29 protein-coding genes, 1 pseudogene and 1 riboswitch (2 of these 31 running past the window's edge) are annotated in these 57,671 nt (G+C 75.6%); of the genes and pseudogenes, 13 read left to right on the forward strand and 17 right to left on the reverse strand.

What is annotated here, in order from left to right; all coding sequences use genetic code 11:
* The 5 genes from GA0070614_RS28205 to GA0070614_RS30390 all read right to left on the reverse strand — a co-directional run.
* A protein-coding gene (locus GA0070614_RS28205; RefSeq protein WP_088978790.1) for a DUF2278 family protein crosses the window boundary here: on the reverse strand, positions 1-435 show its 5' portion. Its footprint begins 210 nt before the window's first position; only the first 435 of its 645 coding nucleotides appear in the window; the start codon lies at positions 433-435; its stop codon lies beyond the left edge, outside the window.
* Positions 436-474: 39 nt separating this feature from the next.
* Positions 475-1,218, reverse strand: a complete 744-nt coding sequence (locus GA0070614_RS28210; protein ID WP_088978791.1) for an amino acid ABC transporter ATP-binding protein — start codon at positions 1,216-1,218, stop codon at positions 475-477.
* The gene (locus GA0070614_RS28215) at positions 1,215-2,006 is read right to left on the reverse strand and encodes an amino acid ABC transporter permease (protein WP_088978792.1); all 792 of its coding nucleotides are present in this window, start codon (positions 2,004-2,006) and stop codon (positions 1,215-1,217) included. The genes GA0070614_RS28210 and GA0070614_RS28215 overlap by 4 nt, the downstream gene beginning before the upstream one ends.
* 42 nt (positions 2,007-2,048) lie before the next feature.
* Entirely contained in the window at positions 2,049-2,879 is an 831-nt protein-coding gene (locus GA0070614_RS28220; RefSeq protein ID WP_231933418.1) for an ABC transporter substrate-binding protein, read from the reverse strand.
* A gap of 129 nt (positions 2,880-3,008) precedes the next feature.
* Positions 3,009-3,158, reverse strand: a complete 150-nt coding sequence (locus GA0070614_RS30390) for a hypothetical protein (protein WP_157745109.1) — start codon at positions 3,156-3,158, stop codon at positions 3,009-3,011.
* 32 nt (positions 3,159-3,190) lie between these two features.
* A riboswitch (SAM riboswitch) is annotated at positions 3,191-3,302 on the reverse strand.
* A 292-nt stretch (positions 3,303-3,594) separates the two neighbouring features.
* Here GA0070614_RS30390 and GA0070614_RS28230 point away from each other — a divergent pair.
* Both GA0070614_RS28230 and GA0070614_RS28235 read left to right on the forward strand, forming a co-directional pair.
* A complete protein-coding gene (locus GA0070614_RS28230; protein WP_088978795.1) occupies positions 3,595-5,061 on the forward strand; it encodes a pyridoxal phosphate-dependent decarboxylase family protein in 1,467 nt (488 codons plus the stop codon).
* A gap of 88 nt (positions 5,062-5,149) precedes the next feature.
* On the forward strand, positions 5,150-5,800 hold the full coding sequence (locus GA0070614_RS28235; protein ID WP_231933419.1) for a fasciclin domain-containing protein: 651 nt from the start codon (positions 5,150-5,152) through the stop codon (positions 5,798-5,800).
* 45 nt (positions 5,801-5,845) lie between these two features.
* On the opposite strand, the gene GA0070614_RS28240 is transcribed toward GA0070614_RS28235, so the two are convergent.
* Positions 5,846-6,835, reverse strand: a complete 990-nt coding sequence (locus GA0070614_RS28240) for a sigma-70 family RNA polymerase sigma factor (protein WP_088978797.1) — start codon at positions 6,833-6,835, stop codon at positions 5,846-5,848.
* A gap of 102 nt (positions 6,836-6,937) precedes the next feature.
* Between GA0070614_RS28240 and GA0070614_RS28245 the strand changes: the two genes are divergently transcribed.
* Entirely contained in the window at positions 6,938-7,564 is a 627-nt protein-coding gene (locus tag GA0070614_RS28245; RefSeq protein ID WP_088978798.1) for a maleylpyruvate isomerase family mycothiol-dependent enzyme, read from the forward strand.
* 197 nt (positions 7,565-7,761) lie between these two features.
* Positions 7,762-8,298 carry an RNA 2'-phosphotransferase gene (locus GA0070614_RS28250; RefSeq protein ID WP_088978799.1) on the forward strand — a complete coding sequence of 179 codons (537 nt, stop codon included), beginning with the start codon at positions 7,762-7,764 and terminating at the stop codon, positions 8,296-8,298.
* 166 nt (positions 8,299-8,464) lie between these two features.
* Here the strand turns inward: GA0070614_RS28250 and GA0070614_RS28255 are convergent, their stop codons facing one another.
* The 6 genes from GA0070614_RS28255 to GA0070614_RS28280 all read right to left on the reverse strand — a co-directional run bounded on the left by GA0070614_RS28255 (position 8,465) and on the right by GA0070614_RS28280 (position 14,016).
* On the reverse strand, positions 8,465-10,555 hold the full coding sequence (locus tag GA0070614_RS28255) for a cellulose binding domain-containing protein (protein ID WP_088978800.1): 2,091 nt from the start codon (positions 10,553-10,555) through the stop codon (positions 8,465-8,467).
* 271 nt (positions 10,556-10,826) lie between these two features.
* Positions 10,827-11,639 carry a shikimate dehydrogenase family protein gene (locus GA0070614_RS28260; RefSeq protein WP_088978801.1) on the reverse strand — a complete coding sequence of 271 codons (813 nt, stop codon included), beginning with the start codon at positions 11,637-11,639 and terminating at the stop codon, positions 10,827-10,829.
* On the reverse strand, positions 11,636-12,196 hold the full coding sequence (locus GA0070614_RS28265) for an NADPH-dependent FMN reductase (RefSeq protein WP_088978802.1): 561 nt from the start codon (positions 12,194-12,196) through the stop codon (positions 11,636-11,638). Before GA0070614_RS28265 ends, GA0070614_RS28260 begins: the two co-directional genes overlap by 4 nt.
* Positions 12,196-13,131, reverse strand: coding sequence for an ROK family protein (locus GA0070614_RS28270; RefSeq protein WP_088978803.1), 936 nt, complete (start codon positions 13,129-13,131; stop codon positions 12,196-12,198). The genes GA0070614_RS28265 and GA0070614_RS28270 overlap by 1 nt, the downstream gene beginning before the upstream one ends.
* Before the next feature lie 8 nt (positions 13,132-13,139).
* Positions 13,140-13,493 (reverse strand): DoxX family protein, encoded by a 354-nt coding sequence (locus tag GA0070614_RS28275; RefSeq protein WP_088978804.1) that lies wholly within the window; start codon positions 13,491-13,493, stop codon positions 13,140-13,142.
* Positions 13,494-13,584: 91 nt separating this feature from the next.
* The gene (locus tag GA0070614_RS28280; RefSeq protein WP_088978805.1) at positions 13,585-14,016 is read right to left on the reverse strand and encodes a type II 3-dehydroquinate dehydratase; all 432 of its coding nucleotides are present in this window, start codon (positions 14,014-14,016) and stop codon (positions 13,585-13,587) included.
* A 557-nt stretch (positions 14,017-14,573) separates the two neighbouring features.
* Here GA0070614_RS28280 and GA0070614_RS28285 point away from each other — a divergent pair.
* Genes GA0070614_RS28285 through GA0070614_RS28295 form a run of 3 tightly spaced genes read left to right on the forward strand, consistent with a single transcriptional unit; the run spans position 14,574 to position 17,600 of the window.
* A complete protein-coding gene (locus tag GA0070614_RS28285; RefSeq protein ID WP_088978806.1) occupies positions 14,574-15,737 on the forward strand; it encodes a DegT/DnrJ/EryC1/StrS family aminotransferase in 1,164 nt (387 codons plus the stop codon).
* Positions 15,734-16,867 carry a Gfo/Idh/MocA family protein gene (locus tag GA0070614_RS28290; RefSeq protein WP_088978807.1) on the forward strand — a complete coding sequence of 378 codons (1,134 nt, stop codon included), beginning with the start codon at positions 15,734-15,736 and terminating at the stop codon, positions 16,865-16,867. The genes GA0070614_RS28285 and GA0070614_RS28290 overlap by 4 nt, the downstream gene beginning before the upstream one ends.
* A 37-nt stretch (positions 16,868-16,904) precedes the next feature.
* Positions 16,905-17,600 (forward strand): HAD-IA family hydrolase, encoded by a 696-nt coding sequence (locus tag GA0070614_RS28295; RefSeq protein WP_088978808.1) that lies wholly within the window; start codon positions 16,905-16,907, stop codon positions 17,598-17,600.
* 186 nt (positions 17,601-17,786) lie between these two features.
* Here GA0070614_RS28295 and GA0070614_RS28300 read toward each other — a convergent pair whose 3' ends face one another.
* A complete protein-coding gene (locus GA0070614_RS28300; RefSeq protein WP_088978809.1) occupies positions 17,787-20,948 on the reverse strand; it encodes a non-ribosomal peptide synthetase in 3,162 nt (1,053 codons plus the stop codon).
* 100 nt (positions 20,949-21,048) lie between these two features.
* Positions 21,049-24,186, reverse strand: a complete 3,138-nt coding sequence (locus GA0070614_RS28305; RefSeq protein ID WP_231933420.1) for a non-ribosomal peptide synthetase — start codon at positions 24,184-24,186, stop codon at positions 21,049-21,051.
* A 558-nt stretch (positions 24,187-24,744) separates the two neighbouring features.
* On the opposite strand from GA0070614_RS28305, the gene GA0070614_RS28310 reads away from it, so the two are divergent.
* Complete coding sequence (locus GA0070614_RS28310) at positions 24,745-25,935, forward strand: ATP-grasp domain-containing protein (protein ID WP_088978810.1); 1,191 nt, start codon at positions 24,745-24,747, stop codon at positions 25,933-25,935.
* A 38-nt stretch (positions 25,936-25,973) separates the two neighbouring features.
* Here GA0070614_RS28310 and GA0070614_RS28315 read toward each other — a convergent pair whose 3' ends face one another.
* Positions 25,974-26,966 carry a 3-dehydroquinate synthase family protein gene (locus GA0070614_RS28315; RefSeq protein ID WP_408630786.1) on the reverse strand — a complete coding sequence of 331 codons (993 nt, stop codon included), beginning with the start codon at positions 26,964-26,966 and terminating at the stop codon, positions 25,974-25,976.
* A 136-nt stretch (positions 26,967-27,102) separates the two neighbouring features.
* On the reverse strand, positions 27,103-27,942 hold the full coding sequence (locus GA0070614_RS28320) for a hypothetical protein (RefSeq protein WP_231933787.1): 840 nt from the start codon (positions 27,940-27,942) through the stop codon (positions 27,103-27,105).
* A 223-nt stretch (positions 27,943-28,165) separates the two neighbouring features.
* On the opposite strand from GA0070614_RS28320, the gene GA0070614_RS28325 reads away from it, so the two are divergent.
* Genes GA0070614_RS28325 through GA0070614_RS28335 form a run of 3 tightly spaced genes read left to right on the forward strand, consistent with a single transcriptional unit; the run spans position 28,166 to position 46,069 of the window.
* On the forward strand, positions 28,166-43,540 hold the full coding sequence (locus GA0070614_RS28325; RefSeq protein ID WP_088978811.1) for a type I polyketide synthase: 15,375 nt from the start codon (positions 28,166-28,168) through the stop codon (positions 43,538-43,540).
* A gap of 35 nt (positions 43,541-43,575) precedes the next feature.
* Complete coding sequence (gene mhpA, locus GA0070614_RS28330; protein ID WP_088978812.1) at positions 43,576-45,159, forward strand: bifunctional 3-(3-hydroxy-phenyl)propionate/3-hydroxycinnamic acid hydroxylase MhpA; 1,584 nt, start codon at positions 43,576-43,578, stop codon at positions 45,157-45,159.
* A 22-nt stretch (positions 45,160-45,181) separates the two neighbouring features.
* The gene (locus GA0070614_RS28335; protein ID WP_088978813.1) at positions 45,182-46,069 is read left to right on the forward strand and encodes an SAM-dependent methyltransferase; all 888 of its coding nucleotides are present in this window, start codon (positions 45,182-45,184) and stop codon (positions 46,067-46,069) included.
* Between the two features lie 67 nt (positions 46,070-46,136).
* Here the strand turns inward: GA0070614_RS28335 and GA0070614_RS28340 are convergent, their stop codons facing one another.
* Positions 46,137-46,895 carry a thioesterase II family protein gene (locus tag GA0070614_RS28340; RefSeq protein WP_269459463.1) on the reverse strand — a complete coding sequence of 253 codons (759 nt, stop codon included), beginning with the start codon at positions 46,893-46,895 and terminating at the stop codon, positions 46,137-46,139.
* A 280-nt stretch (positions 46,896-47,175) separates the two neighbouring features.
* Here GA0070614_RS28340 and GA0070614_RS28345 point away from each other — a divergent pair, with 280 nt between their 5' ends.
* Together GA0070614_RS28345 and GA0070614_RS28350 are read left to right on the forward strand one after the other, a co-directional pair.
* Positions 47,176-52,785: a type I polyketide synthase gene (locus GA0070614_RS28345; RefSeq protein ID WP_197701357.1), complete on the forward strand. Its 5,610-nt coding sequence runs from the start codon at positions 47,176-47,178 to the stop codon at positions 52,783-52,785.
* Positions 52,786-52,834: 49 nt separating this feature from the next.
* A pseudogene (locus GA0070614_RS28350) lies at positions 52,835-57,671 on the forward strand (type I polyketide synthase); its annotated part runs 9,860 nt beyond the window's last position; the annotation flags it as partial.

The following is a 57,671-nucleotide window of genomic DNA, read 5'->3' on the forward strand; positions in this document are numbered from 1 at the left end:
CGCGGTACGGGCGCCGGGCGCCAGGATCGACTCCAGCGCCGTGGCGGCCTCCAGGTGGGATCCCGACGACCACGCCCGGGCGGCCAGCCACCGGCGCACCGCCGGGGGGAGCAGGGCGGTCAGGCAGCCGTCGGTGAGCCGGAACGCGGGATGCCGGGGGTAGTCGAGCGCCCCCGAGGACGACGTCGTCGCCAGCGGGTGGCACCCGGTCGTCAGCGCGCCGAGCGTCGGCAGGCGGTCCGCGGGCAGGGTCACCAGCCGCCACTGCACGCCGGTGGCGGACTGCTTGCTGTCCACGTCCACGGCGCAGTGGTAGTGCCCGGCGGGCGCGGCGACCGTCAGGTTGACGTGGAACCAGCGGCCCTGCTCGTCCGGAGGGTCGCGGTGGTGCGCGGTGAGCGTCCCGACGAGCACGCCGTAGTGGTCCAGTGGCATACCGGCATTATCGGTGCGGACCGGCGCCGTCCGGGCCCGTCACAGCACCTGGGACAGGAACCGGCGCAGCCGGGGGTGCTCCGGGGCCTCGAAGATCGCGGCCGGCTCGCCGGCCTCCAGCACCACGCCGTGGTCCATGAAGGCGACGGTGTCGGCGACGGAGCGGGCGAAGCCCATCTCGTGGGTGACCACCACCATGGTCATGCCGCCGGCGGACAGGTCGGCCATCACGCCGAGCACGCCCTTGACCAGCTCCGGGTCGAGCGCCGAGGTGGCCTCGTCGAAGAGCATGATCTCCGGTCGCAGGGCCAGCGCGCGGGCGATGGCCACCCGCTGCTGCTGGCCGCCGGACAGCTGCGCCGGCCGGGAGTCGGCCTTGGCGGCCAGCCCCACGAGGTCCAGTTGGGCCCGGGCGAGTTCGACGGCCTCGTCCTCGGAGAGCTTCTTCAGCTTGCGCAGCGCCAGGGTGATGTTGCGCAGCACGGTCATGTGCGGGAAGAGGTTGAACTGCTGGAACACCATCCCGATCCGCTGGCGCAGCGCGTCCGGGTCGTCGCGCAGCACGCTGCGTCCGTCGAGCAGCACGTCGCCGGAGTCCGGCTCGATGAGCCGGTTGACGGTACGCAGCAGGGTGGACTTGCCGGAGCCGGAGGGGCCGATCACGCAGGCGGTGCCGCCGGAGGCGACGTCCAGGTCGGCGCCGCGCAGCACCCGGTTGGCCCCGAAGGCGAGGTGCACGTCGCGGACGGCGAGGCTGACCGAGGTGGCGGTGGTGGTGGTCATCGGGGGTCCTCTCGGTGCGGCTGCGGCAGGGCGGTCTCGCCGGCCAGGGCCAGCCCGCCGTCGTCGTCCGGCTGCCCGGTCGCCGCGCGGCCCTGGCGCAGCCGCCGGTCGATCCAGTTGACCGCGTGGGTCAGCGGCACGGTCAGCGCCAGGTAGAACAGGCCGGCCAGCAGCAGCGCGGACTGGTTGCCGGTGTTCGCCGCGTAGTCCTGCCCGATCCGGAACAGCTCGCGCTGGCTGGCCAGCAGGCCGAGGAAGTAGACCAGGCTGGAGTCCTTGATCAGGGCGATCAGCTGGTTCACCCAGGCCGGCAGCACCCGGCGTACGCCCTGCGGGACGATCACCAGGCGCATGGCCTCACCCCAGGAGAAGCCGAGCGCCCGGGCCCCCTCCAACTGCGCCGCCTCCACGCTCTGGATGCCGGAGCGGAAGATCTCCCCGATGTAGGCGGCGGCGATCAGCGACAGCGCCAGGATGCCCAGCGGGTACGGGTTGGGGCCCCAGACCTGCATGCCCAGCGGCGCCAGGCCGACGCCGATGAGCAGGATGGTCGCCGCGGCGGGCAGGCCGCGGAACACGTCGGTGTAGACCCGCGCCGGCCAGCGCAACCACCGGGTACGGGAGATGCCGGCGATGGCCAGCAGCATGCCCAGCACGGAGCCGAGCAGGGCGGCGGAGACCGCCAGGATCAGCGTGTTGGGCAGCCCGACGGTCACCATCTCGGGCAGCGCCTCGCGCATCGAGTCGATGTCGAAGAAGGTCTCCCACAGGGTGCCCCACGGATCCATCAGTGCTCTCCTACCGCCCCGCTCGCTCGTGTGCTCGTACCGTCAGGAGGTGGCCGACGCCGACGGGACGGCGACCGTTCCGCTGCCCGGCGTGAACTCGGCCGGGATCGGCCGGCCCGGGTAGTACTGCTGCTGGAGCCGGGTCCAGGTGCCGTCGGCGATGACCTCGTCCAGGCCCTTGTCCAGCGCCTCGCGCAGCGCGTCGTTGCCCTTGGCGAAGGCGTACGCGGTGGGGGCGGGGCTGAGCTCCTTCGCCGCCACGGTGATCTTGCCGTTGCTGTCCGCGGCCGACTTCTCGCCGATCTCGGCCGGGGCGATCCAGGCGTCGGCGGTGCCGGCCTTGAGCTGGTTGATCGCCCCGTTGTAGTCGGGCACCCGGACCGGGTTGAGGCCCTTGGTGGTGGCGTAGTCGTCCTGGACGGTGCCCTGCACGACGACGACCCGCTTGCCGGCGAGCTGGTCGAAGCCGGTGATCGGGGAGCCGGCGGGCACGTCGAGGCCGAAGTAGCCGAAGTCGTAGCCGTTGCCGAAGTCGACGGTCTTCTTCCGCGCCTCGGTGATGGTGATGGAGGAGCTGCCGATGTCGAACTTGCGGTTGTTGACCTGCGACAGCAGCGCCGAGAAGTCGGTGCCGACGAACTCGACCTTCAGGCCGACCTTGGCGGCGGCGGCGACGAGCAGGTCGTTGTCGAAGCCGGTGAATTTGCCGTCCTTCAGGTACACGTTCGGCGGCGCGTCGGTGAGCGTGCCGGCGCGCAGCACGCCCGGCTGGAGCAGGCCGTACGGGTTCTCGGCCGACTGGGCGGCGTCGTCGCCGCCGCAGGCGGTCAGCGTGGCGGCGGCGAGCACGGTGGCGGCGCCGAGCGCGGCCACCCTGGACAGGGAACGAAGGAATCGCACAGGTGTCTCCGGGAATCGATCGGTCGGCGTGGGACGCACGCCGGGGGACGGCGCGCCCCACGGGGCGCACCGTCCGTTGCTACGAGGACGAGGGCTGGTCGACTACGCGGACGGGCGGCGACAGCCGTCGCTGCAGACCCGCATCAGGTCGACGTGCCGCCGCTTGACCAGCGCGACGCCGGTCGCCGGCGCGTCCGGCGGGGCCGCGGGCGCGGCGCCGCCGACGGGCGGGGCGGGAAGGTGTGCAGACATGGTTCTCCTGGGTCGGTGCTGACCTGGGAACCAGGCCACGCTTGCACCGGCGCTGCGCCGGTGCCTGGTCCTCACCCGGAGCACCCCACCGTGGAGGAGGGTTGCCGGCCAGCGAGCCGGGGCTTCGCGCTGGCGCTCATGACCTGCCGTGAAGGCTAGCAACCTGATCGGGGTGGGCGTCCAGCCGTTATGACGGCCCTCACGTCCGCCCCTTACCGGCCCGGCCGTCGGGGCAGGTCGGGCCGCGCACCGTGCCGGCGTCGCCGGTCGTCGGGGCGGGCCACCGGGGCGGAATTGGCTCGCGCGGCGGCCGGCCGGGCGGTGCCAGGGTGGAGACGGCCGGTGCCACCGCCCGGTGCGGCCGGCGGTCGGCCGTCGATCGCGCCGGCGCCCCACCCGGCGGACCGTGCCACCACCGTTCCACGAGGAGCCCGCGATGACCGATCCGCTGCGTGACGACGGTGGCGACGAGGCGCTGCGCCGGGTGTACGAGGCCGCCGGGCCGTACCTGTCGTCGCTGCCCGGCCGTCCGGTGCACGACCCGGACAGCGTCGCCCTGCTCGGCGAGCTGTGGCAGCCGGCCGGCGGCGCGCCGCTGCCCGGCCGGGGCGAGGGCGCGGCGGCCGCGCTGGAGCGGCTGCTGCGGGTCGGCACGGCGGCGGCCACCCACTCGGCCGGCCCGCGCTTCTTCCACTTCATCATCGGCGGGGCGACGCCGCCGGCCCTGGCGGGTGACTGGACCGCCGCGCTGCTCGACCAGAACGCCGCCTTCCGCGCCTCGTCCCGGTTGGCCACCGAGACCGAGACGGTGGCGCTGACCTGGCTGCGGGAGCTGTTCGGGCTGCCGGCGACCTTCGGCGGGGCGCTGGTGGCCAGCGCCACCTTCGCCAACGTCACCGGCCTCGCCGCCGCCACCCACTGGTGGGGCGAGCGGCACGGCGTCGACGTCGCCGCCGACGGGCTGACCGGGCTGCCCCGGATGCCGGTCCTCTCCGGCGGGTACGTACACGCCAGCGACCGCAAGGCGCTGCAACTGCTCGGGCACGGCCGCAACGCCGTCGAGGTGCACGCCCGCGACGCGGCGGGCCGGGTCGACCTGGCCGCGCTGGACCGCCGGTTGGCCGAGCTGGCGTCCCCGGCGGTCCTCATCGGCAGCGCGGGAGAGGTGGACACCGGCGACTTCGACCCCCTGGCCGACCTCGCCGACCTCGCCGAGCGGCACGGCGCGTGGCTGCACGTGGACGGGGCGTTCGGGCTCTTCGCGGCGCTGTCGCCGCGTACCGCCGGGCTGGTCGCCGGGATCGAGCGGGCCGACTCGATCGCCGGTGACGGGCACAAGTGGCTCAACGTGCCGTACGAGAGCGGCTTCGCCTTCCTCCGGGACCCGTCCCGGCTGCCGGTGGCGTTCGGCATGCCGGGTGCGGCGTACCTGCCGGGGCGGGGCAGCGCGCTGCCGACTCCAGGCGAGGGCGCCGACTACGCCCTGCTCGGGCCGGAGTCCTCCCGCCGGGCCCGGTCGCTGCCGATCTGGGCGACCCTGGCCGCGTACGGGCGCGACGGCTACCGGGCCATGGTGGAGCGCCACCTGGACCTGGCCCAGCGGCTGGCCCGGCGGGTCGACGCCAGCCCCGAGCTGCAACGGCTGGCCGAGGTGCCGCTCTGCATCGTCTGCTTCCGGGCCCGCCCGGACGGGGTGCCCGAGGAGTCGCTGGACGAGCTGAACCGGCGGCTCGGCGCGGCGCTGCTCGCCGACGGCCGGGTGTACGCCGGCACCACCGTCCACCGGGGACGGGTCGCGCTGCGCCCGGCGATCGTCAACTGGCGCACCACCGAGGCCGACGTGGACCTGCTGGTCGAGGTGGTGCGCGAACTCACCGCGAAGGTCGTCGCCGAGCTGGGCTGAGATCGGTGCATCCACCGGGGACGGTCGGGGCGAAGCAATGGTCGTGACGACAGTCACGGATCTGGTCGCACCGACGAAGGGTTCGCCGATGAAGATCGCACGACTCGCCACCCGCCTGGCCGCCGGGACCCTGGCCACCGCGCTGGCCACCGCCGCCATGGCCGTGCCGGCCCAGGCCGGCACGAAGCAGCCGGGCACCCGCAGCCTCGCCGCGGTGCTCACCCGGGACACCGGCGGCTTCGACCACAACGCGCGCGACTTCGACGTGCTCACCGCCGCCGTGCTCGCCGTGCTGGAGGCCAAGCCGGACTCGCCGGTCAAGGTGCTCACCGACGGCACGGTCGCGCTGACCGCGTTCGTCCCCACCGACGCCGCGTTCCGGGAGCTGGTCCGGGACATCACCGGCGCCCACCGGCTGCCCGGCGAGTCGGCCGCGTTCACCGCCGTCGCCGGGCTCGGCATCGACACCGTCGAGAACGTGCTGCTCTACCACGTGGTGCCGGGCGCCACGATCGACCGCCGCGCGGCGGTCAAGGCCGACGGGGCGGCGCTCACCACCGCCCTCGGCGCCACCGTCGAGGTCGACGTGCGCCGCTGGTGGCACTTCACCCAGGTGCGGCTGGTCGACGCCGACACCAGCGACCGCGACGCGCGGGTGGTGGCGTACGACATCAACAAGGGCAACCGGCAGATCGCGCACGCGGTCGACCGGGTGCTGCGCCCGATCGACCTGCCCTGACGCACGACGGACGACGAACGGCGCCCGGCCCGGTCCGGGCGCCGTTCACGTGCGCGCGACCTCCGGCGGGACCGGGACGGCGCCCGCCCGCAGGAACAGCGGCCACAGCCGGTCCGCGTCGAGGTAGGTGACGACGCCCCGTATCCGGTCGCCGGCCAGGTCGAGCAGGACCAGGGCGAACGGGGTGTGCCGCCCGTCGGGACCGGGACGGGTCTGCCAGAACGCCGGTGTCCCGTTCGCGGCGGTGGGCGTCAGGCGTGCGCCGGCGCAGCCGCCGCGCGGGTCGCGCCACGCCTCGGCGATCCGGTCGCGCCCCCGCAGCCGCCAGGCGAACGGCGGCATCGACATGGTGGCGTCCTCGTGCAGCAGGGCGACCAGCGCGGTCACGTCGTGCCGGGCGAAGGCGTCGCAGTAGCGGGCGAGCAGGTCGCGTTGGGCCGCGTCGGTGGGGCGCAGCACGTCCCCGGCCGTCAGGTCGGCGGCGCGCAGGGTGGCCCGGGCCCGTTGCAGGGCGCTGTTGACGGCGGCGACGCTGGCGTCGAGCAGGTCGGCGACCTCCTCGGCCCGCCAGCACAGCACGTCGCGCAGGATCAGCACGGCCCGCTGCCGGGCGGGCAGCCGTTGCAGGGCGGCGACGAGCGCCAGCCGTACGGTCTCCCGGCGCAGCGCCGTCTCCTCCGGGCCGGCGTGCGTGGGCAGCACCAGGGCGTCCGGGACGGGCTGGACCCAGTGTCGCTCGGGCAGCGGCGGGCCGAGGTCCGCGCCGCTCGCCGCGGGGTCGCCGAGGTCGATCGCGCGGGCCCGGCGCTGCGGGCTGCGCAGCATGTCCAGGCAGATGTTGGTGGCGATCCGGTAGACCCAGGTGCGCAGCGAACCGCGCTGGTCGTCGTAGCGCTCCCGGGAGCGCCAGGCCCGGGTCAGCGTCTCCTGCACGGCGTCCTCGGCCTCGAAGCCGCTGCCGAGCATCCGGTAGCAGTACCCGGTCAGCTCGGTCCGCAGCGACTCCAGCCCGACGTCCAGCGATGCCTCGCGCACCCGGCCACCCTACGGGCCGCGACCGATGAGTTCCCGGCGTCCGCCCCGTATCCCCGTGGAGGAGCCCACGACGGGGCTCGTGTATCGGACGGGAGGTCCCGGATGGGCGAGGACGAGCTGCGCGCGGCGGTGGCGGCGGAACGCAGGGAGCAGGCGGCGCTGCTGGCGGCGCTGCGACCGGAGCAGTGGGACGCGCCGACCCTCTGCGACGGCTGGCGGGTCCGGGAGGTGGTCGCCCACATCACGATGCCGTTCCGGGCCTCGCTCGGGCGGACGCTCGTGGAGTTGGTGCGCGCGGGCGGCAGCGTCAACCGGATGGCCGACCGGTGCGCCCGCCGGGACGCCGCCCGGCTGTCGCCCGCGCAGTTGGTCGCGGCGCTGGCCGACAACGCCGAACACCCGTGGACGCCGCCGGGTGGTGGCGTGGCCGGCGCGCTGTCGCACGACGTGATCCACGGCCTCGACGTCACCGTCGGGCTGGGACTGGACCGGCGGGTCCCGCCCGAGCGGGTGGCCGCGGTGCTGGCCGGCATGTCGCCGCGCAGCATCCGGTTCTTCGGCGTCGACCTGACCGGCGTCCGGCTCGAGGCGACCGACCTGGACTGGCGGCTCGGCGCCGGGACGCCGTTGCGCGGCCTCGCCCAGGACCTGCTGCTGGTGGTCTGCGGGCGCCGCCTACCGGCGGGGCGGCTGGCGGGCGCGGACGCGCAGCGGTTCACCCGGTCGTGACGCCACCCGCCGGGCCGTGAGCCGCCCGGCCGGCCGTCGACGCCTCGGTCCGGTCGGCGAGCGCCGTCGTCACGGGCGCGCCCGGCCTCCACCTCGGCCAGGTGTGTGGTCGCCCACGCCTCCCGCCCCGGTGCCGTCCGCCGGGGCGGGACGACAATCCGCTCGCACCGGGCCACGGGGTGCCCGACAATGCGGGAATGGATCAACGGGCGCTGGTGCGGGTGAGCAAGCGGATGTCACTGGCGCTGCGGCACCAGCCCGACAGGTTCGGGCTCGTCCCCGACCGGGCCGGCTGGGTCGCCGTCGACGACCTGCTCACGGCGCTGCGCCTCGAGCGGGCCGACCTCGACGCGGTGGTCGCCGGCAACGACAAGCAGCGCTTCGCGGTGCGGCGGGACGCCGACGGGGTCGAGCGGATCCGGGCCAGTCAGGGCCACTCCATCCCCGTCGACCTGGGCCTGGAACCGTCGCCCCCGCCCGCGCGGCTCTACCACGGCACCGGCGCGGCGGCGCTCGACTCGATCCGGGCCACCGGCCTGCACCGGGGCGGGCGGCACCACGTACACCTGTCGCCGGACGTGGCGACGGCCCGGCGGGTCGGCGCCCGCCGGGGTGGCGCGGTGGTGGTGCTGACCGTGGACGCGGCGGCGATGACCCGCGACGGGCACGTCTTCTACCGCAGCGCCAACGGGGTGTGGCTCACCGACGCGGTGCCGCCGGCCTACCTGGCCTGACCGGCGGACCGGGTCGCGGGTACGGCACGGAGCCGCCACCGGGCCCGGTGGCGTGCCCCCGGCCGTCGCGAGGATCGGTGACCCTGCCGGCGGAGCCCCACGGGCCCCGCCGGCAGGCGTCGGTCACCGCCGTCGGTGCCGGCCCGACGGAGGAGCCGACGCACCCTCACCGGGTGGTGCAGACGGTGCCGTTGAGCCGGAACACGGTGGGCAGGACGTTCGGACCGCTGTACCCGCCGACGAAACCGACGCCGGTGCTGCCGCCGACGGCGATCCTGCGGTTGTCGGCGGTGGCGGTGGCCTTGACGTCGGCGCCGACCTGCTCCCAGGTGGCGCTCCAGCCGCTGCCGACCTGCTGCCAGGTGGTCGGCCAGGTCCAGGTCAGCGTCCACCCGTCGACGGGGTGCGGGCCGGTGTTGACGATGTCGACGCCACCGATGTAGCCGTTGCCCCAGTCGGAGTTCTTCGTGAAGCGTACGGCGCACGTGCTGGTGGCCGGGCTGCCGGTGGTGAAGGTGAGGGGCGGCGAGGACCGGGAGACCCGGCCGGCGCCGTCGCGGGCCAGCACGTTGACCGTGTACCGGGTGCCCGGGGTCAGGTTGCCGACCGTCAGCGAGCTGCCGGTCGTCTCGCCGAGCTGCTCGCTGACCGCCCCGTTCTGCCGGTACACCTCGTACTTGACGGGCGGGCCGGCCATCGGCGGCAGCGCGGGCCAGGAGATGGTGGCGCTGCGGTCGGTCACCGCCCCGGCGGTGGGTTGCCGGGGCGCGGCGGGCCCGCCCCCGACCACCTCGGCCGGGCGCAGCACCAGCGTGGTCAACGAGTACGGCGGCAGGGTCCGGCTGGTGGCGCTGCCGCTGCGGGCGGTGTCGATGGCGGTGGCACCGTTGGCGAGGGTGTGCACCGTCGGTGCGGCGTCGGACGGGGTGAACCCGGCGTAGTCGATGCTGACCGGGTACGCGTTCTCCGGGTCCTTGTTCACCAGCAGCACCGCGACCTCGCCGTCGCGCCGGCGTACCGCGTGCGCGGTGACCAGCGGCTCGTCGGTGCCGGCCCGGATGAACTGGTCGCCCGCCTTGGCGAAGAGGTTCATCATGGACATCCCGTGGTACGGCGCGAACGGGGTGTTCAACGGCGGTTGGCAGACCGACCCGTCGGCGGTGCAGCCGCCGCTGGACAGCAGGCCGTAGTCGCCGTAGTCGGTGTGTCCGGCCACCTCGGACACCGTGCCGATGCCGTTGTGAACGTTCCACCAGTGCGCCGTGAACACCCCGTTCTCCAGCAGGTCGCTGTAGGCGTCGGCGAGGAACAGCGCGCCGGGCTGGGTGTTCCGGCCGACCTCGACGTTCATTTCGGTGAAGCTGATGCCGATCCGGGAGGCGTTCGGGCCGGCGTACCGGGTGAGCTGCTCACGCAGCAGGTGGATGGCGTCGTCGATGTGGGCGGTGCGCTCCAGCGACTGCGCGGCGCTGCCGCCCGGGTACCAGTGCACGTCGACGAAGTCGATCTTCGGCCCGGCGACGGAGAGCACCGCCTGGTTCCACGGGCCCGGGTCGGTGCCGGCGGTGATCCCGTCCGGCCAGTTGCCCGGCATGGTGAGCACCGCGCCGACCTTGATGGTGGGGTCGACCGCCTTCATCGCGTCGGCGTAGTCGACCACCAGGTTCGCGTAGTACGTCGCGCTCTTGTCGGGGTGCTCGTCGGCCTCCCAGCCCGACCCGTAGTGGCCGTTGCCGTAGTTCTCGTTGCCGATCGTCCAGTACTTCGCCCCGTAGCCCTTGGTGACGTTGGCGTACCGGACCCAGTCGGCGGCCTCGGCCGGGGTGCCGGTGCCGTAGTTCGCGATGATCATCGGTTGCGCGCCGACCCGCCGCGCGGCGGCCATGAAGGTGTCGAAGTCGGTGTTCGGCGCGACGTACCCGCCGGGCGCGGTGTGGTCCTTCCAGTGGTAGATGTCGGCGTACGAGCCGCCCGGGTACCGCACCATCCGCACCCCGGCGGCGCGCAGCAGGTCGGACGTCTCGTCGGTGCCGAGGTTCTGGTCCCAGATGGCGTGGTTGACGCCGAGCGCGGTGTCCGGCATGGTCGCCAGCCCCGCCCGCGCGTTCACGGTCACGGCCACCGGGCCGTCCGCCGCCTGGACGCGCGGAGGGCTGACGGCGGTCAGCGTGGCGGTGGCGAGCAGCAGGCTCGCCGCGAGGGCCGTCGCGCGGGCGGCGCGGCGCGGCCGGGGATGAGCTGTGGTGGGGATCGTCATGCGGGCTGTCCTTCTTCGGGACGGCCGCCCGGTCGACGTCCGGCTCGTGGGGCGCACGAGCCGTCGCGGCGGGCGTGCCGGGAGACGGGTGATCGATCGCCCGTGTCGCCGTCCCCCGGAGGCGGTGCCCGCTCCGGTTGCCCAGTGGACGACTGTCGGCCCGCGCGGCTGGCCATCGACGCCCAAGAATCCCACACCGGATCCGGCGCCTCAAGGCGCCGCCCCGGCACACCGGCCGTCCGGGTCCCGGACACCCTGCCGGCTGCCGCCGCTACAGGTCGAAGAAGTCCAGGTAGGAGTCGATCTGGTGGGCGAGCATCGGCTCGCCCGGGTGGGCGGCCAGACCTCGCTCGCCGGCGGCCCGCAGCAGCGCGGTCTCCGCCGGCTTCATGATGATGTCGGCGACCACGGCGTGCGCCGGCAATCCGCTCACCGGGAACGGCAGCGGGTCGTCGGGTCGCAGCCCCAGCGGTGTCGCGTTCACCGCCAGGTCGACGTCGGCCAGTCGCGGCCCGGTCGCGGCGCTCACCCGGCCGGGGTACGCCTCGGACAGCCGCCGCCACAGCTCGTCGCGCCGGCCGGGGTCGGTGTCGACCAGGCGCAACTCGGCGACCTCCGCGTCGAGCAGGGCGACCGCGATGGCGCTGCCCGCCCCACCCGCGCCCACCACGCAGACCCGCAGCCCCTTCGGGTCGTGCCCGGCCTCGACCAGGCCACGGACGAAACCGTCACCGTCGAAGGTGTCGGCCGACCAGGCGCCGTCCGGCTCGCGGCGCAACGCGTTGACGCTGCCGGCCAGGCGCGCGCGGGCGGTGACCCGGTCGGCGAGGGCCAGGACGGCCGCCTTGTGCGGCACCGTCACGAGGATGCCGTGCAGGTTGGCCACCTGCCGCAGCGCGCGCACCACCGGTGCGACGTCACCCGGCGCCACCCGCATCGGGACGAGCACCGCGTCGGCACCGCGCCGGGCCAGCACGGGGTTGAGCAGGCCGGGGGCCCGCACCTGCGCGATCGGGTCGCCGAGCAGCGCGTACAGCCGGGTGGTGCCGCTGATCGGCGGCCCGGCGTGCGTCGGGGCGGTCACGGCCGGCGCAGCCCGCGCAGCGCCCCGCCCCAGGCGACCACCTGGTCGAGCATGGCCGACACCGTCTGCTCCTGGTGGGCGGCCGGACGGAAGTCGCGGAAGTTGACGAAGTCGGTGTGCAGGGAGAGCGCCACCTGGGACCGGACGTCGGCCACCTCCACCTGGGCGAGCACCAGCCGCAGGTGCTCGGCGGCCCGGGTGCCGCCGTGCAGCCCGTAGCTGACCAGGCCGGCGGACTTGTCGTGCCACTCCCGGTAGAGGTAGTCGACGGCGTCCTTGAGCACCCCGGGGATCGAGTGGTTGTACTCGGGGGTGACGAAGACGAACGCGTCCAGGGCGGCGATGGTGCTCGCCCACCGGCGGACCTTGGGGTGGGTGGACGGGGCCATCGACGGCGGCAGCGGCGAGTCGAGGTGCGGCAGGTCGTGATCGCGCAGGTCGACCAGTTCCGCCGTGGCGTCGCCGCGCTTGGCGGCGATGTCGCGTACCCAGCGGGCGACCACGTCGGACTTGCGGCCGGGACGGGTGCTGCCGGCGATGACGCCGATCCGGATCATCAGGTTCCCTCCACTGCGTTGCGCTCGGACGTGCTGACCAGGTCACGGGCCAGTTGGACGGCGCCGTGCAGCGACGACAGGCCGCCGAGGGCGGCGGCGCGCACCACCGGCGCCGGCCGTCCGGGGCGGGCCGACAGCCGGGCGGTGTGCCCGACGAGCGGCACGAAGCCGGGCAGCCCGTCGGCGAAGCCACCGCCCACGATCGCCACCGCCGGGGCCAGCAGCTCGCCGAGGCTCACCACCGCCGCCGCCAGGGCGGCGCAGCTCGCGTGGACCGCCTCGACCGCCCAGGACCGGCCGTCGCGCAGCCCGGCCCGCAGGTCGTCGAAGCTCACCTCGCCGCCCCGGGCGAGGGCGGCCCGGCGCAGCGTGGCCGGGCCGGAGGCCACCGACTGCAGGCAGCCGGTGCGCCCGCAGTCGCAGCGTCCGCCGTCGAGGTCGACCACCATGTGTCCGACCTCGGCGGAGGCGCGACCCGGGACGAGCCGTCCGTCGAGGACCACCCCGCCGCCGACGCCGGTGCCCACGCCCAGGTAGACCACGTCGTCGCGGCCGGCGTGGCGGGCCTCGGCCAGCGCGGCCAGGTCACCGTCGTCGGCGTACCCGCTGCGGCTGCCGGGGAAGATGCGCTGGCACGCCCCGGCGAGGTCCAGACCCGTCCAGCTCGGCCGGCCGGGCCAGGTCAGCACGGTGCCGGTGGCGTCGGTGGTGGCCGGCACGGCGAGCCCGACGGCGTGCACCGGCCCCCAGGTGGTGCGCAGCGCGGCCACCTCGGCGTCGAGCGCCGCCAGGTCGGCGGCCGGATCGGCCCCCGGCGGCCAGCGGAACGTCCGCTCGTACGCCGGCCGGCCGGCCGCCTCCGCGCGCAGCGCGACCTTGGTGCCGCCGACGTCGACCCCCAACAGCCCGACCGGGGCTCCCCGCGCGGCCGGCACCTCCGACCTCAGCCGTTCACGACGTGCAGGACGGCCAGCGCGCCGGCGGCGAGCGCGAACACCACCGGGACCACGGTCATCGGGACCGGGTCCTTCGCGCGGGCGTGGTAGACCGCCGCCCCGATCAGCAACAGGGTCAGGCCGACCGCAGCGGCGACGCCGATCGGCGGCCAGAGCAGGCCCAGCAGCAGGCCGGCGACGGCGGCGATCTCCAGGCCGCCGATCAGCCGGGTGAGGCCGGGGGAGACGCCGAGGTGGGCCATCCGCTCGCGCATCTGCGCCTGGCCGGTGAGCTTCGGGACGGCCACGGCCAGGATGACCGAGGCGAGGATGAGGGTCAGGACGACGACGGGGATACGCACACACTGTCCTTCGGGTAGTGCCGGACGATCCGACGACCGTACCGGGGTCGGTCCGATGTCGACCGGACGTCGCCGGTGCGGCCCCGGCCGGTCATGCGACGGTGGTGACCAGGGCGCGGGCGGCCAGCCGGTAGCCCAGCGCGCCGAGCCCGACGATCACGCCACTGGCCAGCGGGGCGAGCACCGAGTCGTGCCGGAAGCTCTCCCGCGCCCAGACGTTCGACAGGTGGACCTCCAGCCACGGGCGGGGGTAGTTCGCCAGCGCGTCCCGCAGGCTCCAGCCGGCGATCATCAGGGCGCCGGGGTTCACGATCGCGCCCACGGTGTCGTAGTTGCTCTGGATCGCGCCGATCAGCGCGCCCTCGCAGTCGTGCTGTCGGGCGATCACCCGCCAGCCGCGCGGCGCGACCTCCTCGGCGACGGCCCGCTCGATGTCCGCCAGCGTGTCGGTGCCGTAGATCTCCGGCTCCCGGCGTCCGAGGATGCCCAGGTTGGGGCCGTTGAGCAGCAGCACGTCGGACACGGTTCACCTCGCGCGGGGCGGTCCCTTCCGGACAGGACCGACGACAGTTCCTGCAGTATCGCCGCGCCCCGCCCCTCGGCGGCCCGGCCGCCGGGGATGTCAGGGGGTGGCTAGGGGCCGCTAGGGGCGCGGGCCGGTGCCGGCTCGCCGGCCTGTCGCGGCCCGCTCTTCCGCGCGGGCTGTCGCGGCCTGCCGTCCGGCGCGGGCTGTCGCGCCGTCCGGAGCGGGCTGTCGCGGCCCGCCGGTCGGAGCGGAATGTCGCGGTGGCCGCCGCGGGCTTCGGCGATACGGCGTCGGGTCCCCGCAGTCTTACTACGCCACCGCCCCGCACGGCCCGGCCGGCCGCCGGACTAAGGGGTCGGTAGGGGCTGTTAGGGGAGGTGAGCGGCCTGCCGGGTCGGTTAGCGTCCATCGCGAGCAGAGCACTCGCCGCGCCCCGCGGCGACGTCCGCCTCGAACCCGACCGAGCGGCACGGGTCCGCCCCGGTGCGCCCTCTGTCGCGGCGACGGCGCAGCCGAGGAACCGCTGGTCCTCCTGGATTGGGAAGTGGGAAGTCATGAGTGGTGAACCGTCGACGGTGCCGGAGTTCCCCGAGTGGCCGCAGTTCGGTGACGAGGAGCGGACCGGCCTGATCCGCGCCCTCGAGCAGGGCCAGTGGTGGCGGGTGGGCGGCAGCGAGGTCGACACCTTCGAGGCGGAGTTCGGGGCGTACCACGGCACCCCGCACGCGCTCGCCGTCACCAACGGCACCCACGCCCTGGAGGTCGCCCTCGAGGTGCTCGGCGTCGGGCCCGGCACCGAGGTCATCGTCCCGGCCTTCACCTTCATCTCGTCGTCGCTGGCCGCGCAGCGCCTCGGCGCGGTCGCCGTGCCGGTCGACGTCGACCTGGACACGTACTGCATCGACCCGGCGGCGGTCGCGGCGGCCGTCACCCCGCGGACGAAGGTGATCATGCCGGTGCACATGGCCGGCCAGTTCGCCGACATGGACGCGCTCGACAAGATCGCCGCCGACGCCGGGGTGGCGCTGCTCCAGGACGCCGCGCACGCGCACGGCGCGCAGTGGCAGGGCCGGCGGGTCGGCGAACTCGGCTCGGTCGCCGCGTTCAGCTTCCAGAACGGCAAGCTGATGACCGCCGGTGAGGGCGGCGCGGTGCTCTTCCCCGACGAGGAGCTGCGCGAGCGGGCCTTCCTCGTGCACAGCTGCGGCCGGCCCCGCACCGACCGGGACTACCTGCACCGCACCACCGGCTCCAACTTCCGGATGAACGAGTTCACCGCCGCCGTGCTGCGCGCCCAGCTCACCCGGCTGGACGACCAGATCACGGTGCGCGAGCAGCGCTGGCCGCTGCTGGCGAGCCTGCTCGCCGAGATCCCGGGCGTGGTGCCGCAGGGCAGCGACCCGCGCGGCGACCGCAATCCGCACTACATGGCGATGTTCCGGGTCCCCGGCATCACGATCGAGCGTCGACGCGCCGTGGTCGACGCGCTCATCGCCCGGGGCGTACCGGCGTTCGTGGCGTTCCGGGCGATCTACCGGTGCGAGGGCTTCTGGGCGGCCGGCGCGCCGGACGAGACGGTCGAGCAGATCGCCGCCCGCTGCCCGAACGTCGAGCAGATCCACGCCGACTGCGTGTGGCTGCACCACCGCACCCTGCTCGGCACCGAGCAGCAGATGCACGAGATCGCCGCCGTGCTGGCCGACGTCCTCGCCGGATGACCGCCGTACCCCCGGCCGCCGCGCCCGGCCGTCCGGTCCGGGTCGCGGTGGCCGGCCTCGGGTGGGCCGGGCGCGAGATCTGGCTGCCCCGGCTCGCCGCGCACCCGGCCTTCGAGGTGACCGCCCTGGTCGATCCGCAGCCGGCCGTGCGGGAGCGGGCCCGCGACACCCACGCGGTGCCGTTCGCGTACGCCGACGTCGACGACCTGCCCGCCGGCGCGGCGGACCTCGTGGTGGTGGCCGTGCCGAACCACCTGCACGCCGCCGTCGCCGCCCGACTGCTGCGCCGGGGTGTGCCGGTCTTCCTGGAGAAGCCGGTCTGCCTGACCTCCGCCGAGGCGGACCTGCTCGCCGACGCGGAACGCGTCGGCGGCGCGGTGCTGCTGGCCGGCAGCGCCGCCCGGTGGCGGGCCGACGTCGCGGCGCTGGTCGAGGTGGCCGCCGAGCTGGGCCCGATCCGCCACGTCGACGTGGCCTGGGTCCGCGCCCGGGGGGTGCCCGACGCGGGCGGCTGGTTCACCCGGCGTGACCTCTCCGGCGGTGGCGCCCTGGTCGACCTCGGCTGGCACCTGCTCGACACGGTGCTGCCGCTGCTCGGGACCGCCCCGGTCACGCACGCCGTCGGCAGCGTCTCCGACGACTTCGTCAACGACGACGCCGCCCAGGCCGCCTGGCGCGGCGAGGCCGCTGCCGGTGGCCGGACGCGCGGCGACGTCGAGGACACCGCCCGGGGCTTCCTGCTCACCGCCGACGGCGCGTCCGTCGCGGTGCACGCCTGCTGGGCCTCGCACGAGGCCCGCGACCGCACCACCATCACCGTGCAGGGGGCCGCCGGGTCGGCGACCCTGCGCTGCACGTTCGGGTTCAGCCCGAACCGCGAGCCGACGCCGGTGCTCACCCGCACCCGCGACGGCGAGACCGTCCGGCTGCCGCTGCCCACCGAGCCGATCGGCGCCGAGTACGACCGCCAGCTCGACGCCCTGCCGGGACTGCTCGCCGACCCGGCCAGCCGGGGGGCGGCCGCCGCCGAGGCGCGCCGGACCATCGACGTCATCGAACGGATCTACCACGCCGCCCGGCACACCGAGCCGGAGCGGGAGCACGCGCTGGCGGGCCATCGCGACCGGTGAGAACCACCGGCGACCTCACTCGCTCCGGGGAGCAGCCATGAGCCATCCACCGTCCACCGTCGACGTACCCCGACCGGCGCCGAGCCGGGGCCCGATCCGCGCGGTCGTGTTCGACCTCGACGGCGTCGTGGTCGACAGCTCGGCCGTCATGCGCGAGGCGTTCAGCATCGCGTACGCCGAGGTGGTGGGGGACGGGCCCGCGCCGTTCGAGGAGTACAACCGGCACATGGGCCGGTACTTCCCGGACATCATGCGGCTGATGGGCCTGCCGCTGGAGATGGAGGAGCCGTTCGTCCGGGAGAGCTACCGGATGGCCCACCTGGTGCCGCTCTTCCCCGGCGTACGGGAGACGCTGCAGACGCTGCGGTCGCGGGGCATCCGGATGGCGATCGCCACCGGCAAGAGCGGCCCCCGGGCCCGCTCGCTGCTGGACGTCCTCGGTGTGCTGGACCTGTTCGACCAGGTGATCGGCTCCGACGAGGTGGCTCGTCCCAAGCCCGCCCCGGACATCGTGCTCCAGGCGCTGGGCCACCTCGACGTGCCGCCGCCGCAGGCGATGATGGTCGGCGACGCGGTGATCGACCTGCTCAGCGGCCGCGACGCCGGCGCGACCACGGTCGCCACCACGTGGCACGGCGGGGACGTGGCCGCGCTGCTCGCCGCCGGCCCGGACCTGGTCGCCCACACCCCGACCGATCTGCTCGCCCACTGCCCGGCGGCCCTCGTCTCCTGACGCATGCGGAAGGCCACCTCCCCGGCCCGGGAGGTGGCCTTCCTGTCTCGGGGCTCTGCTTACCGCCGATCACCAGTTCCGCCGTTCGGATCCCGCGCCGGTCGGGCGGGCGCCGGGGCAGTGGCCCGACCTATCAGGCGGGAAACGACCCGTGGTGACCGGCCGAGCCGGTCACCACGGGGGTGCTCAGCTCGGGCCGGACCCGGCGGCCTCAGGGCCGGCGTCGAGGAAGGCCAGCATGTGCTCGCCCAGCTCCTCGGCGAGGCGGAACGGGAGCAGGTCGGTCCGGATGGTGATGCGCAGGAGCGCGTCGGTGTGCCGGGGGATCGCCTCGACGGTGAGCCCGCTCATCACCTCCCGGGCGTACGGCTCGACGACCTCCTCGGTCCGGCAGCCGGGCAGCTCCAGCGGCAGCACCACGTTGTCCTGGTACGCGAAGCCCGGCAGGCCGGCCACCACCTCGCTGGGCAGCCCCACGGCCGGGTCGGCGGCGCTCTCCGAGAAGGGGATGTCCTGGGCGGCCATCAGCTCGTCGACGGTCTGCTGGACGTGCCGGAGCAGGTCCTGGCCCGGCTGGAACCGGACCCGGACGCAGTTGGAGTTGATCCGGGTGGTGAAGGCGGAGTCGAGGATGCGGCTGCCCCGCTTGGCGACGATCATCAGCAGGCCGATGTCGTCCTGCCGGTGCACGGCGCGCAGCGCGGAGGCGAACGCGGCGGCGAAGTAGCTGGAGCGGCTGAATCGCTGTTCCCGGGCCGCCCGGTCCCAGCGCTGCACCGCCTCGGGGGCGACCGTCACGATGTGGCCGGCCTTCGGGCCCCAGCCCAGCGCCTGCTCCAGTGGCACGGTCAGCTGGCCGTCGCCCTGGCGGGGCAGCCCACGCAACTGCTCGCGCCAGTAGGCCCGCTGGGCCTCCAGGTCGGCCGCGTCGCGCAGCCGGGTGTACTCGTCGTACGACTGGCGCAGGGTGGGCGCGGGCCGCTCCCAGACCGGGGCCCGGCCGGCCTGTCGTGCGGCGTACGCGTGGCTGAGGTCGCGCACGAGCAGGGCGTGTGACCAGCCGTCGAAGGCGATGTGGTGGATGCCGATGCCGAGCAGGACGCGGTTGGTGGCGGGGTGTCGGACGAGTGCGGCCCGCCAGTTGCGGCCCTGGGTGTAGTCCAGTGGCTGCTGCACGGCGGTCGCCAGCTGGTCCAGCGCCTCCTGCTCGGTGGCGGCGTCGGACAGCAGTTGCAGCTGTGGCATGCCCGGGTTCGGCGGGACGAGCGCCACCGCGGGGTCGACCCGCCGGTAGCGGGCGTGCAGTGCCTGGTGGCGGCGGTGCACGTCGCCGAGGGCGGCCATCAGGGCGCGCAGGTCCAGCTCGCCCTCGATCCACCAGGTGGTCGGGCAGACCAGCTCGAACGGGAGCCAGACGCACTTGGCGACGGACAGGGTCAGCGGGACGGGCTTGGCCGGGCCGGCGCGTCCGGTGACGGGTGGCTCCGGCTCGGCCTCGGGACGCCGTGGTGCGGTGGCCAGCCACTGGGCGAGGGCGTGCGGGGTGGGGGTGCGGTGGATCTGGGAGACCGGGATGACGGTGTCGGTGGCTTCGTCGATGGCCGTGGCGAGGGTGGCGGATTGCAGGGAGGTGCCGCCGAGGTCGAAGAAGCTGTCGTGGACGCCGACCTGGTCGAGCCCGAGGACGCCGGCGAAGGTGTCGGTGAGGAGTCGTTCGGTGTCGGTGGTGGGTGCGGCGTAGTCGATGTCGAGGTCGGGACGCTGGGTGGTGGGTTCGGGTAGCTGCCGGCGGTCGATCTTGCCGGTGTCGCCGGTGGGGAACCGGTCGAGCACCATGATCACGGCGGGGACCATGTAGGCGGGGAGTTGTGCGGCGGCGTGTTCGCGGAGCGCGGCGACGGCGGGGTTGCGGCCGGTCACGTAGCCGACGAGTCGGGCGACGCCTTGGTCCTCGCGGCGGACGACGACGGCGGCGTCGACGTCGGGGTGTTGGGCGAGGACGGCTTCGATTTCGCCGAGTTCGATGCGGATGCCGTTGACTTTGACCTGGTGGTCCATGCGGCCGAGGATTTCGAGGGCTCCGGCGGTGTTCCAGCGGCCGAGGTCGCCGGTGCGGTAGGCGGGGCCGGCGCCGTAGGGGTCGGTGACGAATCGTTCGGTGGTGAGGTCGGGGCGGTGCAGGTAGCCGTCGGCGACGCCGAATCCGGTGATCAGGATTTCCCCGGGTGTCCCGGCGGGGACGAGGTTCAAATCGGCGTCCACGACGCGGATCTGCCGGTTGGGCATGGGCCAGCCGATCGGCACGTACGCGCCGTCCCAGCCGGCGGAGGTGTCGAACCAGGTGCACGCCACCGCCGCCTCCGCCGGCCCGTACGCGTTGAGCAGGCGGGCGCCGGCGGCCGTCCAGCGGCGCGCCATCCGGGGCGGCACCGGCTCTCCGGCCAGGGTCAGGCAGGACATGCTCGGGCAGTCGGCCGGGTCGACGGCGGCCAGGTTGGTCGGCGGGCAGAAGGCGTGGGTCACCTGCTCCTTGGCGATCAGGTCGGTGAGCCGCCGGCTGTCGAGCAACTCGTCCCGGGAGCAGACGACGACCCGCGCGCCGGAGGTGAGGGCGGTGTAGATCTCGCCCAGGGCCACGTCGAAGACGGGCGCGCAGCAGTGCAGCATGCGGCTGTCGGGGCCCACGGCGCACTCGTCGCTCATCCAGGCCAGGAAGTTGGTGAGCTGCTGGTGGGTCAGCACCACGCCCTTGGGGGTGCCGGTGGATCCGGAGGTGTAGATGACGAAGGCGGGGGCGGTGGCGGGCACGTCGGGTAGTTCGGCCGGCTCGGCGGCGTGGGTGTTGGTCCAGTCGTCGAGGGCGATGACGTGGACGCCGTCGGGTCGGGGGATGTGGGGTGCGGTGTGGCGGGTGGTGAGGACGATGCGGGCGCCGTGGTCTGCCAGGAGCATGTGCATGCGGGCGGTGGGCCAGGTGGTGTCCATGGGGGTGTAGGCGGCGCCGGCGCGTAGGACGGCGAGGGTGGCGATGAGGGTCCAGAGGCTGCGGTCCAGGGCCAGGGAGACGACGTCGCCGTCGTTGACGCCGTTGGCGCGCAGATGGGCGGCGAGGGCAGCGGAGCGGCGGTCGAGGTCGGCGTAGGTGAGCGTTTCGTCGCCGGCGATGCCGGCTATCGCGTCGGGGGTGTGGCGGGCCCAGCGCAGGACGAGGTCGTGGATCGGCTCGGTCGGGATCGGGCGTTGCGGTCCGCGTCCCCAGGCGAGCAGCCGCTCGCGTTCGGCGTCTCCCAGTGGCCCGGCGTCGACCGTGCCTGCCACGGCGTGCGCGGCATCGAACCCGACAGACATGGAGCCAACCTCCGATCAGGACCGGCGCAGGGGTACGGCCGGGTCAGGAACCAGGAACTGCGGGACGCGCCCGGTGACGGCCGCGTCCGATGGGACGACCTCAGTGCGCAGCCGACGCCGGGCCGGCTTCGAGGAAGCGCAGCATGTGACCGTTCAGCTCCTCGGCGAAGCGGTACGGCAGGTAGTCCGTACGGATGGTCACGCGTAGCAGGGCATGGTCGGGCCGGGGCAGCACCTCGACCGTGAGACCGTTGGACACCTCCCGGGCGTACGGGTCGACGACCTCCTCGGCCCGGCAGCCGGGCAGCTCCAGCGGCAGCACGACGTTGTCCTGGAAGACGAACGTCGGGAGGCTGGCGACCACCTCGCCCGAGAGCCCGGCGGCGGGATCGTCGGCGGTCTCCGCGAAGGGGACGTCCTGGGCCCGCATCAGGTCGCTGATCGTCTCGTGGACCCGCAGGACGAGCTTGTCGTCCTGCGCCCCGTCGAACCGCACCCGGACGCAGTTGAGGTTGAGCCGGGTGGTGAACGCGGAGTCGAGAACCCGGCTGCCCCGCTTCGCGACGACCATCAGCAGGCCGATGTCGTCCTGCCGGTGCACGGCGCGCAGCGCCGAGGCGAACGCGGCGACGAAGTAGCTGGAGCGGCTGAACCGCTGTTCCCGGGCCGCCCGGTCCCAGCGCTGCATCACCTCGGGGGCGACGGTGACGGTGTGGCCGGCCTTCGGCCCCCAGGCCAGCGCCTGCTCCAGGGACACCGTCGGATCACCCGTGCCCTGACGCGGCAGCCCACGCAACTGCTCGCGCCAGTACGCCCGCTGGGCCTCCAGGTCGGCCGCGTCGCGTAGCCGGGTGTACTCGTCGTAGGACTGGCGCAGGGTGGGCGCGGGCCGCTCCCACACCGGGGCCTGACTAGACCTCCGCGCCGCGTACGCGTGGCTGAGGTCGCGCACCAGCAGCGCGTACGCCCAGCCGTCGAAGGCGATGTGGTGGATGCCGATGCCGAGCAGGACGCGGTTGGTGGCGGGGTGTCGGACGAGTGCGGCACGCCAGTTGCGGCCCTGGGTGTAGTCCAGTGGCTGCTGCACGGCGGTCGCCAGCTGGTCCAGCGCCTCCTGCTCGGTGGCGGCGTCGGAGAGCAACTGCAACTGCGGCATCCCCGGGTTCGGCGGCACGAGCGCCACCGGCGGCTGCACCCGCCGGTAGCGGGCGTGCAACGCCTCGTGCCGGCGGTGCACGTCGCCCAACGCCGCCATCAGCGCGCGCAGGTCCAGCTCACCCTCGATCCACCAGGTGACCGGGACGACCACCTCCAACGGCGACATCAGGCACTTCGCCACCTGTTGCGCGAGCGGCACCGGCCCGGAGCGCTGCCGGGTCGGCGCCGGCCCGGTGGGCGTACGCCGGGGCGCGCCGGCCAGCCACTGGGCCAGGGCGTGCGGGGTGGGGGTGCGGTGGATCTGGGAGACGGGAACGACCACGTCGGCGGCCTCGTCGATGGCCGTGGCGACGGCGGCGGATTGCAGGGAGGTGCCGCCGAGGTCGAAGAAGCTGTCGTGGACGCCGACCTGGTCGAGCCCGAGGACGCCGGCGAAGACACCGCTGACCAGCCGTTCCTCCTCGGTGCCGGGCGCGGCGTAGTCGACGTCGAGGTCGGGGCGTCGGGTGGCGGGTTCGGGTAGCTGCCGGCGGTCGATCTTGCCGGTGTCGCCGGTGGGGAACCGGTCGAGCACCATGATCACCGCCGGCACCATGTACGCGGGCAACTGCGCGGCGGCGTGCTCGCGGAGCGCGGCAACCCCCGGGCTGCGGCCGGTCACGTACCCCACCAGTCGCGCGACACCCCGGTCCTCGCGGCGGACCACCACCGCCCCGTCCACGTCGGGATGCTGGGCGAGGACGGCTTCGATTTCGCCGAGTTCGATGCGGATGCCGTTGACTTTGACCTGGTGGTCCATGCGGCCGAGGATTTCGAGGGCTCCGGCGGTGTTCCAGCGGCCGAGGTCGCCGGTGCGGTAGGCGGGGCCGGCGCCGTAGGGGTCGGTGACGAATCGTTCGGTGGTGAGGTCGGGGCGGTGCAGGTAGCCGTCGGCGACGCCGAATCCGGTGATCAGGATTTCCCCGGGTGTCCCGGCGGGGACGAGGTTCAAATCGGCGTCCACGACGCGGATCTGCCGGTTGGGCATGGGCCAGCCGATCGGCACGTACGCGCCGTCCCAGCCGGCGGAGGTGTCGAACCAGGTGCACGCCACCGCCGCCTCCGCCGGCCCGTACGCGTTCAACACCCGGGCGCCCGCCGTCGACCACCGCCGGGCCAACTGCGGCGGCAGCGCCTCCCCACCGAAGATGATGCAGCGCAGACCGGGACAGGCCGCCGGGTCGAGCGGGGCGATGTTGGTGGCCGGCCCGAACGTGTGCGTCACCTCGTGCCGGTTGACGAGGTCGGTGAGCCGACGCGCGTCGAGCAGGTCGTCGCGGGAGCAGACCACCACGCACCCGCCGGCGGTGAGCGTGGCGAAGACCTCCCCGAACGCGGCGTCGAAGACCGGCGCCGCCGAATGCAGCATCCGGCTGCCGGGACCGATGCCGCACTCGTCGCTCATCCAGGCCAGGAAGTTGGTGAGCTGCTGGTGGGTCAGCACCACGCCCTTGGGGGTGCCGGTGGATCCGGAGGTGTAGATGACGAAGGCGGGGGCGGTGGCGGGCACGTCGGGCAGTTCGGCCGGCTCGGTGGTCCAGTGGTCGTCGAGGGCGATGACCGTCAGGCCGTCGGGTCGGGGGATGTGGGGTGCGGTGTGGCGGGTGGTGAGGACGATGCGGGCGCCGTGGTCTGCCAGGAGCATGTGCATGCGGGCGGTGGGCCAGGTGGTGTCCATGGGGGTGTAGGCGGCGCCGGCGCGTAGGACGGCGAGGGTGGCGATGAGGGTCCAGAGGCTGCGGTCCAGGGCCAGGGAGACGACGTCGCCGTCGTTGACGCCGTTGGCGCGCAGATGGGCGGCGAGGGCAGCGGAGCGGCGGTCGAGGTCGGCGTAGGTGAGCGTTTCGTCGCCGGCGATGCCGGCTATCGCGTCGGGGGTGTGGCGGGCCCAGCGCAGGACGAGGTCGTGGATCGGCTCGGTCGGGATCGGGCGTTGCGGTCCGCGTCCCCAGGCGAGCAGCCGCTCGCGTTCGGCGTCTCCCAGTGGCCCGGCGTCGACCGTGCCTGCCACGGCGTACGCGGCATCGAACCCGACAGACATGGAGCCAACCTCCGAGGCGAGATGGGGTGACCGGGAGACGCGTGGCCGCGGCGGCCGGTCGGCCCCTGTGCCGTACGGCGCACGACACCCGGGCACCCACCCACATCCGCCCCCGACCCGTTGCGGTGGATGGGGGAGCGACGACCTGGCGGCTGCCGACGCTACGGATCCCGACGCGGTGGCGTACACCCCTAGCCGCCACCCCTAGCCGACCGGTGGCGGAACGGGCTGCGGGCACTCGGCTGTCCGGCCCATCCCGCGCCCGGATCGCCGCTGACTATGCTTCGTCGATCATGAGCCAGGCGGTGGCCCGCAACCACCACCGCCTGCTGGTGCGCACCTCGCCGGAGCAGTGCTGACCACAAGCCAGCCGCTGCCTGGGCCGGTCCGACCCGGGACCGTCCGGCGGTGCGCACGGCACGCCCGACTGTCACGGCCGAGCGGCCTCACCACACCGGGACGCCACGCATCACGTTCTCCGCTGTTCGTGGACGTCGTGCACCCGGAATTCGTGCCATCCCCGAGGCCCCCTGCGGGCCGGCATGTCAGGAGATCCCCATGGACGGGCCGATCCAGGTACAGATTTTCTCCCCCGAGGGCGTGCTCCTCGCCCGGCCACCCAGCCCGGTGGCGACCGCCGGCAGCCGCTACCTGACCGCCGCCGGAGTGGGCCTGAACAACGGGCTGGACATGGTCACCGGGCTGCACCTGACCCTGCCGCACCAGGCGGCGACCATCTGCAGCACCGGAGCCACCGCGGACAAGTCGCTGCGCCTGATCAGCCGCTGTGGCCTCAAGGTCCCCAGTGACCTGCGCGAGTTCCGGTCCGGTACGCAGGCGGTCCAGCTCGCCCGGGAGGCCGCCGACCGGGGCGAGCTGTTGGAACTCCAGTTCCCCCCACAGGACCCGCAGCTGCGCGCGGCGCCGGCCCGCAACTCGCCGGAGCTGCTGACCCGGCTCAACAACAAGACCGTCCTGGAGACCCTGATCGCACCGGAGTACCTGCCCCGGCGTCAGGTCGCCACCCCCGCCGAGGTGCGCCGGATCGTGCAGGAGGACCGCCGCCCGGCGGTCGTCAAGCCGGCCGGCACCGAGGTGTACAGCGGGATCGCGATCTTCACCAGACGGTTGCAGGATCGGCTGAACCGGTCGATGTTCCAGCAGATGGAACAGGTCAGTGATCGGTGGATCGTCGAGGAGGAGGTTCCCTTCAGGACGGTCTGGGGAATCCAGTTCGCCGTCACGGTGAGCGGTTCGGTGGAGTACCTCGGGTCGTCCGTCCATCTACCTCAGCCCACCTCGACGTGGACCGGTTGTGTGCTGGACGATGACCAACCGCCGGCGGAACTGGTCGAAGCGCTGACCGTAGGGGTGCGAAAGGCCAGCGCCCTCGGGTACCGGGGGTACTGCTCGTTCGACGCGGGGATCAGCCGCACCGGTGAGCTGCGGGTGATCGACCCGAACTTCCGGGTCAGCGGCGCCACCACCTCGGTGCTGCACCGCAGCTCGCTGCTGGGTCAGCACCCGTGCGCCATGACCACGTTCTTCACCCTCGCGCCCGGGGTCGACGCCGAACCGGTCCTCGCCCCCTTCATCGACCGTGGACAGCTCGTCGTGTTCATGCACTACGACCCCGCGATGACGGACAACGGCCTGTTCCCGGCGACCATCCTCGGCATGGTCGGCGCCTCGGGACGGGACAGTTGCGGCGTGCTGATCGCGCAGATCCAGCGGGCGCTGAGCAGCTGACGGACCACCCCGGGCCGCGCCGGCGGCCCGGGGTGCGGTCACATCCCCGCGAGAGCGGCGCGGACGGCGGCCTCGGGAACCTCGGCGACCAGTTCCGGACCGGTCGGGCCGTCGAGGACGAAGGAGAGCCCGGCCACCGCCTTCTTGTCCCGGCGCATCAACGCGACCAGGTCGTCGTGGTCGACGTCGGCGGGCAGCGCGGTGTCCAGGCCGTAGTCGGCCACCACGTCGACATGCTCGGCCACCCGCCCGGCCGGGATCCGGCCGAGGACGCCCGCCAGCCGGCCCGCGAACACCGTCCCGACGCCGACCGCCTCGCCGTGGCGCAGCCGGAAGTCGGTGGCCCGCTCCAACGCGTGGCCGAGGGTGTGGCCGTAGTTGAGGATGTGCCGCAACCCGGCGTCGCGCTCGTCCGCGGCCACCACCCGCGCCTTGAGCGCCACGCACGCGGCGATCTGCTCGGCCACCGGCCGCCCGCGCAGCTCGCCCGCACCGATGAAGTGCGCCCGGGCGATCTCCCCGTACCCGTTGCGCCACTCCCGGCGCGGCAGCGTGTCCAGGTGCTCGGTGTCGCAGAGCACCGCCCGGGGCTGCCAGTACGTCCCCACCAGGTTCTTGCCCTCCGGCAGGTTCACCGCCGTCTTGCCGCCGACGCTGGCGTCCACCTGGGCCAGCAGCGAGGTCGGCAGGTGGATCACCGCGATGCCCCGGTGGTAGAGGCCCGCCGCCAGGCCGACCACGTCGGTGGTGGTGCCGCCGCCGCAGGAGACCACCGCGTCGGAGCGGGTCAGACCGAACTCGGCGAACACCCGGCAGAGCTGCTCCACCGTGGACAGGTTCTTGTCGTGCTCGCCGTCGCGCGCCGGCACCACCCGGTGCGGCACCCCCGGGTCCGGCGTCCACTGCGCCGGCCGGGCCGACACCACCACGACCCGCCGCGCCCCGACCCGGGCCACCTCCGCCGGCAGCCGGTGGCGCACGCCGGGGCCGATCAGCACCGGGTACGCGCGCTCGCCGAGCGCCACGTCGATCCGGACCGGCCCACCGCCCCCGACGGCGGCGGCCGGCACGGTCGACTCCGGTCCCGCCCCCACGGCGGCGACCCGGGCGGTCCGCGCCGGCACGTCCACGGGGGTCGCCGGTCGGGTCGGGTCGCTGACGGGACGTTCAGGCGCGGACGGATGCATGGGGCTGCGGCCTCCTCGGTGCGGGGGGACTCGGGGTCGGGGCGGCCGGCCGGTCGCGGACCATCGACAGCCGCAGCGCCAGCGCGGCCAGCGAGTCCACGTCCGGGCCGATGCCCCACCGTTCGTGGGTGAGCTGGGCGTGGTGCGCCAGCAGGAACCCGCGCGGCGGCGACGTGCTCTCGTCCCGGTCGACCACGTCGGCCACCCGGTCGAGGTAGCGCCGCCACGCGGTGGCGACCGCGCCGGTCAGCGGCAGGTCCCCGGCGGCCAGCACGATCTTCTCCGCCCCGATGTCCGCCTGCGCGGCCAGCTCCCGCCGGTGCGCCCCGGTGAGCCGTCGGCTGCGGTCCTGCCAGTGCAGGAAGAGGAACGCCAACCGGTCGGCCGCCGGCATGAGGTCGCAGAGGTGACGCAGGTGGGTCACGGCCAGCGCCAACTCGGCGCCGGCCAGCCAGGGAGTCTCCCCGCCGAGCAGCGCCAGGGCCAGGTCGCTGGCCGCCGACGCGAGCGGGCCGCCCCGGGCGGCGTCGCGCACGGCGTACGGGTCGGCGGCGAAGGCGACCTGCGGGTCGTACGCCCGCAGTCGTCGCCGTACCGCGTCCAGCGCGCCCGGCCCGGCGACGACGCCGAGGCTGACCCGCGGCCCGGCGGGGGAGTCGACCCGGTCGTAGAACCACTGCGCCTCCGGGTCGGCGCGGCGGGCGGTGGCGACCAGGTCGGTGAGCACGGTCCCGACCAGCGAGGCCACCCGGGCGTCCGGGCACCCACCGGCCGGCACGGCCAGGTGGGCGAACAACCACGAGCGTTCCAACGACGGCACCTCGACTGACGGCGGGCGGAGCACGGGCACGACGGTCTGCGCGGGTCGACCCATCATCGCCCCCGCCGCCGCTCGCGCCGGTCGGCCGACGGCCGGATCTGGGGACGGGTTAGGGGGTGACAGGGGTAGGTCGGCGGCAGGGCGCTCGGAAGGATTGCACCGTTACGGCGAGCGAGGTCTACGCCGCGGATGAGGAGTTTCGCCGACGGACGGATGTGGTGACATGCTTCGGAGCGACCTGGTCCAGCCGTTGCCCGCGCTGCTGAGGGCCCACGCCGACAGGTTCGGGGACAAGGTCGCGTTCCGCGACGACCGCCGCGCGGTCGGGTACGCCGACCTGGAGGCACGGACCCGCCGGCTGGCCGGGCACCTCGCCTCGGCCGGGGTGGCCCGTGGCGAGCGGGTGGCCTTCTGCCTGGGCAACCGGGTGGAGACGGTCGAGACGTGGCTGGCCGTCACCCGGGCCGCCGCGGTCGGTGTGCCGCTGAACCCGCGCAGCACCGACGCGGAGCTGGCCCACCTGCTGGACGACTCCGGCGCGGTCCTGGTGGTCACCGACCCCGAACACCTGGCGCAGCTGCTGCGGCTGCGCGCGGACCGGCCGTACCTGCGGATCTGGGTGACCGGGGACGACCCCGCGCCCGCCGGTGTCGCGGCCTGGCGCGACCTCGCCGACGCCGAGCCGGGCGTCGACGCGCGCGACGACCTGGGCCTCGACGAGGTCGCCTGGATGCTCTACACCTCCGGCACCACCGGCCGGCCCAAGGGCGTGCTGTCCACCCAGCGCACCTGCCTGTGGTCCGTCGCCGCCTGCTACGTCCCGATCCCCGGCCTCACCCCGGACGACCGGGTGGTCTGGCCGCTGCCGCTGTTCCACAGCCTGTCCCACATCGGCTGCGTGCTCAGCGTGACCGCCGTAGGCGCCACCGCCCGGATCGTCGACGGCTTCTCCGCCGACGACGTGCTGCGCGCCGTGGCGTCCGACGAGGCGACCGTGCTGGCTGGCGTGCCGGCCATGTACCACCACCTGATCTCCGCCGCCCGCGACACCGGCTTCCGCGCCCCCGCCCTGCGGGTCTGCCTGGTCGGCGGGGCGATCACCACGGCGGCGCTGCGCACCGCGTTCCGCGAGGTCTTCGCCGCGCCGCTGCTCGACGCGTACGGCAGCACCGAGACCTGCGGGTCGATCGCGATCAGCCGGCCGGACCGGCCCCCGGTCGACGGCTCCTGCGGGCTGCCCGTGCCGGGGGTGCAGGTGCGGCTGGTCAGCCCGCAGACCGGCCTGGACGTCCCGACGGGCGCCGAGGGCGAGGTGTGGGTACGCGGGCCGAGCGTGATGCTCGGCTACCACGGCCTGCCGGAGGTGACCGCCGCCGCGCTGCGCGACGGCTGGTACCGCACCGGTGACCTGGCCCGCCGCGACGCCGACGGCAACCTCTTCGTCACCGGCCGGCACCAGGAGCTGATCATCCGGGGCGGGGAGAAGGTCCACCCGTCCGAGGTGGAGGAGGCGCTGCGCGCGGTGCCCGGCGTCGCCGACGTGGCGGTGACCGGCCGCCCGCACGACGTGCTCGGCGAGGTGCCGGTGGCGTTCGTCGTTCCCGGGCCGGAGGGCTTCGACCCCCGCGCCGCGTACGCCGCGTGCCGGGAGCGGCTCTCCTACTACAAGGTCCCCGACGAGCTGTACGAGATCGGGCAGGTTCCCCGCACCGCCTCCGGCAAGGTGACCCGCCGGCTGCTGCTGGCGCGCCCGGCCCGGCTGCGCGCGATCAACGCCGCCCACCACGAGTCGGCCAGCCGGATCTCCTGGCGACCGCTGGACCTGACCGCCGTACCGGCCCGGACCGGCCGCCGCTGGGCGGTCGTCGGCGCCGACGCCGAGGCACTGGTCGCGCTGCTGCGCCCGACCGCCGACGGGGACCGGTTCGCCGCCCACCCGGACCTCGCCGCGCTGCGCGGACACCCCGACGTGCCGGACGTGACGGTGCTGCTCGACGGTGACGCGCCGCAGCTCGCCGACCGGGTGCGCGGCTGGCTCGCCGACGACCGGCACGCCGCCGCCCGGCTGGTGCTGCTGACCACCGGCGCGGTGGACGCGTCCACCCCGGACCGGGCCGACGACCCGGACCTCGTGCCCGCCGGCGTCGTCACCTGGGCGGTGGGGCGCAGCCTCCAGGCGGCGTACCCGGACCGGATCGTGCTGGTCGACCGGGACGCCGACGACCGCTCGTCGGCCCTGCTGCCGGCCGCCGTCGACGCCGGCGTGGCGCAGCTCGCCCTGCGGGGCGGCGCCGCCCGGCACCCGGTCCTCGCACCGGCCCCCGCCGGCTCGGCGGCGCGACCGGCGACCGTCGTCGACCCGGCCGCCCTCACGGTGGTCACCGGCGTCGACGCGCGGGCCGGGGCGGCGCTGGCCCGGCACCTGACCGCCGCGCACGGCGCCCGCCGGCTGCGGCTGCTGACCACCGGCCCGACCACCGACGCCGCCCGCGACGACGCGGGCTCCTCCGCCGTACGGCCCGGCACCTCGCCACCCGCCGACGCCGCCACCTCGAGGCCGGACGCGGGCGACCCGACCGGGCTGGTCGCCGACCTGACCGACGCCGGCGCCGAGGCCGTCGCGGTGGTCGCGCTGCCGGCCGGCGACGGGCTCGGGCCGGCCGGGCCCGACGAGCCGGTCGGCGCGGTCTTCCTCTGCCCGTCCGACGCCGACCTCGACGACGACGCGGCCGTCGCCCGGCTGCTCGCCCTCGCCGCCGCGCTGGACGCCCGGACCCGGCACGCCGCCGCCACGGCGTTCACCGTCGCCGTCCCGGCGGCCGTGCTGCTCGGCACGGCCGGCGGGGAGCGGGCGGCGGCGGCCGTCGGCGCGTTGCACGCCCTTCTCGCCCGCCGTCGCGCGGCGGGGCTGCCCGCCCGGCTGCTCGGCACGACCGGCGACGCCGCGGCGGGGGAGGGCGGCACGGCCGTCCGGGCCGGGCTCGCCGCGTTCGACGTCGCCCACGACGGCGGCGACCTGGTGCTGCTGGCCGTCGCGGCCGACCGGGCCGTCGCGGCCCACCCCGCCTGGCGCGCGCCGGCCCGCGACGGCGTCGACGGCGAGCCGGATGCCGCCGTGCTGCGCCGCCGGCTGGCCCGGCTGACCGGCGCCGACGGGGACCGGCTCGTGCTCGACCTGGTCCGGGCCGCCACCGCCGAGGTCGCCGGCCTGCCCGGCGCGGCGGCGGTCCGCCCCGGCCGCGCCTTCACCGAACTCGGCTTCACCAGCGTCGGCGCGGTCGCGCTGCGCGACCGGCTCGCCCGGGCCACCGGGGTACGGCTCTCCGCCACCGCCGCCTTCGACCACCCGAGCCCCGACGCCCTCGCCCGGCACCTGGCCGCCCGGCTGCGCGGCGCCGCCCCGGACGTCCCGGTCGCCCCGGTCGCCCCGGTCGCGGGCGCCGACGTGGACGACCCGGTGGTCGTCGTCGCCATGGCCTGCCGGCTGCCCGGCGGGATCGGCTCCCCCGAGGAGCTGTGGGACCTCGTCGCGCGGGGCGGTGAGGGGCTCACCGGCTTCCCCGCCGACCGGGGCTGGGACCTGACCCGGTTGTTCGCCGACGACCCCGACCAGCCCGGCACGTCGTACGTGCGCGTCGGTGGGTTCCTGCCGGACGCGGGGGACTTCGACGCCACCCTGTTCGCGATCAGCCCGCGCGAGGCCCTGGCCATGGACCCGCAGCAGCGGCTGCTGCTGGAGACCTCCTGGGAGCTGTTCGAACGGGCCGGCATCGACCCGACCTCGCTGCGCGGCAGCGCCACCGGTGTCTTCACCGGCGTCATGCACCACGACTACGCCGCCAACCTGCGCCAGGCGCCGCCCGGCACGGAGGGCTACCTCGGTGTCGGCACCGCCGGCAGCGTCGTCTCCGGCCGGGTGGCGTACGCGCTGGGGTTGGAGGGGCCGGCGGTCACCGTGGACACCGCCTGCTCGTCGTCGCTGGTCGCGCTGCACCTGGCCGCGCAGGCGCTGCGCGCCGGGGACTGTGTGCGGGCGGTGGCCGGCGGGGTCGCGGTGATGGGCACCCCGCAGGCGTTCGTCGAGTTCAGCCGGCAGCGCGGGCTCGCCCCCGACGGCCGGTGCAAGGCGTTCGCCGACGCCGCCGACGGCACCGGCTGGTCCGAGGGTGTCGCCGTGCTGCTGCTGGAACGGCTCTCCACCGCCCGCCGCGACGGGCACCGGGTCCTCGCCGTGCTGCGCGGCAGCGCGGTCAACTCCGACGGCGCCTCCAACGGACTCACCGCCCCCAACGGCCCCGCCCAGGAGCGGGTCATCCGCCGGGCGCTGGCCGCCGCCGGCCTCACCGCCGCCGACGTGGACGCCGTCGAGGCGCACGGCACCGGCACCCGGCTCGGCGACCCGATCGAGGCGCAGGCGCTGCTCGCCACGTACGGCGTGGGACGCGGGGACGCGGCGCCGCTGGCGTTGGGCTCGCTGAAGTCCAACCTCGGCCACACCCAGGCCGCCGCCGGGGCGGCCGGGGTGATCAAGATGATCCTCGCCATGCGGCACGGGACGCTGCCGCGCACCCTGCACGTGGACGCCCCGACGTCCGAGGTGGACTGGTCCGCCGGCGCGGTGCACCTGCTCACCGAGGCCCGCCCGTGGCCCCACGTGGACCGGCCCCGGCGGGCCGGCGTCTCGTCGTTCGGCATCAGCGGCACCAACGCCCACGTCATCGTCGAGGCGCCCCCGGCCGACCCGGCGCCCACCGCCACGCCGCACCCCGCAGGCCACGCCGCACCGCCCGCCACGACGCACCGGACGCCAGCCCTAGCCGTCCCGGCCGCCCCTGTCCCGGGCACCGCCACCCCGGACGCCGCTGCGCCCGCCAGTGCCGCTGCGCCCGCCAGTGCCGCTGCGCCCGCCAGTGCCGCCGCGCCCGACACCGTCGGCCGGGACACCGACGACGTGCGCCCGGCGGCCGTGCCGTGGCCGCTCTCCGCCGCCACCGGCGAGGCGCTGCGTGACCAGGCGGCCCGCCTGCTCACCTGGCTCGACGGCCCCGGCGCGGACGCCGATCCGGCCGACGTGGCGCACGCCCTGGCCACCACCCGCGCCGCCCTGGAACACCGGGCCGTGGTGCTGGCCGGCGACCCGGACACCGCCCGGGCCGGGCTGACCGCGCTGGCCCGCGGCGACGTCGACCCCGACGGTGCCGCCGTGCTCACCGGCCGGGTCACCGAGGGCCGGCTCGCCCTGCTCTTCGGCGGGCAGGGCGGCCAGCGTCCCGGCATGGGGCGGCGGCTGCGCGCCGCGTACCCGGTCTTCGCCGGCGCGTACGACGCCGCCTGCGCCGAGCTGGACCGCTGCCTCGCCGGGCACGCCCCGCACCCGATCGCCGACGTCGTCGCCGCCGACGAGGGCGACGGCCTGGCCGCCCTGCTCGACCGGACCCTCTACACCCAGCCGGCGCTGTTCGCCTTCGAGGTGGCCCTGTACCGGCTGCTGGAGTCCTGGGGCGTACGCCCCGACGTGCTGCTCGGCCACTCCGTCGGCGAACTGGCCGCCGCGCACGTGGCCGGGGTGTTCTCCCTCGCCGACGCGGCGACGCTGGTGGCCGCCCGGGCCCGGCTGATGCAGCAACTCCCGGACGGGGGCGCGATGGTCGCCGTCGAGGCCGACGAGGCCGAGGTCACCGCCCACCTGACCGACCGGGTGGGCCTCGCCGCCGTCAACGGCCCGACCAGCGTGGTGCTCTCCGGCGACGCCGACGCCGTGCTCGCCGTCGCGGCCACCCTGCGCGCCGCCGGCCGGCGGACCAGCCGGCTGCGGGTGTCGCACGCGTTCCACTCCCCGCGCATGGAGCCGATGCTCGACGCGTTCCGGGAGGTGGCCGCCGGCCTCACGTACCGCACCCCGCAGCTGCCCGTGGTGTCCGACCTGACCGGCCGCCCGGTCGAGGCGGCCCGGCTCTGCTCGCCCGACTACTGGACGGCTCACGTACGCGGCACCGTCCGCTTCCTGGACGGGATGCGCGCCCTGCGCGAGCAGGGGGCCACCACCTTCCTGGAGATCGGCCCGGGCGGGGTGCTCACCGCGATGGCCCAGGACTGCCTCGCCACCGACACCGACGACCTGGCCTTCGTCCCCGCCGTGCGCACCGTCGACGGCGAACCCGGGGACCTGCTCGCCGCCGTCGCCCGGCTGCACGTGCGGGGCGTCGCCGTGCGCACCGCCGCGCTCGCCGGAGCGGGCCCGCGCCGCCGGGTCGACCTGCCCACGTACGCCTTCCAGCGGCGGCACTACTGGCTGCCGTACTCGGCGGTGGCCGGTGGCCCGGCCGACGTCGGGCTCGCCGACGCCGGGCACCCGCTGCTCGGCGCGGTGCTGCCGGTCGCCGGCACCGGGCAGGTCGTCTGCACCGGCCGGCTCGCCGCGACCACCCACCCGTGGCTGGTCGCGCCCGACGGCGGCCCGGCGCTGCTGCCCGCCACCGCCGTGCTGGACATGCTCACCCACCTCGGGGGACTCCTCGACACCCCGACCGTGCAACGGCTGCGGGTGCCCGCCCCGGTGCCGTTGCCGGCGGAACTCGCCGTCGACGTGCAGGTCGCCGTCGACGCCCCGGACGAGCACCTGCGCCGGGTGGCGCGCTGCCACGTCCGGGCCGCCGACGGCCAGCCGTGGCGGGAGGTCGCCGAGGCCGTGCTCGCCCCGGCCGACCCGACCGCCGGCCCGGCCACCACCGTCCCGGCGTGGCCGCCCGCCGGGGCCCGGCCGGTGGACCTGGACACCCCGCGCCGGCGTGCCCTCGCCGGTGAGCCGGCCCGCGCCGCGTGGGTCGCCGGGGACCGGCTCTTCGTCGACGTACGCCTGCCCGACGACGCCCGCGACGCCGACGCCGAGCGGTACGGCGTGCACCCGCTCGTGCTGGACGCGGCCCTGCGCCTGTTGCCGCTGGCCGACTTCGCCACCGCCGACCCGGACTCCGGCGGCCGGCCGGTGCCCACCGACTGGTCCGGGGTGCGCGTCCACGCCACCGGCGCGCACGCGCTGCGGGTCTGCCTGGCCCCCGCCGGGGCGGACGCGGTGACGCTCAGCGCCGTCGACGACGCCGGCGCGCCGGTGCTCGACGTCGACCGGGTGGTGCTGCGCCACGTGGCGCCACCGGCCGACGCCCCGCCGCCTCCGCCGGACGCCGCCCCCGCCGGCCTGTACGCCGTCGACTGGCTGCCCGCCACGGCCCCGGCCACGCCGGTGCCCGCCTGGACCCTCGCAGACGGCGTGCCCCCGGACGGGCCGCTGCCGCCGGTGCTGGTGCTGCGGGTCGGCGACGGGGATCCGGACCGCCCGGTGCCCGACCGCGCGCACACCGTCGGCCTCGACACCCTCGGCGTGCTCCAGCGCTGGCTGGACGACCCCCGCGCCGAGAACACCCGGCTCGCCGTCGCCGTGCGCGCCGACGACCCGGTGCACGCCCCGGTCGCCGGGCTGGTCCGGGTCGCCCGGGCCGAGCACCCCGACCGGTTCCTGCTGCTCGCCCTCGACGCGGCCGACGACACCGCCGTGCGGGCCGCCCTGACCGTCGCGACGGACGAGCCCGAGGTGGCCGTCCGCGACGGCCGTGCCCTGCTGCCCCGGCTGCGCCCCGTCGAGCACCCCACCGCCGGCCCGCCCGCGCCGGGCGCGGCCGGCCCGCTGCCGGCGCTGGCCGGCGGCACCGTGCTGGTCACCGGCGGCACCGGCGGGATCGGCCGGCACGTCGCCACCCACCTCGCCGCCGTCCACGGCGTGACCGAACTGGTGCTGCTCAGCCGCGCCGGCCGCTGGGCGGACTGGATGGACGCGCTGGTCGACGCCGGGGTGAGCGTGCGGACGGTCGCCGCCGACGTCGCCGACCGGGCGGCCCTCGCCGAGGTCGTCGCCCCGCTCGCCGACCGGCTGGTCGCCGTGGTGCACGCCGCCGGAGCCACCGACGACGCGCTGCTCACCGGCCTCGACGCGGCCCGCTGGGAGCGGGCCCTGCGGTCCAAGGTGCACGGCGCGTGGCACCTGCACGAGCTGACCGCCGGCCTCGACCTGGCCGCGTTCGTGCTGTTCTCCTCGGCGTCGGCCACCTTCGGCAGCCCCGGGCAGGGCAACTACGCGGCCGGCAACGCGTTCCTCGACGCCCTCGCCGCGCACCGCCGCGCCCACGGCCTGCCGGCGACCGCGCTGGCCTGGGGCCTGTGGGCCGCCGAGGACGGGATGGCCGGCCGGCTCGGCCCCGCCGACCTGGCCCGCCTCGCCCGGGGCGGCACCCGCCCCCTCGCCACCGCCACCGGCCTGGCCCTGCTCGACGCCGCGCTGCACGCCGACCGGCCGGCGTTGGTCCCGATCGGGCTGGACCTGGCCGCCGTCCGGGCCTCCGGCGAGGTGCCCGCGCTGCTGCGGGCGCTGCTGCCCCCGCCGCCGCGCCGGGCCGTCAACGCCGCGCCCGCGCCGGCCGCCGCCACCGGATTCGCCGACCGGCTGGCCGGCCTCGGCGAGCCCGAGCGGGCCGCCCTGCTGCTCGACCTGGTCCGCGCCCGGTGCGCCACCGTCGTCGGGCACGCCGGCCCCGAGCAGGTCGAGCCGCGCCGGCCGTTCAAGGAGCTGGGCTTCGACTCGCTGATGGCGGTGGAGCTGAGCAACCGGCTCTCCGCCGTGACCGGCGTCCGGCTCGCCCCGCACGCCGTGTTCAACCACCCCACCCCGGAGCTGCTCGCCGCGCACCTGCACGCCCGGCTGCTCGGCACCACCGCCACCGAGGTCGTCGACGCCGGCACCGTCGCCCTCGACGAGCCGGTCGCGGTCGTCGCCATGGCCTGCCGGTTCCCCGGCGGCATCGGCTCACCCGACGAGCTGTGGCGGCTGCTCGACGCCGGCGGGGACGTCATCGGCGACCTGCCCACCGACCGGGGCTGGCCCGACCTGTACGACCCGGTCCCCGGCACGCCGGGCCGCACCTACGTGCGCGCGGGCGGGTTCCTCACCGGCATCGCCGACTTCGACGCCGCGTTCTTCGGCATCAGCCCCCGCGAGGCGCTGGCCATGGACCCGCAGCACCGGCTGCTGCTGGAGACCTCCTGGGAGGCGCTCGAACGGGCCGGCATCGACCCGGGCACCCTGCGCGGCAGCCGCACCGGCGTGTTCGCCGGCACCCACGGCCAGGACTACGCCGACCAGATCGCCCCGGGCGTCGCCGCCGACGACGGCGAGACCACCGCCGACGAGGGGCACCTGCTCACCGGCACCGCCGGCAGCGTGCTGTCCGGCCGGGTCGCGTACGCCCTCGGGCTGGAGGGGCCGGCGGTCACCGTGGACACCGCCTGCTCGGCGTCCCTGGTGGCGCTGCACCTGGCCGTGCAGGCGCTACGGCAGGGCGACTGCGACCTCGCCCTGGCCGGCGGCGTGTCGGTGCTGTCCAGCCCCGCCGGGCTGACCGGGTTCAGCCGCCAGCGCGGCCTCGCCGCGGACGGCCGGTGCAAGGCGTTCGCCGAGGACGCCGACGGCTTCGGCATGTCCGAGGGCGTCGGGGTGCTGGTGGTGGAGCGCCTCTCCGACGCCCGCCGCCGGGGACACCCCGTCCTCGCCCTGGTGCGCGGCACGGCCGTGAACCAGGACGGCGCGTCCAACGGGCTGACCGCCCCCAACGGGCCGTCGCAGGAGCGGGTGATCCGGGCCGCGCTGGCCGCCGCCGGGCTCGAACCGGCCGACGTGGACGCCGTCGAGGCGCACGGCACCGGCACCCCGCTCGGCGACCCCATCGAGGCCGAGGCGATCCTGGCCACCTACGGCCGGCGTCCCGCCGACGCCCCGCCGCTGCTGCTCGGCTCGGTCAAGTCCAACCTCGGGCACACCCAGGCCGCGGCCGGTGTCGCCGGGGTGCTGAAGATGGTCCTCGCCATGCGGCACGGCCGGCTGCCGCGCACCCTGCACGCCGAGCGGCGCACCTCCCGCGTCGACTGGGACGCCGGTGCGGTGGAACTGCTCACCGAGGCCCGCCCGTGGCCGCGCGCCGACCGTCCGGCCCGCGCCGGGGTGTCCTCGTTCGGCATCTCCGGCACCAACGCCCACGTCGTCGTCGAGGCGGTCGCCGCCCCCGAACCCGCCGCCCCCGAACCCGCCACGCCCGACGGCCCGGTCGCGCTGCCGGGCACCGTCGCCGCGCCGTCGCCGGCGACCGTCGCCGCGCCGGCGGACGCTGCCGCGCCAACGCCGTCGACCGCCGCCGTGCCGGCGTCCGCTGCCGTGCCGGCGTCCGCTGCCGTGCCGGCGTCCGCTGCCGTGCCGGCGTCCGCTGCCGCGCCGGCCGGGGCGCGGGACGCGACGGCGCTGCCGTGGCTGCTGTCCGCGCGTACCCCGGAGGCGCTGGCCGGGCAGGCCCGCCGGCTGCGTGCCCACCTCGCCGAGCGGCCCGACCAGCCGTCCCTGGACGTGGCCTGGTCGCTGGCCGGCACCCGGGCCACCTTCGACTCCCGGGCCGTGCTGGTCGGCGCCGACCCCGACCGGGTCGCCGCCGTCCTCGAGGCGCTCGCCGACGGCCGTCCCGCCCCCGAGCTGGTACGCGGCGACGCCCGCCCCACCGGCCGGTGCGTGTTCGTCTTTCCCGGCCAGGGCTCCCAGTGGCCCGGCATGGGGCTGGACCTGCTCGACGAGGCCCCCGTCTTCGCCGAGCGGATGGCCGCCTGCGACGCCGCGCTGCGGCCGTACCTGAACTGGTCCCTGCGCGACGTGCTGCGCCAGGCCCCCGGCGCGCCCGGCCTCGACCAGGTCGACGTGGTCCAGCCGGTCCTGTTCGCGGTGATGGTGTCGCTGGCCGAGCTGTGGCGCTCGTACGGCGTCCAGCCCGACGCCGTGGTCGGCCACTCGCAGGGCGAGATCGCCGCCGCCTGCGTCGCCGGGGTGCTCTCCCTGCCCGACGCCGCCCGGGTGGTGGCGTTGCGCAGCCGCGCGATCCGGGCGCTGGCCGGGCACGGGGCGATGGCCTCGGTGGCGCTGCCCGCCGACACGGTCCGCGAGCGGATCGCCCGCCACGGCGACCGGATCGCGGTGGCCGCCGTGAACGGTCCGGCCGCCGTGGTGGTCTCCGGCGACGAGGACGCCGTCGTCGCACTCCTCGACGAGCTGGCCGCCGACGGGGCCCGGGTCCGCCGGATCGCCGTCGACTACGCCTCGCATTCCGCCCAGGTGGAGCGCATCCGGGACGAGCTGGCCGAGGCCCTCGCGCCGATCACCCCCGGCCCGGCGGCGGTGCCGCTGTTCTCCACCACCGACCTGCGCTGGCTCGACGGCGAGGAGATGGGCCCCGACTACTGGTACCGCAACCTGCGCCGGCCGGTGGAGCTGGAGCAGGCGGTCCGGGCGCTGGCCGACCAGGGCCACGACACGTACGTCGAGTGCAGCCCGCACCCGGTGCTCACCGTCGGCGTCGAGGAGACGCTGGCCGAGCAGGACGCCGTGGTCGTCGGCTCGCTGCACCGCGACCAGGGCGACCGGGCCCGGTTCCTGCTCTCCGCCGCCCAGCTGCACGTGCGCGGTGTGCCGGTCGACTGGCAGCCGGCGTTGGCCGGCGGCCGCCGCGTCGACCTGCCCACCTACGCCTTCACCCACCGCCGCTACTGGCCGCGGCCGGTGACCGGCCCCGGCGACGTCGGCGCGGCCGGGCTGGACACCTCCGGCCATCCGCTGCTCGGCGCGTCCGTGACGTTGGCCGAGACCCGAGGGCACCTGTTCACCGGCCGGCTCGCCGCCACCGCCCCGGCGTGGCTGGCCGACCACCGGGTCTCCGGGACCGTGCTGGTGCCGGGCACCGGGCTGGTCGAGCTGTGCCTGCGCGCCGGCGACGAGGTGGGCTGCCCCGTCCTCGACGAGCTGGTCATCGAGGCGCCCCTGGCGTTGCCGGACGACGCGGCCACCCAGGTGCAGGTGGCGCTCGGCCCGGCCGCCGACGACGGCCGCCGCCCGGTCACCGTGCACTCCCGTCCCGCCGACGGCCCGCCCGGCGCCCCGTGGACCCGGCACGCCAGCGGCAGCCTCAGCGCCGCCCGAGCCGCCTCGCCGCAAGGGTCCGGCCCCTGGCCGCCGCGCGACGCCCGCCCGGCGGACCTGACCGACTTCTACGCCGGCCTCGCCGCCGACGGCTACGGCTACGGGCCCGCCTTCCAGGGCCTGCGCGCGGTGTGGACCACCGCCGACGAGGTGTACGCCGAGGTGGAGCTGCCGGCCGCGCCGCGCGCCGACGCCGACCGGTACGCCCTGCACCCGGCCCTGCTCGACGCCGCCCTGCACGCCGCGCACTTCGGCGGCCTCGGCGACGCCGGTCCGGACCGGCTGCTGCTGCCCTTCGCGTGGAACGGCGTCACCCTGCACGCCGCCGGGGCCACCGCGCTGCGGGTCCGGATCACCCGGGTCGCGCCGCACGCCATCGCGCTGACCGTCGCCGACGCCACCGGCGCGCCGGTGGCCGAGGTCGGGTCGCTGGCCATGCGCCCGATCTCCCGCGCCGAACTGGCCGCCCGGGACGCCGCCGTCGACGACGCGCTGTTCCGCCTCGACTGGCAGCCCCTGGCCGCGCCGGAGCCGGTCGCGCCGGCCCGGGTCGTGGCGCTCGGCCGGGCCGTCGGCGCGTTCCCGCACCACGCCGACCCGGCCGCGCTCGCCCGCGCCGTCGACGCCGGCGCACCCCTGCCCGACGCCGTCCTCGTCCCGCTGTTCCGGCCCACCGCCTTCCCCTCCACCGCCCCCGACTCCACCGGCCCCGACGTCGCCGCCGCTCCGGACGTCGCCCTCGCCGCCTCGGACGCCGCCGCCCTCGCCCCGGGGACCGCCGCCGGCGACGGTGACGCGGCCACCGGCACCGTCGCCGCTGCCGGTCCGGGGGATGTTCCGGGCACGGCAGGCACGGCCACCACCGGTGGCACTGCCGCCGGTGTGCACGAGCCGGCGGGCGGGGACCGGGCCCGGGCCGTCGCCGCCGAAGCCCTCGCCCTGGTGCAGGGCTGGCTGGCCGACCCCCGCTGGTCGGGCACCCCGCTGGTCCTGCTCACCCGGGGCGCGGTGGGCGTGCACAGCCCCGCCGAGGTCGACGACCCGGACGCCGCCACCGCCTGGGGACTGGTCCGCTCCGCCCAGTCCGAGCACCCCGACCGGTTCGTCCTGCTCGACGCCGACACCCCGCCGGACGCCGGCCAGCTCGCCGCCGTCCTCGCCACCGGCGAACCCCAGGTGGCGGTGCGCGGTGGCACCCCGTACGCCCCCCGGCTGGCCCGCCGCGCCGAGGCGACGACGCTCACCCCGCCGGCCACCGCGACCGCCTGGCGGCTCGACGCGCCGGCGCGCGGCAGCCTCGACACCCTCGTCCTGGCCGCCACCGACGCCGCCGACGTGCCGCTCGGCCCGCTGGAGGTGCGGGTCCGGGTCCGCGCCGCCGGTTTGAACTTCCGCGACGTGCTCAACGCGCTCGGCCTCTACCCGGGCGACCCCGGGCCCCCCGGCGGCGAGGCGGCCGGCGTGGTCACCGAGGTCGGCGCCGAGGTCACCGACCTGCGCCCCGGCGACCGGGTGCTCGGCGTCTTCGTCGGCTGCTTCGGCCCGGTCGCGGTCACCGACCGCCGGCTGCTGGTGCCGATGCCCGACGGCTGGACGTACGCGCAGGCCGCGTCCGTGCCGGTGGTCTTCCTCACCGCGTACCACGGGCTGGTCGACCTGGCCGGGCTGCGCTCCGGCGAGGCGGTGCTGGTGCACGCCGCCGCCGGTGGCGTCGGCATGGCCGCCGTCCAGCTCGCCCGCCACCTCGGCGCCGAGGTGTACGCCACCGCCAGCCCCGGCAAGTGGCCGGTGCTGCGGGCGATGGGCGTCCCCGACAGCCACCTCGCCTCGTCGCGCACCCTCGACTTCGAGGCGCACTTCCGGGCCGTCACCGGCGGGCGCGGCGTCGACGTGGTGCTCGACTCCCTCGCCCGGGAGTTCGTCGACGCGTCACTGCGGCTGCTGCCCCGCGGCGGCCGGTTCGTCGAGATGGGCAAGACCGACCTGCGCGACCCCGACCGGGTCGCCGCTGACCACCCCGGCGTCGCCTACCAGGCGTACGACCTGACCACCGTGGACCCGGCCCGGATCCAGCGGATGCTGGTCGAGCTGATGGAGCTGTTCGCGGCCGGGACGCTCACCCCGCTGCCGGTGCGCGCCTGGGACGTCCGGCAGGCCCCCGACGCGTTCCGCTACGTCCAGCAGGCCCGGCACGTCGGCAAGGTGGTGCTCACCGTGCCGACGCCGTGGGCGCCGGACGGCACCGTCCTGGTCACCGGCGGCACCGGCCTGCTCGGCGGGCTGGTCGCCCGCCGTCTGGTCACCGGTCACGGGGTCCGCCACCTGCTGCTGGCCAGCCGCGGCGGCCCGGACGCCCCCGGCGCGGCCGAGCTGACCGCCGAGCTGACCGCCCTCGGCGCCACGGTCACCGTGGCCGCCGCCGACGTGGCCGACCGCGACGCGGTGGACCGGCTCGTCGCCGCCGTGCCGGCCGCCCACCCGCTCACCGCCGTGGTGCACCTCGCCGGGGTGCTCGACGACGGGGTGGTCACCGCGCTCACCCCGCAGCGCATCGACACCGTCTTCCGGCCCAAGGTGGACGCCGCCCGGCACCTCGACGAGGCGACCCGCCACCTCGACCTCGCCGGGTTCGTGCTCTTCTCCTCCGGCGCCGGGGTGTTCGGGGTCCCCGGCCAGGGCAACTACGCCGCCGCCAACGCGTACCTGGACGCCCTGGCCCGGCGGCGGCGCGGCGCCGGCCTGCCCGCCCAGTCGTACGCCTGGGGCCTGTGGGAGCAGGCCAGCGCGATGACCGCCGGGCTGGACCGCGCCGACCCCCGGATCACCGCCCGCGACGGGCAGGTCGCCATCCCCTCCGACCTCGGCATGGCGCTGTTCGACGCCGGGCTGGCCGCCCCGGAGGAGCACCTGGTGCCCACCCGCGTCGACGTGTCCGCCCTCGCCGGCCGGGCCACCGTGCCGGCGCTGATGCGGGGCCTGGTCCGGCGGGAACGCCCCCGGGCCCGCGCCGAGGCCGCCACCGGCGGCCGGGACCTGGCCGGCCGGCTGCGCGCGCTCACCGGCCCGGAACAGTCCGCCCTGCTGCTGGACCTGGTCCGCGCCGAGGCGGCCACCGTGCTCGGCCACGCCACCCCGGACGCGATCGGGCCCGCGCAGGCGTTCAACGAGGTCGGCTTCGACTCGCTGACCGCGGTCGAGCTGCGCAACCGGCTCACCGAGGCCACCGGGCACCGGCTGCCCGCCACGGCGATCTTCGACTACCCGGACCCGACCGCGCTGGCCGGCTTCCTGCGCGCCCAACTGGTGCCCGACGGCGCGCAGGCCGTCCCGGCGATCCTCGCCGAGCTGGAGGGCCTGGAACGGTCGCTGGCCGAGACGGTGGTGGAGCCGGAGCTGCACAGCCAGGTCGCGGCGCGGCTGGAGGTGCTGGTCGCCAAGTGGCGGACGATGCGCGGCGCGTCCGCCACCGACCACGACCTGGACCTCGACCAGGCCAGCGACGACGAGATCTTCAGCCTGATCGACACGGAACTCGGGCTCTGATGCCGGGCCCGACGCGCACGGACGAGGAAACGGCGATGACGGACGTACTGATCGTGGGCTACGGCCCGGTGGGCCAGGTGGCGGCGATCCTGCTGGCCCGGCGCGGCTTCACCGTACGGGTGGTGGAGAAGTGGGTCACCCCGTACAGCATGCCCCGCGCGGTGTCCTACGACGGCGAGGCCAGCCGCATCCTCGCCACCTGCGACCTCGGCGACGCCCTCGACCCGGTGTGCGAGCTGTCCGGCGAGTACACCTGGAAGAACGGCTTCGGCCGTACCCTGCTGCACGTCAAGGTCGCCGAGGACGGACCCGCCGGCTGGCCCGACTCCGTCTCCTTCTACCAGCCCGGCCTGGAGGCCGCGCTCGCCGAGCGGGCCGCCGCCCTGCCCGGCGTCGAGGTGCTGCGCGGCCTGGAAGTGACCGAGCTGGCCGACCGGGGCGACCGGGTCGACGTGACCGCCGTCGCCGCCGACGGCGCCACGCACGCCTTCACCGCCGACTGGGTGATCGGCTGCGACGGGGCGAACAGCTTCGTGCGCCGCTGGCTCGGCAGCACCGTCACCGACCTGGGCTTCACCCACGACTGGCTGGTCTGCGACGTGGTGCTGCACGAGCCGCACGAGTTCAAGCCCAACAACCTGCAGATCTGCGACCCGGCCCGGCCCCGCACCGCCGTCTCCGCCGGCCCCGGGCACCGCCGCTGGGAGTTCATGCGGGTGCCGGGGGAGACGCTGGAGGAGTTCCGCACCGAGGCCAGCGTCTGGCGGCTGCTCGGGCTGTTCGACATCACTCCCGACACCGCCCGGCTCGACCGGTACGGCGTCTACACCACCCAGGCCTGCTACGCCGACACGTGGCGCGCCGGCCGGGTCCTGCTCGCCGGGGACGCGGCCCACGTCATGCCGCCCTTCCTCGGCCAGGGCATGAGCTCCGGCTTCCGCGACGTGATCAACCTGGCCTGGAAGCTGGACCTGGTGCACCGGGGCATCGCCGACGACGCGCTGCTGGACTCGTACGAGGTGGAGCGGCGGGCGCACGTGCAGCACGCCATCCGGATGTCCATCGACTCCGGCACGGTGATCTGCGAGACCGACCCGAAGCAGGCCTCCGGCCGGGACGCGGTGATGCTGGCCGCGCTGCGCCGCCGTACCCAGCAGAAGCACGCGCGGTCGCTGCGCGAGGCCGTCGTCGACGGCGTGCTGCACCGCGGCCCCGACGGCACGCCCGCCCCGCACGCCGGGGAACCCGCACCCCAGGGCCGGGTCACCGCCGGTGGGCGGACCGGGCGCTTCGACGACGTGGTCGGCACCGGCTTCGTGCTGCTCACCCGCGCGGACGCGCCCGCGCTCGGCCCCGACGCCGTGGCGTTCCTGGACACCCTCGGCGCCCGGCGGGTCACCGTCCGCCCCGCCGACGCCGCCGCGCCCACCGACGCGGCCGGCACCGACGTCGTCGACCTCGACGGCGTCCACCTCACCTGGCTGGCCGGCGTGGACGCCGACGGCGCGCTGATCCGGCCCGACTTCTACGTCTTCGGCGTCGCGGCCGGCCCGGACGGCCTGGCCGCCCTGGTGGACGACCTGCGCCAGCAGGTCTCCGCCCGGGCCCTGCACCCCTGACCATCCCGCTCAAGGAGTAGACATGCTGGAGAACCTCCGCACCCTCGGCCGGGTCATCCGCACCCTGGCCACGAAGGACCCGGTGACCCGGGTCCGGCGCTTCTACGAGATCCAGTCCCCGGGGGTGGAGTTCGCCGCCCGCACCACCCGCTACATGAACGTCGGCTACTGGGAGGACGGGGTGACCAGCCTCGACGTGGCCGGCGCGGCGCTGGCCACGAAGCTCGCCGACGCCGCCGGCTTCAAGCCCGACGACACCGTGCTCGACGTCGGCTTCGGCTACGGCGACCAGGACTTCGCCTGGCTGCGCGAGCGCCGGGTGGCCAAGGTGCACGGCATCAACGTCACCCCCCGGCACGTCGAGCACGCCCAGCAGCGCGCCCGGCAGGAGGGCCTCGCCGAGCAGGCCGAGTTCCAGCTCGGCACCGCCACCGCGCTGCCCTTCGCCGACGGCACCTTCGACCGGGTGGTGGCGCTGGAGTCGGCGTTCCACTTCTACCCGCGCAGCGCCTTCTTCGCCGAGGCGTTCCGGGTGCTCAAGCCCGGCGGCACCATCGCCACCGCCGACATCATCCCGCTCAGCAACGACACCGCCCGGATGTCGATCAGCTCCGGCCCGCTGAGCTTCGTCAAGTTCAGCATCCCGGACGAGAACTGGCACGACCGCGCCGTCTACGCCGAGCAACTCGCCGCCGCCGGGTTCGTCAACCCCGACGTGCAGTCCATCCAGGACCGCACCTGGGAGGGGTGGCGCCGGTTCCAGGCCGCCCGCCCCTCCGACCCGGCGTTCCAGGCCGAGGCCGACCGCAGCGCGGTCAAGGGGATGGCCAACCACTGGCGCGACGAGGACCTGATCAAGAAGGAGCTGGCGCTGCTCGACTACGTCATCGCCGTCGCGCACAAGCCGTGACGCACGCCGGCCCCCGCCGCCCCGGGTACGTCCCGGGTGGCGGGGGCCGCGTCGTGCGTGCGCCGGATCAGCCCACCGTCGTGCGGGTCAGGGCCGTCGAGAGGGTACGCAGGATGGCCGGCTGGTGCTGGGCCAGGAAGAAGTGCCCGCCCGGGAAGACCTGGAGGTCGAACGGGCCGGTGCTGTGCTGCTCCCACGCCTTGGCCTCGTCGATGCTGGTCTTCGGGTCGTCGTCACCGGTGAACACCGTCACCGGGCAGCTCAGCTTCGGTCCCGGCGTGTACGCGTACGTCTCCGCGGCCCGGTAGTCGTTGCGGATCGCCGGCAGCGCCGCCCGCAGCATCTCCGGGTCGCCGAGCACCGCCTGGTTGGTGCCGCTGAGCTTGCGTACGTCGGCCAGCAGGCCCTCGTCGTCGAGCAGGTGCACCGTCTCGTGCCGGGCGCAGGACGGCGCCCGCCGCCCGGACGGGAACAGGTGCGCGACCGGGGTCCCGCCGTCGGCCTCGATCAGCCTCGCCACCTCGAAGCCCAGGGTCGCGCCCATGCTGTGCCCGAAGATCGCCAACGGCTGGTCCCGCCACGGCCGCAGCACCCCGTACACCTGCCGGGCCAGCTCACCGATGCTGTCCACGCACGGCTCCAGCCGGCGGTCCTGCCGCCCCGGGTACTGGATGGCGAGGACCTCCACGGCCGGCGACAGGGCCCGGGAGACGGGGAAGTAGAAGCTCGCGGAGCCACCGGCGTGCGGCAGGCACACCAGCCGCGGGGCGCCGGCCGGCGCCGGATGGAACCGGCGGACCCACAGGCCGTTGTCTGAGTCGGTCATTCTCACGAGGTCCTTCCAGCGGAGGTGCCCGGACACCTGGCACCGGGGCGATCACAGGGACGCTAAACCGACCCGTCGGGGCCCGGACACCCCTAGCGGACGGGCGTACGGGTTAGGGGTTGTCGCAGGTCATCGCGACGCCATAGCTTCCCCGCAGAGGGGACCCGTGGCTCTCGGCTGAATTGTGCTCAAGGAAATCACCGATCTGGCTTGAGGAATTCGCGCATTCGTACCGTCGCCTACGTCAGGTCTCCGCCGGCCACCGCGATGGGTCAGGTTGATGGACACCGAAGAGAAGCTCCGGGAGTATCTGAAGAGGGTCACCACCGACCTGCGGCGGACCCGGCAACGGCTGCGCGACGTCGAGGACGAGGCCCGACAGCCGATCGCCATCGTCGGGATGGCCTGCCGCTTCCCCGGCGGGGTCAGCTCGCCCGAGGCGCTGTGGGACCTCGTCGCCGCCTCCGGTGACGCGGTCGGCGGCTTCCCCACCGACCGGGGCTGGGACCTCACCGACCTGTACGACCCGACCGGGGAACGCGCCGGCACCTCCTGCGTCCGCGAGGGCGGCTTCGTCCACGACGCCGCCGACTTCGATCCCCGGTTCTTCGGCATCTCACCGCGCGAGGCGCTGGCCATGGACCCGCAGCAGCGGCTGCTGCTGGAGGTGTCCTGGGAGGCGTTCGAGTCGGCCGGGGTGGACCCGACCGGCCTGAAGGGTGGCCGGGTGGGCGTCTTCGCCGGCCTCACCCACGGCGGCTACGCCGCCGGCGCCACCGACGTGCCCGACGGCGCCGTCGACTACCTCGGCCTCGGCAACGCCGGCAGCATCAGCTCCGGCCGGGTGGCGTACGCGTTCGGCTTCGAGGGGCCGGCGGTCACCGTGGACACGGCGTGCTCGTCGTCGCTTGTGGCGTTGCACCTGGCGGTGCAGTCGCTGCGGTCGGGGGAGTCCGACCTCGCCCTGGCCGGGGGTGTCACGGTGATGCCGACCCCGGCCGTCTTCGTCGACTTCACCCGGCAGGGCAACCTGTCGATGTCGGCCCGCTGCAAGGCGTTCGCCGACGCCGCCGACGGCACCGCCCTGGCCGAGGGTGTGGGCGTGCTGCTCGTGCAGCGGCTCTCCGACGCCCGGCGCGACGGCCGGCGGATCCTGGCCGTGGTGCGCGGCACGGCGGTGAACCAGGACGGCGCGTCGAACGGGTTGACCGCCCCGAACGGCCCGTCGCAGCAGCGGGTGATCCGTCAGGCCCTCGCCTCGGCGCGGTTGTCGTCGGTGGACGTGGACGTGGTGGAGGCGCACGGCACCGGCACGACGTTGGGCGATCCGATCGAGGCGCAGGCGCTGCTCGCCACGTACGGGCAGGACCGGCCGGCCGACCGGCCGCTGTGGCTCGGCTCGGTCAAGTCGAACATCGGGCACACCCAGGCGGCGGCGGGCGTCGCCGGTGTGATCAAGATGGTGCAGGCGATGCGGCACGGTGTGGTGCCGGCGACGCTGCACGTGGACGCCCCGTCGTCGAAGGTGGACTGGTCGGCGGGTGCGGTGGCGTTGGTGACCGAGGCGCGGGGTTGGCCGGTGGTGGATCGGCCGCGTCGGGCGGCGGTGTCGTCGTTCGGGATCTCGGGCACCAACGCCCACGTCATCATCGAACAGCCCGAGCCCGAGCCCGATTCGGATTTGCCGACGCAGCACGATCCGGCCGCCGCGCAGCCGGCATCGAGCGCCGCGCAGCCGGCAACGGGCGCCGACCTGCCGGTGGTGCCGTGGCTGGTGTCGGCGCGGTCGGTCGAGGGCCTTGCCGGGCAGGCGGCCCGGCTGGCCGCGCTCGCCCGCCGGGAGCCCGCCACGTCGCCTGTGGAGATCGGCTGGACCCTGGCCACCGCCCGCGCCGCCCTCGACCATCGGGCCGTGCTCCTCGCCACCGACCGCGACGGTCTCCTCGCCCTGACGGACGCCCTCGCCGACGGCGCTCCCGAGCAGGTCACCCCGTCGAGCCCCGCGGCGACCCTCGTCACCGGTCAGGTGTCGACGGGCCGCCGGGCGATCCTGTTCACCGGTCAGGGTGCGCAGCGTGCGGGTATGGGTCGTCAGTTGTACGCCCGGTTCCCGGTGTACGCGGATGCGTTCGATCGGGTGTGCGCCCTGTTCGAGGGTCGGCTGGACCATGCGTTGCGGGAGGTGGTGTTCGCCGAGCCCGGCACTGACCTGGCGGGTCTGTTGGATCAGACGGTGTTCACCCAGGCGGGGTTGTTCGCGGTGGAGGTGGCGCTGTTCGAACTGCTGTCCTCGTTCGGGGTGAGCGCCGATTATCTGGTGGGGCATTCGATCGGTGAGGTGGCGGCCGCGCATGTGGCGGGGGTGTTGTCGCTGGAGGATGCCTGCGCGTTGGTGGCGGCGCGCGGTTCGTTGATGCAGGCCCTGCCCGCCGGTGGCGGGATGCTGGCGGTGGCCGCGAGCGAGACCGAGATTCGCGAGGTCATCGGCACCGATACCGGCGCTGCAGGCGATGTGGACGTTGCGGCGGTGAACGGCCCCCGGTCGGTCGTGCTGTCCGGCCCAGCCGTCGAGCTGGACCGGGTTGCGCGGTTGTGTGGTGAGCGGGGTTGGCGGGTCAAGCGCCTGTCGGTCAGTCACGCCTTCCACTCGAGCCTGATGGAGCCGATGCTGGAGCAGTTCCGCACGGTCCTGGCCGGCCTGGACTGGCACGCGCCGAAGCTGCCGATCGTGTCGAACCTGACCGGCCGGATCGCCGATCCGGCAGAGATCGCCGGGCCGGACTACTGGGTCCGGCACGTGCGTCAGGCGGTCCGTTTCGGCGACGCGGTGGCCACCCTGCACCAGGCCGGGGTCACCACGTTCCTGGAAGTCGGCCCCGACGCCACGTTGACGACGATGGCGGCCGACACCCCCACCGACCGTCCCACCCACCACATCGCCGCCCTGCGCCGCGACCAACCGGAGACCAGCAGCCTGGTCACCGCCCTGGCCCGCCTGCACGTCACCGGGACCCCCGTCGACTGGACGCCCTGGTTCACCCACACCGGCCACCAGCCCCGCACCGTCGACCTGCCCACCTACGCCTTCCAGCGGCAGCGGTACTGGCTCGACGCCGGCCCGTCCGGCGCCGACGCCTCCGGCCTCGGCGTGCGGGCAACCACCCACCCCCTGCTCGACGCCGAACTGGTCACCGCCACCGACGACGTCCGCGTCCACGGCGGCCGGCTCTCCGTACGGACCCGGCCCTGGCTCGCCGACCACGTGGTGTGGGGATCGGTGGTCGTACCGGGGGCGGCACTGGTGGAGATGGCGCTGCACGCCGGCGCGCAGGCCGCCTGCGACACGCTGGAGGAGCTGACCCTCGCCGCCCCGCTGGTCCTGCCCGAACAGGGTGCCTGCGCGGTGCAACTCGTCCTCGGCGCCGCCGACGAGCACGGCCGCCGCCAGGTCAGCGTCCACTCCCGGCCCGCCGACGACCCGCACGCCGACTGGACCCGGCACGCCGAGGGCGTGCTCGCGCCCGGCGCGGCCGAGCCGGCGGAGCCGCTGACCACGTGGCCGCCACCCGGCGCCACCGCCGTGCCGGTCGCGCCGATCTACGAGCAGCTGCACCGGCTCGGTGTCGACCACGGGCCCACCTTCCGCGGCCTGCGTGCCGCGTGGCGTACCGACGACGCCGTCTACGCGGAGGTCGCGCTGCCCGACGGCGTCGCCGCCGCCGGATTCGGTCTGCACCCGGCGCTGCTGGACGCGGCGCTGCACGTCGTCGGCCTCACCGACGACACCGACGACACCGACGACGCCACGGCCCGACTTCCGTTCGCCTGGTCGGGCGTCGCGCTCACCGCCGTCGGCGCGACCCTGCTGCGGGTACGGGTCACCCGGGCCGCCTCGGCGGTGTCACTGACCCTCGCCGACGGGACCGGCGCACCCGTCGCCCGCGTCGACTCGCTCGTCTCCCGGCCGGTGAGCGCCGAGCAGCTCGACGCCACCGACCCGACCGACCTGCCCCTGTTCGACCTGCGCTGGTCCCCGCTGCCGCTGCCGCCGCGACCGGCGAGCGGGATCGTGGCGCTCGACGCCGCCGCCGGCCTGGCCGCCACCGCGCTGCCCGGCGGGCTCCCCGCGCTCGCCGACGCCCTCGACACCGGCCGGCACGATCCCCGGCTGGTGCTGCTCGCCGCCGGCGACCCCCCGACCGGGGACCCCCTCGACGCGACCCGCACCCGTCTCACCGAGACCCTGACCGCCGTACGGGAGTGGTTGGCCGACGACCGGTTCGCCGACCGGCGGCTCGTGGTGCTCACCCGCGGCGCGGTCCCCGCCGACGCCACGGGCGAGGTGACCGACCTGCCCGGCGCCGCCGTCTGGGGCCTGGTCCGCTCGGCGCAACTGGAGCACCCCGGCCGGTTCGTGCTGGTCGACCTCGACGGCGAGGTCGACGCCGACCTGCTCGGCCGCGCCCTCGCCGGCGACGAACCGCAGCTCGCCCTGCGCGCCGGCCGGCTGCTCGTACCCCGGCTCGCGCCGGCCGAGCCGGACCCGACGGGCGCGGTCGACCTGCTCCCCGACGGCACCGTGCTGGTCACCGGCGCCACCGGCGCCCTCGGCGGCCTCGTCGCCCGCCACCTGGTCACCGTGCACAAGGTCCGGCACCTGCTCCTGGTCGGTCGGCGCGGCGGCGACGCGCCCGGCGCGGCCGACCTGCTCGCCGAGCTGACCCGCCTCGGCGCGCAGGCCCGCTTCGTCGCCTGCGACGTGGCCGATCGTGACCAGGTCGCCGCGCTGCTGGCCGCCGTCCCCACCGACCACCCGCTCACCGGGGTGGTGCACGCCGCCGGTGTCCTCGACGACGCGACCGTCACCGCGCTGACCGCCGAGCGCATCGCCGCCGTGCTGCGCCCCAAGGCCGACGCCGCCTGGCACCTGCACGACCTCACCCGGCACCTGCACCTGCCGATGTTCGTGCTCTTCTCCTCGATCGCCGGTCCGCTCGGCGGCCCCGGACAGGGCAACTACGCGGCGGCCAACGCGTTCCTCGACGGGCTCGCCCACCAGCGGCGCGCCGCCGGGCTCGCCGCCACCAGCCTGGCCTGGGGCCTGTGGGAGCAGGACAGCGGGATGACCCGCGACCTGGGCGCCGGCCGCCGGGAACGGATGGCCCGCCAGGGCATCGCCCCGCTCGGCACCGGCCAGGCGCTGGCCCTCTTCGACGCCAGCCGGCGCAGCAGGCAGCCGCTGCTGCTGCCCGTCCGGCTCGACCTGGCCGCGCTGCGTACCCTCACCAGCGTCGACCACCTCCCGGCGCCGCTGCGCGGCCTGGCCGGTGTCCGCACCCGGCGGGCCGCCGCCGGCGCGGCGCCGGGCGGCGGGTGGCGGGACCGGCTCGCCGCCGCGTCCGACGAGGACCGCCGGCGGCTGGTCGAAGAGCTGGTCACCGGCCAGGTGGCGGACGTGCTCGGGTACGCCTCGGCGGCGGCCGTCGGCGCCGGGCAGTCCTTCACCGAGCTGGGCTTCGACTCCCTGACCGCCGTGGACCTGCGCAACCGGCTGACCACCCTGACCGGCCTGTCGCTGCCGGCCACCCTGGTCTTCGACCACCCCACCCCGGAGACGCTCACCGGGTACCTGATGTCCCGGCTCGGTCCCGGCCGGTCCGCCCCGGACGTCCTCGACGAGCTGGCCCGGCTGGAGGCGGCGTTCGCGGCGGAGACCCTCGCCGAGCTGACCGCCGACGAGGAGACCCGGGCGGCGCTCACCGCGCGGCTCCGGGCGCTGCTCACCCGCCTCGACGGCGACGCCGCCGCCCCGGGAGTCGCCCAGGCCCTCGACGAGGCCAGCGACGACGAACTCTTCGACTTCATCGACAGCACGTTCGGTCGTTCCTGACCGTCGTACCGCCCCGGCTTGCCGACCAACGCGACAGGTGAATACCCCGATGGCGAACGAAGCCAAGCTCCGCGAGTACCTCAAGCGCGTCACCGCCGACCTGCACGAGACCAGCGAACGCCTCAAGGCCGTCGACGCCAAGAGCCACGAGCCGATCGCGATCGTCGGGATGAGCTGCCGCTACCCGGGCGGGGTCCGCTCACCCGAGCAGCTGTGGGATCTCGTCGCTGCCGCCACCGACGGCGTCACCGGCTTCCCCACCGACCGGGGCTGGGACACCGACGGGGCGTACGACCCGACGGGGGAGCGCCGGGGCAGCACGTACGCCCGCGAGGGCGGGTTCCTGCACGACGCCGGGGACTTCGACCCGGACCTGTTCAAGATCTCGCCGTACGAGGCGCTGGCCATGGACCCGCAGCAGCGGCTCATGCTGGAGGCGTCCTGGGAGGCGATCGAGGACGCCCGGATCGACCCGCTCACCCTGCGCGGGCAGAAGGTCGGCGTGTTCGCCGGCATGATGTACCACAACTACGCCGCCGGGCTCGGCGAGATCCCGGCGACCCTGGACGGCTTCATCGGCGGCGGCACCGCCAGCAGCGTGCTCTCCGGCCGGGTGGCGTACACCTTCGGCTTCGAGGGGCCGGCGCTCACCGTGGACACCGCGTGCTCGTCGTCACTGGTGGCGTTGCACCTGGCGGTGCAGTCGCTGCGCTCCGGCGAGTGCACTCTCGCGCTGGCCGGCGGTGTCACCGTGATGACCACCCTGGAGACGTTCGTCGACTTCAGCCGCCAGCGTGGGCTCGCCCCCGACGGGCGGTGCAAGTCGTTCGCCGAGGGCGCCGACGGGACCGGCTGGTCCGAGGGCGTCGGCGTGCTCCTGGTGGAGCGGTTGTCCGACGCCCGACGGCTCGGGCACCGGGTGTTGGCGGTGGTGCGCGGTTCGGCGGTGAACCAGGACGGCGCGTCGAACGGGTTGACCGCGCCGAACGGTCCGTCGCAGCAGCGGGTGATCCGGCAGGCGCTCGCGTCGGCGCGGTTGTCGTCGGTGGACGTGGACGTGGTGGAGGCGCACGGCACCGGCACCACCCTCGGTGACCCGATCGAGGCGCAGGCGTTGCTGGCGACGTACGGGCAGGGTCGGGACGGGCTCGAGCCGCTGTTGTTGGGGTCGGTGAAGTCGAATCTGGGTCATACCCAGGCGGCGGCGGGTGTTGCCGGGGTGATCAAGATGGTGCTGGCGATGCGGCACGGTGTGGTGCCGGCGACGCTGCACGTGGACGCGCCGTCGTCGAAGGTGGACTGGTCCGCCGGTGCGGTGGCGTTGGTGACCGAGGCGCGGGGTTGGCCGGTGGTGGATCGGCTGCGTCGGGCGGCGGTGTCGTCGTTCGGTATTTCCGGCACCAACGCCCACGTCATCCTCGAACAGCCCGAGCCCGAGCCCGAGCCCGAGCCCGAGCCCGAGCCCGAGCCCGAGCCGCAGGCGCAGCCGGATTCGGCTGTCGCGCCGCCGGCGTCGGGCGCCGGGCAGCGCGGCACGGGCACCGGGCAGCGGGACGCCTCCGGCCGGCCGCTGCCGGCCGTCGCGGTGCCGGCGGGTGACGTGTCCGGCCGGCAGCGGGATGCGGGCGCCGATCTGCCGGTGGTGCCGTGGCTGGTGTCGGCGCGGTCCGGTCCGGCCCTGGCCGGGCAGGCGGCCCGGTTGGCCGAGTTCACGCGCGAGCGCGATGACCTGTCCCTGGTGGACATCGGTTGGTCCCTGGCCACCTCGCGGGCCGCCCTGGAACACCGGGCGGTCCTGCTCGCGGCGGACCGGGACGGCCTGCGCGCGGGCCTGTCCGCCCTCGCGGAGGGCACGGCCGCGCCCGGCCTCGTCACCGGCGAAGTCACCCCGGGCCGCCGGGCGATCCTGTTCACCGGTCAGGGTGCGCAGCGTGCGGGCATGGGTCGGCAGTTGTACGACCGGTTCCCGGTGTACGCGGACGCCTTCGACCGGGTGTGTGCGCTGTTCGAAGGCCGGCTCGATCACTCCTTGCGGGAGGTGGTGTTCGCCGAGCCGGGCAGTGAGCTGGCGGCCTTGCTGGGTCAGACGGTGTTCACCCAGGCCGGGTTGTTCGCGGTGGAGGTGGCGCTGTTCGAGCTGCTGTCGTCGTGGGGCGTGCGGGTTGATTACCTTGCCGGGCATTCGATCGGTGAGGTGGTTGCCGCTCATGTGGCGGGGGTGTTGTCGTTGGAGGATGCCTGTGCGTTGGTGGCGGCGCGGGGTTCGTTGATGCAGGCGCTGCCTACGGGTGGCGGGATGCTGGCGGTCGGCGCGAGTGAGGCCGAGATCCGCGAGGTCATCGGCACTGCCACCGGCACCGGCAGCGGGGCTGCCGCTGACGGCAGTGGCAGCGTCAGTGTGGTCGATCATGGCAGCGCGGCCATCGCCGACATCGCGGGCACTGCCACCGGTGACACCGGCGGGAGCGGCGGCGCGGCCGGCATCGCTGCCGGTGTCGCTGCCGGTGTCGCTGCCGGTGTCGGCGGTGCCGGTGTCGGCGGTGCTGTCGACGTTGCGGCGGTGAACGGCCCCCGGTCGGTCGTGCTGTCCGGGCCGGTGGCGGAGCTGGACCGGGTCGGGCTGGTGTGTGGTGAGCGGGGTTGGCGGGTCAAGCGCCTGTCGGTCAGTCACGCCTTCCACTCCCGCCTGATGGAGCCGATGCTCGAGCAGTTCCGCACCGTCCTGGCCGGCCTGGACTGGCACGCGCCGAAGCTGCCGATCGTGTCGAACCTGACCGGCCAGATCGCCGACCCAGCAGACATCGCCGGGCCGGACTACTGGGTCCGGCACGTGCGTCAGGCGGTCCGTTTCGGCGACGCCGTGGCCACCCTGCACCAGGCCGGGGTCACCACCTTCCTGGAAGTCGGCCCCGACGCCACGTTGACGGCGATGGCGGCCGACACCCCCACCGACCGCCCCACCCACCACATCGCCGCCCTGCGCCGCGACCAACCGGAGACCACCAGCCTGGTCGCCGCCCTGGCCCGCCTGCACGTCACCGGCACCCCCGTCGACTGGACGCCCTGGTTCACCCACACCGGCCACCGACCTTGCACCGTCGACCTGCCCACCTACGCCTTCCACCACCGGCGCTACTGGCTGGAGGCCCGTACCCGCGCCCACGGCGACGGCGGCGGCGCACCCGACGACGACACGTTCTGGCAGGTCATCGAGGACCAGGACGTCGAAGCCCTCGCCACCGCCCTCGCCGTCGACCCGGACGCCCCGCTCGACGCGGTGCTGCCCGCCCTGTCGGCGTGGCGACGCCGTCGCGACGCCGAGTCGACCCTCGACTCGTGGCGGTACCGGGTCACCTGGCAGGCGCTCCCCGACAGCCACCGGCAGGACGTCGACGACCTCCTGCTCGTCCTACCCGCCGACCCGGCCGGGACCGCCGGGCAGTGGGCGGCAGCGCTCGCCGGGCCCGGCGTACGGGTGCTGCCGGTGGCCGCCGACCGGGACCGCAGCGGCCTGGCCCGCGACCTCGTCGAGGCGTACGCCGACGGGCAGGAGCGCCCCGGGACCGTCCTGTCGCTGCTGGGGCTCACGCCCGGGGCGCACCCCGACGCCGCCGCCGTGCCGGCCGGCCTCGCCGGCACCGTCACCCTCACCCAGGCCCTCGGTGACGCCGGGATCCCCGCCCGACTCTGGATCGCCACCCGGGGCGCGGTCTGCGTCGACCCCCGCGACCAGCCCGTCGACCCCGACCAGGCTGCGCTCTGGGGCTTCGGTGGCGTCGTGCGCGCCGAGCACCCGCACCGATTCGGTGGCCTCGTCGACCTGCCGGCGACCGCCGACCCACGCGGCGTACGGCTGCTGCGCCGGCTGCTCGGCGGCGAGCACGTCGAGGACCAGCTCGCGCTGCGCGCCACCGGCCCGTACGCCCGGCGGCTGGTCCGCGCCGGCCAGCCGGCGGGCCCGGGTCGCGGCTGGACCCCCCGCGGCACCGCACTCGTCACCGGCGGGACCGGCGCCCTCGGCGGTCACGTCGCCCGCGCCCTCGCCGCAGCCGGCGTGGCGCACCTGCTGCTGGTCAGCCGGCGCGGCCCCGACGCGCCCGGCGCCACCGCCCTCGCCGAGGAGCTGACCGCGCTCGGCGCCCGGGTCACCGTCGCCGCCTGCGACGTGGCCGACCGCGACGCCCTGTGCGACCTGCTGGCGACCGTCCCCGCCGACCTGCCGCTCACCACCGTCGTGCACACCGCGGCGGCGCTCGACGACGCCGTCGTCGACAGCCTCACCGTCGCCCAGATGTCCACCGCCCTACGCGCGAAGGTCACCGCGGCCGGCAACCTCGACGCGCTGACCCGCGAGCACGACCTGTCGGCGTTCGTGCTGTTCTCGTCGCTGGCCGGCACCATGGGCGGCCCCGGGCAGGCCAACTACGCCCCCGGCAACGCCTGGCTCGACGCCCTCGCCGCCCGCCGCCGCGCCGAAGGGCTGCCCGCCACCTCGATCGCCTGGGGCCTGTGGGCCGGCGGCGGAGTCAGCGCCGGCGACTTCGAACGCCGGATGGCGCGCACCGGCATCGGCGCGATGGACCCCGCGACCGCCGTCCGCGCGCTCACCCGGGCCCTCGAGGACGACGAGACCCACCTCGTGGTCGCCGCCGTCGACTGGGACCGGGTGGCCGCCCACGCCGGCGCCCGCCGTCCCGACCCGCTGCTGCGGGACCTGCTGACCGCGCCGCAGGTCACCGACGCCGCCACCGCCGACCGGGCCACCGGCGGCAGCGCCCTGCGGCAGCGTCTCGCCGGACTCACCGAGGCCGACCAGCTCGCCGCCCTGCGCGACCTGGTGCGCACCGAGGTCGCCGCGGTGCTCGGGCACGGCAGCGCCGACCAGG

Source organism: Micromonospora coxensis (assembly GCF_900090295.1).
In the GTDB taxonomy this organism is placed as follows: Bacteria; Actinomycetota; Actinomycetes; order Mycobacteriales; family Micromonosporaceae; genus Micromonospora; species Micromonospora coxensis.

Excerpts from the sequence above, each read along its gene's own strand:
- GA0070614_RS28210 (WP_088978791.1), bottom strand. The coding sequence starts at position 1,218 with ATGACCACCACCACCGCCACCTCGGTCAGCCTCGCCGTCCGCGACGTG.
- GA0070614_RS28215 (WP_088978792.1), bottom strand. The coding sequence starts at position 2,006 with ATGGATCCGTGGGGCACCCTGTGGGAGACCTTCTTCGACATCGACTCG.
- GA0070614_RS30390 (WP_157745109.1), bottom strand. The coding sequence starts at position 3,158 with ATGTCTGCACACCTTCCCGCCCCGCCCGTCGGCGGCGCCGCGCCCGCG.
- GA0070614_RS28230 (WP_088978795.1), top strand. The coding sequence starts at position 3,595 with ATGACCGATCCGCTGCGTGACGACGGTGGCGACGAGGCGCTGCGCCGG.
- GA0070614_RS28235 (WP_231933419.1), top strand. The coding sequence starts at position 5,150 with ATGAAGATCGCACGACTCGCCACCCGCCTGGCCGCCGGGACCCTGGCC.
- GA0070614_RS28245 (WP_088978798.1), top strand. The coding sequence starts at position 6,938 with ATGGGCGAGGACGAGCTGCGCGCGGCGGTGGCGGCGGAACGCAGGGAG.
- GA0070614_RS28250 (WP_088978799.1), top strand. The coding sequence starts at position 7,762 with ATGGATCAACGGGCGCTGGTGCGGGTGAGCAAGCGGATGTCACTGGCG.
- GA0070614_RS28255 (WP_088978800.1), bottom strand. The coding sequence starts at position 10,555 with ATGACGATCCCCACCACAGCTCATCCCCGGCCGCGCCGCGCCGCCCGC.
- GA0070614_RS28265 (WP_088978802.1), bottom strand. The coding sequence starts at position 12,196 with ATGATCCGGATCGGCGTCATCGCCGGCAGCACCCGTCCCGGCCGCAAG.
- GA0070614_RS28285 (WP_088978806.1), top strand. The coding sequence starts at position 14,574 with ATGAGTGGTGAACCGTCGACGGTGCCGGAGTTCCCCGAGTGGCCGCAG.
- GA0070614_RS28290 (WP_088978807.1), top strand. The coding sequence starts at position 15,734 with ATGACCGCCGTACCCCCGGCCGCCGCGCCCGGCCGTCCGGTCCGGGTC.
- GA0070614_RS28295 (WP_088978808.1), top strand. The coding sequence starts at position 16,905 with ATGAGCCATCCACCGTCCACCGTCGACGTACCCCGACCGGCGCCGAGC.
- GA0070614_RS28300 (WP_088978809.1), bottom strand. The coding sequence starts at position 20,948 with ATGTCTGTCGGGTTCGATGCCGCGCACGCCGTGGCAGGCACGGTCGAC.
- GA0070614_RS28305 (WP_231933420.1), bottom strand. The coding sequence starts at position 24,186 with ATGTCTGTCGGGTTCGATGCCGCGTACGCCGTGGCAGGCACGGTCGAC.
- GA0070614_RS28310 (WP_088978810.1), top strand. The coding sequence starts at position 24,745 with ATGGACGGGCCGATCCAGGTACAGATTTTCTCCCCCGAGGGCGTGCTC.
- GA0070614_RS28325 (WP_088978811.1), top strand. The coding sequence starts at position 28,166 with ATGCTTCGGAGCGACCTGGTCCAGCCGTTGCCCGCGCTGCTGAGGGCC.
- mhpA (WP_088978812.1), top strand. The coding sequence starts at position 43,576 with ATGACGGACGTACTGATCGTGGGCTACGGCCCGGTGGGCCAGGTGGCG.
- GA0070614_RS28335 (WP_088978813.1), top strand. The coding sequence starts at position 45,182 with ATGCTGGAGAACCTCCGCACCCTCGGCCGGGTCATCCGCACCCTGGCC.
- GA0070614_RS28340 (WP_269459463.1), bottom strand. The coding sequence starts at position 46,895 with ATGACCGACTCAGACAACGGCCTGTGGGTCCGCCGGTTCCATCCGGCG.
- GA0070614_RS28345 (WP_197701357.1), top strand. The coding sequence starts at position 47,176 with ATGGACACCGAAGAGAAGCTCCGGGAGTATCTGAAGAGGGTCACCACC.